We start from the raw sequence: 55,770 nt of genomic DNA, 5'->3' as shown, positions 1-55,770 counted from the left end.
CAACGTCAAGCCCGGCAAGAACATTCCCGAAACCTTCAATGTGGTGATCGAGATCCCGGCGGAATCCGATCCCATCAAGTACGAAGTGGACAAGGAGTCGGGTGCCGTCTTCGTGGACCGTTTCCTGACCACGGCCATGTACTACCCCTGCAACTACGGCTACGTGCCCCAGACCCTGTCGGGCGACGGCGACCCGGTGGACGTGCTGGTGATCACCCCGTACCCGTTGCACCCCGGCGTGGTGGTGCCCTGCCGCGCGCTGGGCATCCTGAAGATGGAAGACGAGGCCGGCGTGGACGGCAAAGTGCTGGCCGTGCCCACCACCAAGATCCTCAAGATGTACGAGCCCTGGAAGACCGTGGAGGATGTGAACCCCATGCGCCTGAAGGCCATCAGCCATTTCTTCGAGCACTACAAGGACCTGGAAGAAGGCAAGTGGGTCAAGGTGCTGGGCTGGGAAGGCATCGACGCCGCCCACAAGGAAATCCTGGACGGCGTGGAAAACTACAAGAAAGCCTGATGGTGGCGGGGTGCGGCCCGTATCGCACCCACTCCCTCATCCAGCCCGCTGGCACATGCCCGCGGGCTTTTTTCTTGCAGGGATTTCGGCTTCTGGCAAAATTGTCAGCATAAGTAACCGATGACTGCTATGCTGCCAGGGCGTGCACGACGCTGGTGTGGCCGGCGGTGCCCGACCTGCGCGCAAGCGCGAGAACATTTCCCTAGGAGTTGCCATGTCGTCTTCCATCGCCCAGCGTCCTTCCTACGGCAACGCCAACGCCAGCGGTGCCGCGGAATACCTGACCTTCCGCCTGGGTGAGGAGGAGTACGGCATCGACATCCTGCGCGTGCAGGAAATCCGCTCCTACGAGCAACCCACCCGCATGGCGCACGCGCCGGAGTTCATCAAGGGCGTGATCGATCTGCGCGGCGTGATCGTGCCGATCGTCGACCTGCGCCTGAAGCTGCAATGCGCCAGCGCCGACTACACCGACTTCACCGTGGTCATCATCCTCAACGTGGGGGGCACGGTGCTGGGCGCTGTGGTGGATGCCGTGGCCGACGTGGTGGCTCTGCCGGCCGATGCCATCAAGCCCGCACCGCAGTTCCAGGGGCAGGTGGATTCGTCCTTTGTGCGTGGCATCGCGACCGTGGGCGAGCGCATGCTGATCGTGGTGGACATCGAATCGCTGCTCAGCAGTTCTGAGATGGGATTGGTGCAGTCGGTCGCGACGGCCTGAGGGCCTTCTCGCTGTATCTCTGCCAAGCGCGCCATGGGCGCGCTTTTTCATGGCCGCGTCCAGCCCGTCAGCCTGCCCGACGGAAGGGGTTGCGCGCGTGCAGATCCTCCAGGTAGTGCTCCACGCCTTCGCCTTCACGCGCCAGGAACCGGTCCACGGCTTCGGCAAACGCCGGGTGCGCCAGCCAGTGGGCGCTCTGCGCGCGCACGGGCAGGAGGGCGCGGGCCATCTTGTGTTCGCCCTGCGCACCGCCTTCGAAACGGTGCACACCCTGCGCGATGCACCACTCGATGGGCTGGTAGTAGCAGGCCTCGAAATGCAGGCAGTCCACCCGTTCTAGCGCACCCCAGTAGCGGCCATAGGCCACGGATTGCATGTCATTTGGGGTGTTTACGCAGTTGGGATAAGCGCCAACAGCTATCAAACTGGTAGCAATGGGGCGGCCCGCGCGCTCCGCCACGAAAAGCACCCAGGCCTCGGGCATGTGCTGCTGCATGGCGTGGAAGAAGGCCCGCGTCAGGTAGGGCGGATTGCCGTGCTCCAGGTAGGTGCGCTCGTAGCAGCGGTAGAAGAAGTCCCAGTCTGCCGTGGTGATCTGCGTGCCCCGCAGCACGCGAAAGCACACCCCCGCCTGGGCCACGCGCCGGCGCTCCTGACGGATCTTCTTGCGCTTGTCCTGGTTCAGGGAGGCGAGGAAGTCCTCGAAATCCGCGAACCTTGCACCGTCCATGGGCCGCCGGTTGTGCCAGTGGAACTGCACGGTGCTGCGCAGCAGCATCCCCGCTTGGTGCGCTGCAGCCAGATCCTGCTGCGCGCCGAACAGCAGGTGCAGGGACGACAGCTCCGCCTGCTTCGCCCAGTCCAGCACGGCGCGCAGCAGGGCGTCCCGCGCGGCATCGTCGCAGGCCATCAGCCGGGTGCCGGGCACCGGCGTGAACGGCACGGCGGCCACGGCCTTGGGGTAGTACGCCAGCCCGTGGCGGGCGTAGGCATCGGCCCAGGCCCAATCGAACACGTACTCACCGTACGAGTGCGCCTTGGCGTACACGATGCAGGCGGCCTGCAGGTTCGTGCCCGCCCACAGGGTGAACACGACGGGCGTCCAGCCCCGGGCGGGCGTGGCGCTGCCGCTGTCTTCGAGCGCGCACAGGTAGGCATGGCGCAGGAAGGGCGTGGGGTGGGGCTGGAGCGCCAGCAGTGCGTCCCATGCATCGGCGCCCACGCGATGGATCGAGTCGTGCAGGTGCAAAGCGTAAGCAGGCGTGCTGGCAGGGCAGGGTGTGGTCATGCAGTGGGCGGTGCCGCAATCAGGGCAGAGCGCATCATCTCCCCAAAGCCCGGACCGCGTGGCCGTGGGGATTTCTCCGCGGTGGCGCAGCCTGCTTAAAAATGAGGCGGTGCAGGGGCGGGCGTTATGAATCAACCACTTAAGCCGCATGTGCCCGCCTCGCCCGCAGCTTATCCACAGGTCTGTCCCTGGCCTGTGGGGACAAGCGTGCAGCCGGGGCGTGCCGCAGGGGCAAGGCGCGGCTCGGGGCGGCGCCAGGGCCCGGGTGACATAATCGTCCGAGACCAACCCGCCCCGCTATTCCCATGCCGTTCGTCATCAGCATCGCCCAACTCAACTTCGTGGTGGGCGACGTGCCGGGCAATGCCCAGAAGATTCTTGCGGCCGCGCGCGATGCCCATGCTGCCGGTGCCCGGCTGCTCCTCACGCCCGAACTGGCGCTGTGCGGCTACGCGGCCGAGGATCTGTACCTGCGGCCAGCCTTCGTGCAAGCGTGCGAGCAGGCACTGGAAGGGTTGGCGGCCGCTACGGCGGATTGGCCAGGGCTGACGGTGATCGTGGGGCACCCGCGGCGCGTGGCGCACGGGGTGGGCGAGGGGGGGCGCGGCCTGTGCCACAACGCGGCCAGCGTGCTGCGCGCGGGGCGTATCGAGCACACCTACGCCAAGCAGTACCTGCCCAACTACGAAGTCTTCGACGAACGCCGCTATTTCGTCCCCGGGGATGAGAACTGCGTGTTCGAGGTCGAGGGCGTGCGCATGGGCCTGCTGATCTGCGAGGACGCGTGGTACCCCGGGCCGGCGCGCAGCGCGCGGGAGGCGGGCGCGCAGGTGCTGGTCACGCTCAATGCGTCGCCCTACCACCTGGGCAAGGCTGTCGAGCGCGAACAGGTGATGCGCGAGCGCGTGCAGGAAACCGGCCTGCCCCTGGTCTATGCGCACTTGGTCGGCGGGCAGGACGAGGTGGTTTTCGAGGGCCGGTCCTTCGCGCTGAATGCCGATGGCAACGTGGCGGCTCGTGCGCCAGGATTTGAAGAAAAAACGCTGCTGATCAAGGTGCAGCAAGCGCAAGCAGCTATTGTTTTGGAAGCGCAGGTGGCGCCACACGAGGGCTGGGAGGCGGAGCTGTGGTCCGCCCTGGTGCTGGGCGTGCGCGACTACGTGGGCAAGAACGGCTTCCCCGGCGTGCTGCTGGGCCTGTCGGGGGGCATGGACTCGGCGCTGGTGCTGGCCATTGCCGTGGACGCGCTGGGCGCCGACAAGGTGCGCACGGTGATGATGCCCTCGCCCTACACGGCCGACATCAGCTGGATCGATGCCCGCGACATGGCCGGGCGGCTGGGGGTGCGCTATGACGAAATCGCCATCGCCCCGCAGTTCGAGGCTTTCAAGACTGCGCTGGCGCCGCAGTTCGCCGGCCTGCCCGAGGACACGACGGAAGAGAATCTGCAAGCGCGCATTCGCGGCATGCTGCTGATGGCGCTGTCGAACAAGTTCGGCAGCCTGGTGCTGACCACGGGCAACAAGAGCGAGCTGGCCACGGGCTACTGCACGCTTTACGGCGACATGGCCGGCGGCTTTGCCGTGATCAAGGACGTGGTCAAGACGCGCGTGTTCGCCCTGGCCCGTTGGCGCAACGCCAATGACCCGTATGGCACCGGCGCGAATCCCATTCCCGAGCGCATCATCACCCGTCCGCCCAGTGCCGAACTGCGTCCCGACCAGAAAGACCAGGACAGTCTGCCGCCCTATGAGGTACTGGACGCCATCGTCGAGCGCTACATGGAAAATGACGAGCCTCTGGAAGACATCGTGCGCGCCGGCTTTGAACGTGCCGATGTCGAACGTGTGACCCGGCTCATCAAGCTCAACGAATACAAGCGCCGCCAAGCGCCTGTGGGCGTGCGCGTCACGCGCCGCAGCTTCGGCAAGGACTGGCGCTACCCCATCACCAACCGATTCAGGGCCTGAGCCCCTGTGGCGGCCGCTGGGTCGCCGTGCCGTGCCCGCCGCTTTTTTAAATATTTGAGGAGTTCCCCATGCAAATGATCACCGCCGTCATCAAGCCCTTCAAACTGGAGGAAGTCCGCGAGGCCTTGGCCGAATGCGGGGTGACGGGGCTGACGGTGACCGAGGTGAAGGGCTTCGGCCGGCAAAAGGGCCACACCGAGCTGTACCGTGGTGCCGAGTACGTGGTGGACTTCCTGCCCAAGGTCAAGATCGAGGTGGTGGTGCGCACCGAAGACGTGGACCGCTGCGTGGACGCGATCGTAGGCGCGGCGCGCACCGGCAAGATCGGCGACGGCAAGATTTTCGTCACCGCCGTGGAGCGCGTGGTGCGCATCCGCACCGGCGACCTGGACGACGCCGCGGTGTAACGAACGGCACGTCTGCCAATCCCGCGCACGCCAGCGCGGTGGGACAGCCGTCAGATCACGCTGCGCAGGGGGATGGCGCTGGCATTCGCGCCTGCGTCCTGCACCAACGCGGTGAGCAGGGCATCGGGCTCCGTACCCACGCGGATCAGGCCCATCTGCCATTCCCCCATGAGCCCGCCATGTACCGCATGCTGCAGGAAGCCCAGCATGCCGCCGTAGTAGCCGTCGGTGTCCAACAGGCCGATGGGCTTGTCGTGGTAGCCCAGCTGGCGCCAAGTCCAGACTTCGAACAGCTCTTCCAGTGTGCCGATGCCGCCCGGCAGGGCGACGAAGGCATCGCTGCGCTCGGCCATCATGGCCTTGCGCTCGTGCATGGTCTGCACGATGTGCAGCTCATCGCAGAAGTGGTTGGCCAGTTCCTTGTCCACGAGAGCCTGCGGAATGATGCCCACGACCCGGCCGCCTGCCACGCGCGTGGCCTCCGCCACCATGCCCATGAGGCCGCTGCGGCCGCCGCCGTAGACCAGCTGGCCGCCGTGGCGGCCTATCCAGTGGCCCACGGCCGTGGCCGCTTCTGTGAACAAGGGGTTGTTGCCCGGGCGAGAGCCCAGGTACACGCAGATCGAAAAAGCGACATCAGCCATGTAGGAACCTTTGGTAGAGCGCGGCCGCCCACACGGCTGCGCACAGCAGCAGGCTGAGCAGCACCGCTGCGCTGCCCAAGTCCTTGGCGCGCTTGGACAGCGGATGCAGTTCATGCCCGACGCGGTCGATGGCGGCCTCGATGCCAGAGTTGAGCAATTCGGTGATCAGCACCAACACCACCACCGCCGCCAGTACAGCGGTCTGCATCCAGTCCCGACCGACGTAAAAGGACGAAGGCAGCAGCAGGGCTGCCAGGCACACCTCCTGGCGAAACGCCTTTTCTTCCCAGCCTGACCGCAGGCCCGTCAGGGAGTAACCCGTGGCATGCCACAGCCGGCGCAAGCCGGTGCGTTGCTTGTGGGGGTGTGGTGCGGAGGAGGTGGGATCAGGCATTCGGACGGTGATTGTCGCGCTATGGGGAGGCGAACTGCAGGGGTTGTGCGCATAGCTTGCGCGTCAGATGCACACGTGCGTGGCCCAGTCCGCCCCTCAACCCTTGCGGCGGGGCGGCACTTCGTAATGCACCAGGCGGGTACCGGCGAGTGCGTCGTGCCAGAACTGGCGTTGCGGGTGAAATCGGCTGAGCAGGGCCCATACCGCGACCCAGCCCGCCACGATGACGGTCGCTTCGCCCGCAGACAGTTGAAAGGGTGCGATCACCGCCAATGGGGGCAGGAACCACAGCCAGCACAACAAGTAGCGCAGCAGCGCCCGTGGTTGCGAGAGGGGGCGCCCCTGCCGGTCTTCCACCCGGATGTGCCAGGTCTTCATGGCAAGCGTGTGTCCCTGGGACCAGAACCAGACGAAGTAGATGCCGAACACCACGAACAGAAAGGCCTGCAGCGCGTGGCGGTTGTCCAGCCCATGCCGCGTCTGTGTCAGGGTGCCGAACAGGTAGCCCGCGATGAACACCACCCCGAACATCAACATGCCCTCATACAACCAGCAGGCCATGCGGCGCCGCAGTGGAGGGGCGATCGCGCGGGATGCCGCCGGGGCGGCAGTGTCGGAAGGGTGGGGGGGCTGCGGATTGGCGCGCGAGGCAGTCATGCGGGACGGCGAACGGAGGTCATGCACCGATCATTGCGGCGGATGCAGGGGGGTCAGGTCCACTGGCGGTTCCGGAGCGGGTTCGGGGACCGAGGCGGGCGCAAGGGGGGGGAGCGGCGCAGGCAGTGCGGACGGGATCGTGACCGGCGATGTTTGCACGACCACGGGGGGCGGCACCGGCAAGGCCTGGGGCGAATGGAATTCCGCTGGCGGCTGGATTTTCGGAGGGTTGGGGACGGCCGGCGGCGCATTGGTGGCTGCAGGGACGCGGGCCAGCTTCTTGGGGGAAACCGGGCGTACCGTGGTGGCGGCGCCGGTCGGCCGCGGCGCGGCCTTGGCCGCCAGACGCTTCTTCTCTTCCGCACTCAGCGCCTGGTATGCCTCCCATCGGGCACGCCGGCTGTCGGCCGGGAGCCTGCTGGCGGCGGCATAGTTCAGTCGCGCCTGGCTGCGCTGCTGGGTGCTGAGGCTGGCCCAATCGGTAATGCGTGCGAGCATCTTCGCCTGCTCGTCCTCAGAGAGTGCGTGAAAGCCCGCCGCCAGGTTGAGCCAGTTGCGCTTTTGCCCTTCGCTGAGCACGCTCCAGCGGTCTGCAAGGGGGTAGAGCGCTTCTTTCTGAGGAGTGCTCAGTTCTGTCCAGCGGGGGCCGGCCTCGGCTTGCGGAGCCTGCCGGGGCTCGCTGTAGATTTTGTGCCTGCCATCTCCCAGCGCTTCGGCCGGGACAGGGGTACTGGGCGCCACCCGCACATAGGCAGCCATCCACCACCCCGTCGTCGCCAGCGCACCCAGCAAGACAAAAGCCAGCAAGAATGCTGGCAGGTGGGGGCGTGGGGCGTGCGGGGACGGCTCGTGCATGCAGGCAGTGATCTTATTGCGTCGTATTGGCTGTCTTGAGGTATTGCAGGAAGCCGGGGTCAGCATAGGCCGACGGGGGAAGATCGTCGGTCAGAAGCGCAGCGTCGACTTCGGCGATTTCGGTGGCCACCGTCTCGTCCTGCGCCATATTGATGAAGACCAGCCCCACCACCAGCGCCGTCAGCGGCACGGCGGATACCAGGGCGCGCCACCAGTTGCCACCTTCGCTGCCCCAGCCGCTGAGCGTGGCAGTGGAGCCTTGCGAAGACACGTGCGTGGCCGCGGCTGTCTGACGGGCAGACTGTACGGCGGGGCGCTTGCGCTGCGCCAACGCCTGCATGCGGGCGGCGCGCAGGCGCTCGGTGATGTCGTAGGGAAGGCTGGCATTGCCTTCGCTCAGGCGCGCCGTAAGGCGGCGGGCGAACGCATCCGCGGCCTGGGTGATTTCCGGCGGGTATTCTGGAGGGCGGTTCATAGCACGATTCCTTTGGCCTTCAGTGCCTTGCTGAGGGTTTGGATGGCCCGAAAGCAGTGTGTCTTGACGCTGCCTTCGGAGCAACCCATGGCGGCTGCGGTTTCTGCGACATCCATTTCCTCCCAGTAACGCATCAAAAATGCCTCCCGTTGACGCGGGGGCAGTTCTTGGATCTCGGCATCGATATCGCGCAGTACCTGTGCGCGACGCACGGAATCCTCAGCACTCTGTGCCATTTCGCCATTGGCAGCGGCGTGTACCTCGAGAAAATCAAAATCTGAACCATCGTCCGACGGGCCCTCGAAGTCGCTCAGGCTGGAAAAAAGCGCATTGCGCGTCTTCTGTCGCCGGAACCAATCCAGCATGCAGTTCGTGAGGATGCGCTGGAAGAGCATGGGCAGCTCGGCCGGCGGTTTGTCGCCATAGTGCTCGGCCAGCTTGAGCATGCTGTCCTGAACGATGTCCAACGCGGCTTCCTCATTGCGCACATGGTAAAGCGTGCGCTTGAAAGCACGCTTGTCCACGCTTTTGAGGAAGTCGGAGAGCTCTTGTTCAGTAGCCAAAGGCAAAAACCCAAGGAGGGCGAAAGCGGAGTGCGCGCGCAGGTGCGTGCAGCAAGCTGCGAAAGGCGGATTATCGCATTGCCGCGTATTTTTTATGCCGTGCTGCGCCAACTGCATGTGTGCAGTGCAATAATGTGTACTGCAATTCAAAAAGGCAAACGGGTCCCGGTCCGGCGCAACACTCCTGGCGCCCATGGCCGAGGCCTCAAGTCCCAAGTCGGCTTCACAAGAGTTCGTACAAGGGGCACCCAAGGTTTTTCGTTAGAGAAATTCGCAAAGGTTGATCATGGAAATCTCCAGGGCCGAACTCACGTCGGCGGCTGCGGCCTCTCGCGGCGGCAACTCCTCATCTTCTCCCGGCGCCCAGGACCTCATGGGGTCCGAGATCCTCGTCAAGGCTCTGCAGGCCGAGAACGTCCAGTACATCTGGGGCTACCCCGGCGGCGCCGTGCTGTACATCTACGACGCGCTGTACAAGCAGGACACCATTCAGCACGTGCTGGTGCGCCACGAACAGGCGGCGGTGCACGCGGCCGACGGTTATGCCCGCGCGACGGGCGAGGTCGGGGTGGCGCTGGTGACTTCCGGCCCCGGATTGACGAATGCCGTGACGGGCATCGCCACGGCGTATATGGATTCGATCCCCATGGTGATCATCTCCGGCCAGGTGCCCACGCCCGCGATCGGGCTGGACGCCTTCCAGGAGTGCGACACCGTTGGCATCACGCGCCCCATCGTCAAGCACAACTTCCTGGTCAAAGATGTGCGCGACCTGGCGGTGACGCTCAAAAAAGCCTTCCATATTGCGCGCACCGGCCGCCCCGGCCCCGTGGTGGTGGATATCCCGAAGGATGTGTCGTTCAAGAAGACGGCTTTCCATGGTTATCCGCAGAGCGTGGAAATGCGCTCTTACAACCCTGTCAAGAAGGGGCATGGCGGCCAGATCCGCAAGGCGTTGCAACTGCTGCTGGCCGCGAAACGACCTTATATCTATACCGGCGGCGGCGTGCTGCTGGGCAATGCGGTGCCCGAGCTGCGCACGCTGGTCGACATGCTGGGCTATCCGGTCACCCACACGCTGATGGGTCTCGGTGCCTACCCGGCCACCGACCGCAAATTCCTGGGCATGCTGGGCATGCACGGCACGATCGAGGCCAACAATGCCATGCAGAACTGCGACGTGCTGCTGGCCGTGGGCGCGCGCTTTGATGACCGCGTGATCGGCAATCCCAAGCATTTCGCGCAGAACGAGCGCAAGATCATCCATATCGATATCGACCCGTCGAGCATTTCCAAGCGCGTGAAGGTGGACATTCCGATCGTGGGCGATGTCAAGGACGTGTTGACTGAGCTGATCTCTATGATCCGCGAGACCACGACACGCCCCGACGCTGGTGCGCTGTCGGCGTGGTGGGAGCAGATCGAGAACTGGCGCGGCCGCGACTGCCTGAAGTACGACCGCGGGAACACCGAGGTGATCAAGCCGCAGTACGTGATCGAGACGCTGTGGAATATGACCCGCGATGCGGACGCCTACGTCACCTCCGATGTGGGGCAGCATCAGATGTGGGCCGCCCAGTTTTACAAATTCGACGAGCCGCGCCGCTGGATCAACTCCGGCGGCCTGGGCACCATGGGCGTGGGCATTCCCTATGCCATGGGCATCAAGCTGGCCAAGCCCGAGTCCGAGGTGTTCTGCGTGACGGGCGAAGGCTCGGTGCAGATGAACATCCAGGAGCTCTCCACCTGCCTGCAGTACAACACCCCTATCAAGGTGCTGTCGCTCAACAACCGCTACCTGGGCATGGTGCGCCAGTGGCAAGAAATTGAATACTCGGGCCGCTACAGCCACAGCTACATGGATGCGCTGCCCAACTTCGTGAAGCTGGCCGAGGCCTATGGCCACGTGGGCATGCTCATCGAGCGCCCGCAGGACGTGGAGCCGGCGCTGCGCGAAGCGCGCAAGCTCAAGGACCGCACGGTGTTCCTGGACTTCCGGACCGACCCCACCGAGAACGTGTTCCCGATGGTGCAGGCTGGCAAGGGCATCACCGAGATGCTGCTGGGGTCGGAAGACCTTTAAGCATCAAAAAGGCCTGTAACGCTTGTCTGGCAAGCGCTGGTAGCTATTTATTTAATAGCGTTTTCTGACGAATCTATTGTCTGCCAAGCCTGGCGCTTACCGGCGCCAGGGGAGGGCAGCGAGAAGAGGAAGCTCATCCCATGAAACACATCATCGCCGTCCTGCTGGAGAACGAACCGGGTGCGCTGTCGCGCGTCGTTGGCCTGTTTTCCGCGCGGGGCTACAACATCGAATCGCTGACCGTGGCGCCCACCGAGGACGCGTCCCTGTCGCGCATGACCATCCAGACCCATGGATCGGAAGACGTGATCGAGCAGATCACCAAGCACCTGAACCGCCTCATCGAGGTGGTCAAGGTGGTTGACCTGACCGAAGGCGCTTACACCGAGCGCGAACTCATGATGGTGAAGGTGCGCGCCGTGGGCAAGGAGCGCGAAGAGATGAAGCGCATGGCCGACATCTTTCGCGGACGCATCATCGACGTGACCGAAAAGAGCTACACGATCGAGCTGACCGGCGACCAGTCCAAGAACGACGCTTTCCTGCAGGCCATCGACCGTACCGCCATTTTGGAGACGGTGCGCACGGGCGCCAGCGGCATCGGCCGTGGCGAACGCATCCTGCGTGTGTAAGTACGACAATCCCCCCGTTTTCCTTTCCCCCTGAACAGAATCCCAACCGGAGCGACCATGAAAGTTTTCTACGACAAAGACTGTGATCTGAGCCTCATCAAGGGCAAGACCGTGGCCATCATCGGCTATGGCAGCCAAGGCCACGCCCATGCCCAAAACCTCAACGACAGCGGCGTGAAGGTCGTGGTCGGCCTGCGCAAGGGCGGCGCTTCGTGGGACAAGGTCGGCAAGGCCGGCCTGACGGTCAAGGAAGTGAACGACGCCGTGAAGGAAGCCGACGTCGTCATGATCCTGCTGCCCGACGAGCAGATCGCCGAGGTCTATAAGAACAACGTCGAGCCCCACATCAAGCAGGGCGCCTCGCTGGCCTTCGCCCACGGCTTCAACGTGCACTACAACCAGGTCGTGCCCCGCGCCGATCTGGACGTGTGGATGGTGGCGCCCAAGGCCCCCGGCCACACCGTGCGCAACACCTACACCCAGGGCGGCGGCGTGCCCCACCTGGTGGCCGTGCACCAGGACAAGTCCGGCAAGGCGCGTGACCTGGCGCTGTCCTACGCCATGGCCAATGGCGGCGGCAAGGCCGGTATCATCGAGACCAACTTCAAGGAAGAGACCGAGACCGACCTGTTCGGCGAGCAGGCCGTGCTGTGCGGTGGCGCTGTCGAGCTGATCAAGATGGGCTACGAGACGCTGGTGGAAGCCGGCTACGCCCCCGAGATGGCCTACTTCGAGTGCCTGCACGAGCTCAAGCTCATCGTGGACCTGATCTACGAAGGCGGCATCGCCAACATGAACTACTCGATCTCGAACAACGCCGAGTTCGGCGAGTACGTGACCGGCCCTGAAGTGATCAACGAGCAGTCGCGCGCCGCCATGCGCAATGCCCTGAAGCGCATCCAGAACGGCGACTACGCCAAGATGTTCATCCAGGAAGGCCGCCTGAACTACCCGAGCATGACGGCCCGCCGCCGCAACACCGCCGACCACAGCATCGAAGTGGTGGGTGCCCAGCTGCGTGCGATGATGCCCTGGATCGCCAAGAACAAGCTGGTGGACCAGACGCGCAACTGATGCGTGAGCGCGGCCGGGCCGCGCTGGCGTCTTTCCCCAAGGCCACCCCGGTGGCCTTTTTTACGTGCGGGGCAGCGGCTACACTGCGTCCTTTTCCGCACGCGTGTGCGGAACAAAATACTATTGATTTAATAGCTGTTGGCGCTTGCTGGATGGGCGCTGGAGGTCGATTGAATGCATGATGGCAACGACGCCGCCGAAAACACGGGCGTGATGGTGCGCAAGCGCCGCAAGGGCATCTACATCCTGCCCAACCTGTTCACGCTGGCAGCGTTGTTTGGCGGGTTCTACGCCATTGTCATGGCCATGAATGGCCGCTTCGACTATGCGGCGGTGGGAGTGTTCTGCGCCATGGTGCTGGACAGCCTGGATGGCCGCGTGGCGCGCATGACCAACACGCAAAGCGCGTTCGGCGAGCAGATGGATTCGCTGTCGGACATGGTGTCCTTCGGCGTGGCGCCTGCACTGATCGCCTACGAGTGGGCCCTCAGCGGCCTGGGGCGCTGGGGCTGGATCGCGGCCTTCGTCTACTGTTCATGCGCTGCCCTGCGGCTGGCGCGCTTCAACGTCAACACCGGCACCGTGGACAAGCGCTGGTTCCAGGGGCTTCCATCTCCGGCCGCGGCGGCGCTGGTGACGGGCTTCATCTGGCTGCTGTCCGACGCGGGTGTGCAGCGCGGGCAGGACGGCCTGCTGACCTGGAGCCAGCTCACCTGGGTGATGTTCGGGCTGACGCTGTACGCCGGGCTCACCATGGTGACCAATGCGCCGTTCTACAGCTTCAAGGACCTGCACCTCAAGCGCAGCGTCCCCTTCACGGCCATCGTGCTCATCGTGCTGGGGATCGCCATCATCAACATCCATGCGCCCACGGTGCTGTTCAGCATCTTCGTGGCTTATGGATTGAGCGGCTACGGCGTGTATGCATGGCGGCGCGCCAAGGGGTATCGGGCCAGCGTGATCAGCACCTCCAAGGACGAGCCCGAGGAGCGCGGGTTGCACGAGTAGCCCTGCGTGTCGCCGTGGGTTTTTTGTGCTAGAGTCGTTCGCATGCATTTCCTGTCGCTAGCACTACTACTGAACTTGTCCCTCGGGCAGGCATAGTAGCGCGCGCGTACACACCTACTTCCCACGGCCCGTGAGCACCAGCGACGGGCCGTTTTTGTTTTTCCGGGGTCGCTGGAGCACAGGTCAGACACCTACCTTGTTCCACGAAAGAGAGAATTCCGATGCTGCAGAACCCCGCCGCCAAATACCGTCCCTTTGCCCCCGTGCGCTTGACGGACCGCACCTGGCCCGACGCGGTGATCGACCGCGCGCCCATCTGGTGCAGTGTGGACCTGCGCGACGGCAACCAGGCGTTGATCGAGCCCATGGATATCGCGCGCAAGATGCGCATGTTCGAGCAACTGGTGAAGATCGGATTCAAGGAGATCGAGGTGGGCTTCCCGTCGGCCTCGCAGGTCGAGTTCGATTTCGTGCGCAAGCTCATCGAGGAAGATCGCATTCCTGACGACGTGACCATTCAGGTGCTGACCCAGGCGCGCGACCATCTGATCCGTCGCACGTTTGAGGCTTTGGAAGGCGCGCCCCGCGCCATCGTCCACCTCTATAACGCCACCGCGCCTGTGATGCGCCGCGTGGTGCTGGACATGAGCGAGGAGGAAATCGTGGAGCTGGCGCGTGGCAACGCGCAGATGTTCAAGGACATCGCTGCCCAGTACCCCCTTACCGACTGGACGTTCCAGTATTCGCCTGAGATGTACTCGGACACCGAACTGGAGTTTTCCAAGCGTGTGATCGATGCGGTGACCGACGTGTGGCAGCCGACACCCCAGAAGAAGTGCATCATCAATCTGCCGACCACGGTGGAGCACTCCACGCCGAACATCTTCGCGGACATGGTCGAGTGGACGCACCGCCACATCCAGCGCCGCGACAGCGTGGTGCTGTCGGTGCACCCGCACAACGACCGCGGCACCGGCACTGCAACGGCAGAGCTGGCCTTGATGGCGGGCGCTGACCGCCTGGAGGGCTGCCTCTTCGGCAACGGCGAACGTACGGGTAACCTGGACGTGGTGAACGTGGCCCTCAACATGTACACGCAAGGCGTGCATCCGGGGCTGGACTTTTCGGACATCGACGGCATCCGCAGCACCGTGGAGTACTGCAACCAGTTACCCGTGCACCCGCGCCATCCGTACGTGGGCGATCTGGTCTATACCTCGTTCTCCGGTTCGCATCAGGACGCCATCAAGAAAGCATTTGCCGCCCGGCGCGAGGGCGACATCTGGGAGATGCCCTACCTGCCGATCGATCCCAAGGATCTGGGGCGCAGTTATGAAGCCATCATTCGCGTCAACAGCCAGTCCGGCAAGGGTGGCATCGCGTATCTGTTGGAGAGTGAATACGGCGTGCAACTGCCGCGGCGCTTGCAGATCGAGTTCAGCCAGGCAGTGCAGCGCGAAATGGACGCCAGCGGCAAGGAGCTCACGGCCGCCGATCTGTGGAGTTTGTTCGAGCGCGAATACCGTCTGGACGAGGCAGCAACGCCGATATACCGTATGGAAGGCGAAAACGGCACGGTTGCATTGCGCGGACAACTGCCCTGGCAAGGCCAGACGCTGCAGATTGAAGGCGAAGGCACAGGCCCGATCGACGCATTCGTGCAGGCCGTGGCCGCTGCGCTGGACTGCGATGTGCGCGTGCTGGACTACAACGAACATGCCATCAGCGAGGGCGCCCACGCCAAGGCCGTGGCCTATGTCGAGATGCGCATCGATGATCGCCACACCGTATATGGCGTGGGCATGGATGCCAACATCGTGTCAGCCTCGATCCGTGCCATCCTTTCGGGGCTGCAGCGTGCTCCGCAAATACAAGCCCAGGTGATGGTTGCCTGATTCCCTATCCCCACAACGACCTCAAGAGACGATCCATGACCGACAAGCTCATCATTTTCGACACCACCTTGCGCGACGGCGAGCAGTCGCCGGGAGCTTCCATGACGCGCGATGAAAAGCTGCGCATTGCCCGTCAACTGGAGCGGCTGCGTGTGGATGTGATCGAGGCGGGTTTTGCCGCCAGTTCCAACGGCGACTTCGAATCGGTGCAGGCCATTGCGCGCGCAGTGAAGGACTCCACGGTCTGCTCGCTGGCACGTGCCAACGACCGGGACATCGCACGTGCTGCCGAGGCGCTCAAAGAAGCGAGCCGCGCGCGCATCCACACATTCATCGCCACCAGCGCGCTGCACATGGAAAAGAAGCTGCGCATGACGCCCGAGCAGGTGCTGGAGCAAGCCAGGCAGGCGGTGCGTTTTGCACGCAACCTGGTGGAGGACATCGAATTCAGCCCCGAGGATGGCTACCGCAGCGATCCGGACTTCCTGTGCCGCGTGATCGAGACGGTGATCGCGGAGGGCGCCACCACCATCAACGTGCCCGACACCGTGGGTTACGCCATTCCCGAGCTGTACGGCAACTTCATCAAGAACCTTCGCGAGCGCATTCCCAACAGTGACAAGGCCATCTGGTCCGTGCACTGCCACAACGATCTGGGCATGGCGGTCGCCAACTCGCTGGCGGGTGTGAAGATCGGCGGGGCACGCCAGGTGGAGTGCACCATCAACGGCCTGGGCGAGCGTGCGGGCAACTGTTCGCTGGAGGAGGTGGTGATGGCCGTGAAGACGCGGCGCGACTACTTCGGCCTGGACGTCGGCATCGATACCCAGCACATCGTGGCCGCCAGCCGCATGGTCAGCCAGACCACCGGCTTTGTGGTGCAGCCCAACAAGGCCGTGGTGGGCGCCAATGCGTTCGCCCACGCCTCGGGCATCCACCAGGACGGCGTGCTCAAGGCGCGCGACACGTACGAGATCATGCGCGCCGAGGATGTGGGCTGGAGCGCCAACAAGATCGTGCTGGGCAAACTCAGTGGCCGCAATGCGTTCAAGCAACGTCTGCAGGAACTGGGCGTCCAGTTGGAGAGCGAAGGCGAAATCAACGTGGCGTTTGCCAAATTCAAGGAACTCGCCGACCGCAAGAGCGAGATCTTTGACGAGGACATCCTGGCACTCGTGAGCGACGAAAGCGTGACCAGCGAGAAGGAGCAGTTCGGCTTCGTGTCCCTGGCGCAGCACAGCGAGACGGGCGAACGGCCCGAGGCGACCATCGTGTTCACCGTGGACGGCAAGGAAGTCCGCAGCTCCGCGGAGGGTAATGGCCCGGTCGATGCCTCGATGAAGGCCATCGAGGCGCATGTGCGCAGCGGTGCCGAGATGGTGCTGTACTCGGTGAACGCCATCAGTGGCTCCACCGAAAGCCAGGGCGAAGTCACCGTGCGGTTGCAGAGCGCCGGCCGGGTGGTGAATGGCGTAGGGGCCGACCCCGACATCGTGGTGGCATCGGCCAAAGCCTACCTCAGTGCCCTGAATAAATTACAAAGTAAAGCTGAGCGCGTGGCAGCACAGGGCTGATACCGCGTCCTATAATTCAGGCACTTTCTAAAAGAGTCGCGCAAGGTATTGATCTTGCGCGACTTTTTTTGATTTTGTACACTGCCACACAGTTTTTGCTGCTTGGAGCATTTGATGCATATGCGCGCTCGCATCGTCTCCCGTATCTCTCAGGGATTGGCCCTTCTGGTGATGGGTATCGCATTGACCTCGCCCGGCGTGCATGCGGCCGAACGCAAGAAGGCGGTGGCAAAAAAAGCCGCGTCCACCGCGGTTGCCAAACGCACCCCCGCCAAATCGTCGGCCAAGGCGCCCCGCCGGACCGTGGCCGTGAAGGCGGCGCGCGCGTCTGCAGTGAGTGCCCGTGCGCCCGTGCGTGTAGCGGCGGAGCCCGCGCGCCTCTCGTTCGGGCAGTTGGCAGGGCTGCACGACGTGAGCGATCCGCTGGACCTGAAGTCGAGCGTGGCACTGGTGATCGATCAGGACACGAAGGAAGTTCTCCTCAGCAAGAATGACCATGCCGTGCTGCCCATCGCTTCGTTGACCAAGCTGATGACCGGCTTGCTCGTTTCCGAGGCGCACTTGCCCATGGACGAGCTCATCACGATCACGCAGGACGACGTGGATACGGAAAAGGGCAGCGGCTCACGGCTTGCCGTGGGAACGACACTCTCGCGCGGTGAACTGCTGCACCTGGCCCTCATGTCCAGTGAGAACCGCGCCGCCCATGCGCTGGGACGCACGTTCCCGGGCGGGCTGGATACGTTCGTGGCACGCATGAATGCCAAGGCGAAGCTGCTGGGCATGGCGGATACGCGCTTTGTGGAGCCCACTGGCCTGTCCAGCCGCAACCAGTCCAGCGCGCACGACCTGGCGACGCTCGTGAATGTGGCGCATGGTGATGCGTTGCTGCGTGAACTCTCCACGTCTCCAAGCCACGAGGTCGCCGTTGGCCGGCGCACCCTGCAGTACAACAACACCAACCGGCTGGTGAAGAGCCCTTCGTGGGATATCGGCCTGCAGAAGACTGGCTACATCTCGGAAGCGGGGCGCTGCCTGGTGATGCAGGCCGAGGTGGCGGGCCGCAAGCTGATCATGGTGTTCCTCGATTCGGCAGGAAAGTTCAGCCGTCTGGGCGACGCGGAGCGCGTGCGCTCCTGGGTCGAGAAGACCCACCCCAGCGCCGGCGCCATCCTGCACGCAGGAACCAACGGTTAGCCGCGGTTGTGGCCACGGGCCGCATGCGTCTTGCGACCCCCCCGCCGGACGACTGGCGTCAGGCCGTTCAGGTCTTGAGCGGGCCGTCCAGCGCCGTACGCTGCCCAGCCGTATAACCCAGCGCCTGGGAAATTTCATCGGCAGTGGACTGGAGCTTGGGCAGCCATCCGTCATCCAGTCGATCGGCGGGCGCTGAAATTGACAGGCCTGCCACGAGTTGGCCCTGGTCGTCAAAGACCCCCGCCGCAATGCAGCGCACCCCGAGTTCCAACTCCTCGTTGTCCCGCGCAATGCCGTATTGGCGCGCCTTGCCCAGTTCACGTTCCAGGATGGGCAACTGGGTGATGCTGTTGCGCGTGTGGCCTGGCAGGCCGGTACGCGTGGCGTACGCGCGCACGCGTTGCGGATCGTCGGCCGCAAGGAAGAGCTTGCCCGTAGAGGTGAGGTGCAGCGGGGCGTGGCCGCCAATGGCGCGCACCACCTGCATGCCCGAACGCTCGCTGTAGGCGCGTTCCACGTACACGATCTCGTCCCCCTGGCGCACGCTGAGGTTCACCGGTTGCTGGATCTGCTTGTGCAATTGCCGCATGGGTGCCATGGCGGCGTCGCGCACGCTCAGGCGCCCCTTCACCAGATTGCCCAGCTCCAGCAGGCGCATGCCCAGGCGGTAGCTGCCCGACTCAGGACGGTCCACGAAACGGCCGATGGTCAGGTCATTGAGGATGCGGTGGGTGGTGGACGGATGCAGGCCCGTCTTCTCGCTGATCTCCTTCAGCGAGATGGCTTCCTCGCGCGAAGCGAGTACGTCAATCAACTGGAACATGCGCTCCAGCACCTGGACACTGGGTTTGGCGGGCGCGTCCGGCGAGTGTTTCTTCATGAGGCAGGGCAGAACCAAGGAACCGGTGATTTTATCTTGTGAAATGCCGCGCTGCTTCTACGCACTGGCTGTCTGGCCGGTCCGTGCCTTCCTCCGTGCGGCGCCAGGCCTCGTGCAGGGAGCTGCCGCAGCGAAGACTTGAACGCAGGTTGATAAAAACTTGCGGCCTAGCCACCCCAATGGGTAGGCCAGGCCGGGACCGGATCTTCAACTGCGGAGCAAGGTCCCGCTGCGCTCAAGCGCCGCGGGTGACCGGTTGGGCAGCACCACGACCGTAGGTGCCGTACTTGCCCAGTTCCCATTTGGCAATGGCGTTGCGGTGCACCTCATCCGGGCCGTCGGCGAAGCGCAGGGTGCGCGCGTTGGCATAGGCGTAGGCCAGCGGGAAATCGTCGCTCACGCCGCCGCCGCCATGCACCTGCATGGCCCAGTCGATCACCTGGCAGGCCATGCTGGGGGCGACGACCTTGATCATGGCGATCTCGGTCTTGGCGACCTTATTGCCCACGGTGTCCATCATCCAGGCGGCCTTGAGCGTGAGCAGGCGCGCCATGTCGATCTTGCAGCGGGCTTCGGCAATGCGTTCCTGGGTCACGCTCTGTTGTGCCAGCGTCTTGCCGAAGGCCACCCGGTTGCTGGCGCGGCGGCACATCAGTTCCAGCGCGCGCTCGGCCTGGCCGATCAGGCGCATGCAGTGGTGGATGCGCCCGGGGCCCAGGCGTCCCTGGGCGATCTCGAACCCACGGCCTTCGCCCAGCAGGATGTTGTCCACCGGTACGCGCACGTTCTCGAAAAGGACTTCGGCGTGGCCGTGCGGCGCATCGTCATAACCGAACACGTTGAGTGCACGCACCACCGTGATGCCTGGCGTATCGGCAGGCACCACGATCATGCTTTGTTGCGAGTGCTTGGGCGCCTCGGGGTCGGTCTTGCCCATGGTGATGAACACCTTGCAGCGCGGGTCGTTGGCGCCGCTGGTCCACCACTTGCGCCCATTGATCACGTAATGGTCGCCCTGGCGCTCGATGCGCGTTTCGATGTTGGTGGCGTCGCTGGAGGCGACATCGGGCTCGGTCATGGCAAAGGCCGAGCGCATGCGCCCTTCCAGCAGCGGCTTGAGCCACTGGGCCTTGATAGGCTCGGACCCATAACGCGCGATGGTCTCCATGTTGCCCGTGTCGGGGGCCGAGCAGTTGAACACTTCGCTGGACCACAGCACGCGGCCCATGATCTCCGCCAGCGGCGCGTACTCGGCGTTGGTCAACCCGGCGCCTTCGTAGCCCGATGCTTGGGCGGTGTCCACCGGCAGGAACAGGTTCCACAGCCCTGCGGCCTGCGCCTTGGGTTTCAGGTTTTCGATGGTTTGCAGTGGTGTCCAGCGCCTGCCTGCGGCCGTGTTGGCCGCCATCTCCTCGGCATAGGCCTTCTCAGCGGGGTAGATGTGGTCGTCCATGAACTGGATCAGGCGCGCCTGCAGTTCCTTGGTCTTGGGCGAGTAATCGAAGTCCATGGGGTGCTTTCTCGTCAGTGGGGAAGGGGGATCAACTCTTTTGCGCGAAGGACCAGGCCAGCTGCGCCATGGGCCGTGCGGTGGCGCCAGCGGCCTTGGCCTGTGCGCTGGCGGCCGTGCCGGCCTCCACGCGCTTGGCAATGCCTTGCAGGATGGCGGCGATGCGGAACATGTTGTAGGCCAGGTAGAAGTTCCAGTCCCGGTGCAGCGCATCTACGTCGGTGATGCCGGTGCGTTCGCAGTAGCGCTGGATGTAGTCGCGCTCGCACGGGATGCCCAGCGCCGCCAGGTCCAGCCCGCCGATGCCCCGGCTCAGCGATGCGGGGATGTGCCAGCTCATGCAGTGGTAGGCAAAGTCCGCGAGCGGATGGCCCAGGGTGGACAGCTCCCAGTCCAGCACCGCGATCACACGTGGCTCGGTGGGGTGGAACACGAGGTTGTCCAGCCGATAGTCGCCATGCACGATGGACACGCGGGTTGCGTCGCGCGCGCTGTCGGGCATGTGCGCGGGCAGCCATTGCATCAGTGCGTCCATCTCGGCGATGGGCTGGGTGACCGAGGCGGTGTACTGCTTGCTCCAGCGCGAGATCTGGCGTTCGAAGTAATTGCCCGGCTTGCCGTAGTCCGCCAGGCCGCGCGCCGTGAAGTCCACCCGGTGCAGGGCGGCGATCACGCGGTTCATCTCGTCGTAGATCGCCGCGCGTTCGGCCGGCTGCATGCCAGGCAGCGACTGGTCCCACAGCACGCGGCCTTGCATGAACTCCATCAGATAAAACGCGCGCCCGATGACGGACTCGTCCTCGCACAGCGCAATCATGCGCGGCACGGGCACGTCGGTGCCGGCGAGCCCGCGCATGACCGCGTATTCGCGCTCGATGGCGTGTGCCGACGGCAGCAGCTTGGCCACGGGGCCGGGCTTGGCGCGCATCACATAGCTGCGCGTGGGAGTCACGAGCTTGTAGGTGGGGTTGGACTGGCCGCCTTTGAACATCTCCACCGTCAGCGGTCCGGCAAACCCTTCCACATGCTGCGACAGCCAGGCAGTGAGCGCGTCGGCGTCGAAGGCATGCTGCTCGGAGACGGGGCGTGTGCCGATGAAGTGCTCGAAGTTGCTCATGGGGATGGAAGGTTCTTTCAAAAAAGTGAGCTGCTTGCGCCTGTCAGCTATGGAATTCAAAGGCTTTTCACATGGAAACCATTGCGGGACAAGCGCTGGAAGCTATGGTTTTTGTAAACCTGGCTCATTGGTTGGCTTCGGAGATGCGCATCAGCGCATCCCGGTCGCGTATCACGAGGCCGCCGGGCTCGATGCGGATGGCGTCCTCGCGCTCCATGGCCTTTAGCTCCTGGTTCACGCGCTGGCGTGACGCGCCCAGCAACTGCGCCAGTTCTTCCTGGGCCAGTTGCAGGCTGATGCGCACTTCGTTGCCGTCGGACAGGCTGGGCACGCCATAGCTGCGCACCAGGTGCAGCAACTGCTTGGCCAGCCGCGAGCGCAGGGGCAGGGTGTTGAGGTCTTCCACCAGCCCGAACAGCTGCCGGATGCGCCGCGCGTGCAGCCGCAGCATGGCCTCGTACAGTTCCGAGTGCTGTGCAAGGATCTTCTTGAAGTCGGCCCGCGCCACGCACAGGATGGTGGTGTCGCCATGGGCGTAGGCATCGTGCGTACGCCGGTCCCCGTCGAAGATCGCCACGTCGCCGAACCAGATGCCCGGCTCCACATAGGTCAGCGTGATCTGCTTGCCGGAGATCGAGGTGGAGCTCACGCGCACGGCGCCGCGCGCGCAGGCAATCCATTCCTCGGGCGGGTCGCCGCGTGCTGCGATGAGTGCGCCATCCTTGAAGCGTTTGACGTAGGAACATCGCAGTATGTCGTGGCGCAAAGAAGGGGAGAGGGAAGAAAACCAGCGACCTGAGTTGATCGCCTCGCGTTCATCGATGGTAAGAATCGGATCGTCCATGGTCTGTCGTTTGCGTGACTGGGTTGCAGTCCATTGTCGCGTGAGGGACNCGCGCGCGCGCGTGCTGGCGCCGCTGCCGCGGAGCCAGCAATGCCATGGATGGGTTTGAATGAGGCAAGCCGCCGGCGCTTGACCGTCAAGCGCTAGCAGCTATAAAAATAGTAGCTTTAAGCGCGTGGGTCGGCAGAAGCCGCCCGGGTTTCGCCCGCCGGTGCATGCTGGAGGTTGCGCACGAAGTGGCTGCGCTCCAGCGCGAGCTGTTCGGTGAAGCTGTGGTGCCGCGCCTCGCTCACCAGTTCCTTGATGCTCGCCAGCGCATGGGGCGGGCCATCGTTCAGGCGCTGGGCCAGCGCCAGCGCCTCATGCAGGGCGCGGCCGGGATCGGCCAGCCGGTTGACCATGCCCAGGGACTGCAGTCGTGCGGCGTCGATGCGGTCTCCGCACATCAGGATCTCATGCGCCAGCGCGCGGGGCAGCATTTGCGCCAGGCTCCAGCTGGCGCCGCCATCGGGCGACAGGCCCGCGTGGACATGGTTCATGGCAAACACCGCGTTGCGCGCGGCCACCATCAGGTCGCATGCCAGCGCGAGCGAAAACCCCGCGCCCTTGGCTTCGCCCTCCACGGCGGCGATCACGGGCTTGGGATGGGTGCGTATCGCCTCGATCCAGTGGTGCAGCAGATCCAGGCCATGCACTTGCGCTGGCGCGCTCTGATGCCGCAACGCCTGCAGCCGCTGGGGGCTGCTGCCGGCGCTGAACAGACCGTCCGCGCCCGTGATGACCACGCAGCGCACGTCGGGATTGCGCTCCGCCACGTTCAGGGCCTCGATGCCCGCCGCGCAGATGGCCGGCTCCAGGGCATTGCGCAGCTCGGGGTGGCGAAGGGTCAGGACCAGGGTCTGGCCCTGGCTGGTGCTTTGCAGTTCGGCGGGCATGGCGGCGCGGGTGGTTGCAGGGTCAGGGTTCTTCGTGCGTCAGGCTCAGGCCGATGGCGCCGCGCCGGCGCAGCCAGGGGCTGGGGCGGTAGCGCGGGTCGCCGTACACGGTCTGCATGTTGAAGAGCACTTCCAGGATGTTGGTGGGGCCCCAGCGGTCGCCCATGGCCAGCGGGCCCAGCGGGTAGCCCAGGCCCAGGGTCACGGCGGTCTCCAGGTCCTTGGGGCTGCAGATGCGCTGCTGGCAGATGTCCGCGGCGATGTTGACGATGCTGGCCACGACGCGCTGTGTGACGAAGCCGCCGCTGTCGCGGATCACGCTCACTGGCTTGCCGTCGCGCGCGAACAGCGCGTGCGCGGCGTCGCGCATGTCTTCGCGTGTGGCGGGGTTGGTCGCCAGCACGCGCCGGCGGGTGGCCGCGTCGTCGATCAGCATGTCGATGCCGATGGTGCGTGCGGGGTCCAGGCGCTCCACCACGGCCACGGTGGTCACGTCAAAGCCGAGTGGCGCGACCAGTGTGAGCGCCTGGGCCGAGGGCGAGGTGCCCGTCTCGATCGTTGCCCCCAGGTCCTTGAGCAACTGGTAAAGCTCGGCGCGGCGGGCTGCGCGCGTGGAGACCCAGACCGGCGGGAGGCCCGATACCTCGGGCACCGGCGGCTCGGCCGGCAGCTCGGGCGCACCGTCCACGTAGCGGTAAAAGCCCTCGCCGGACTTGCGGCCCAGCAGGCCGCCGCTCAAGCGCTGCGCCGTGATCACGCTGGGGCGAAAGCGCGGCTCGTCGTAGTACTGGCGGTAGATCGACTCCATGACCGGGTGCGACACATCGAGCGCGGTGAGGTCCAGCAACTCGAAGGGGCCGAGCTTGAAGCCCACCTGGTCGCGCAGGATGCGGTCCACGGTGGCGAAATCGGCCACGCCCTCGCTCACGATGCGCAGCGCCTCGGTGCCGTAGCCCCGCCCTGCGTGGTTGACGATGAAGCCCGGCGTGTCCTGCGCCATCACCGGGGTGTGGCCCATGGCGCGCGCATAGCCGGCCAAGCGGGTGCAGACATGGGGGTCCGTGCGCAGGCCGGCCACGACCTCCACCACCTTCATCAGCGGCACCGGGTTGAAGAAGTGAAAGCCTGCCATGCGCTGCGGCCGCTGCAGCGGTGCGGCCACGGCGGTGATGGACAGCGATGACGTGTTGCTGGCCAGCACGGCTTCGGGCGAGACGATGGCTTCGAGCTGTTTGAGCAGTTCCTGCTTGGCATCCAGTCGCTCGACGATGGCTTCCACCACCAATTCGCAAGCCGCGAAGTCGTGCAGCGACGTGACGGGAACCAGCCGCTGCACCAGAGCCGGCAACAGGCTCTCGTCCAGCCGACCCTTGTCCACCAGACGCTGCCACTGCTGTTGGATGTGGGTGCGGGCGGCGTCGGCGGCGCCGCCATGGGTGTCATAGAGGTAGACCGTGCTGCCTGCCTGGGCGGCGATCTGCGCGATGCCGCGGCCCATGGCGCCAGTGCCCACGATGCCGATTGAAGTGAAGACCGTTTGCATGGCGGCAATTATCTAGCGCTATCGGATGCGGCAGGGTTATGGCAAAATTTATAAACAAATTGAAACCATTGTGTTTATGCGTAACCTACTTGTCGGCGCCTGGATCTATGCCGCAGCGTTTGGGGCCAGCGCGCTTTCGCTTGGCGGCAGCCACGGCACAGTGGTTCTGGGGTCCACGATCGATCTCACCTTCGAGGTACGGCCCGATCCCGGCAAGACCGTCGCGTCTTCCTGCCTCGGGGCGCGGCTGGTCTTAGGCGCAACCACTGTCCCCGAAACGCGTGTGCATGTCACTCCCCTGGAAGGAGGCGCCATTCCGATGGTGCGCGTGCAGGCGCTCATTCCCGTGGATGAGCCGGTGCTGACTGCCACGCTCACCGCCGGCTGCGAAGGGCGTGTGTCGCCGCACCTACACGTTCCTGGCAGACCCGCCCGGCACTGCACCCCCAGCGGCACGGCAGCCCATCGATCTGTCGCGCCTGGCGGTGCCCGCACCACGCGCTACGCCGCAAGTGCGGAATGCATTGGGCGGCGAGGGGGAGGACGCACGCACGGTCCGGCGGCCTCGTGCGCAGCCGCGTGTTCCCGCGGCGTCCACGCATGCCCCGGCCGAGCGGGCGGCACGCCCATCGCGGGCAGCTAAGACCGCCACGACGCTGCGCACCAGCGCCAAAGCTTCGCCGCCCGCGGCTGCGGCGGCTCCCTCCCGCCTGGTAATGGAACCCCTGGATTTGGGTCCTGACAATGCGTCCGCGCTGCAGCTCACGCGCGAGCCGCCCCAGATGTCGCCGCGCCCCAGCGAGGCCTTGCGTGCGGAGTCGGCCGCGTGGTGGCAGGCGCTGGACACTTCGACGGCCCAAACACAGCGGTTTGAAGAGCGGCTCAAGAGGCTCGAGGCCGATGCGGCCGCGCAGGGCCAGCTGGTGGAGCGCGAGCGCGCAACGGCGGCTGAGCTGCGCGAGCGCCTGGCGCAGGTGGAGTCGCAGGGGTTCCCCGCGACCGTGGTGTACATGCTCGCGGGGCTGCTGGTGCTGGCGCTGGCCTGCATTGCCTGGCTGCTGCGCCGCACGCGGCGCGAGGCGCTGCAGGCATGGCGTGACTCGGTGGCACTCAGCGGTGGCCTGCGGGACGGGGCCGTGGCCGCGGAAGGCCCTGACGGCAAGCTCCGGCTGCAGGTGGAGCCGGATGCGCGCGATGTCTGGCAGCCGACGGCGCCGCCGCCGCAAGGGCCGGACAGTGGGCCGCTTCCGCTCACGCCTACTACCGCGCCAGTGAGTGCACCCGCGGCGGCTCCAGGCCCCGCGGTGGCGGCGCCGGCTGTGGAGCCCTTGCAGGCAAGGGCCCAGTCTGGTGTGCAGCCCGAGTCGCTGTTCGATCTGCAACAGCAGGCTGAATTTTTCACCTCGGTGGGCGAGCACGAGCAGGCGATCCATGTGCTGCGCCAATACATCGCGCAGCACGGCGAAGACTCGCCGCTGGCGCATATTGAACTGCTGCGGCTGTACCACCAACTGGGGCGAACCGACAGCTTCGACGGCCTGCGCGCGCAGGTCGAGGAGCGGTTCAACGTACGCGTGCCTCCATTTGCGCAGTTCCAGCAACTGGGCCGGAGCCTGGAAGACCACCCCGAGGCGCTGGCACGGGTCGAGGCGGCATGGTCCTCGCCCGAGGTGCTGGCCGTGCTGGAGGGCCTCTTATTTCACCGGGGACAGACGCAGGGCGAGGGGCCCTTCGACCTGGCGGCGCTGGACGATCTGCTGCTGCTGCTGCTGTCCATCGCCCAGACCACGCCCGCACATTTGCGCGGTGCGCCGCCGCCCCGCGCGCGCACCACCCCGCGTGCCACGCCAGCGCTCCACCCGATGGGCGCGCAGGATGGAACGGGCCGGTCGTTGGACTCGATGGCGGCCGGCCTGGCGCTGCTGCCGGTGGATGACGGCTCGCCAGCATCCACTTGCGCCGCCGCGGTGGACGTGGACGTGTCCGGGCCGCCTCACATCACCCTCAGCGATCTGCCGCCCGTACCCGTCACCCCGGCGCCCGCGCAAGGGCAGGCCGTGGGTTTTGGCATGGAAAACGACAAGCTGGAGTTGCGCTTCGAACTCGAGCAGTCGCAAAAGAACCGCTTCTGAAGCGCGAACGCCCGCCGTGCGCGGACAGGGCTATCGCCTGCCGGCGTCCATGGCCCGCATGAGCTGCGCCGCAGCGGCTTCCGGCTGATCGGCCGCCACCACGGCGCGCACCACGGCGATCGACCCCACTCCGGTGGCCAGCACTTGCGGGAACTGGGCCAGGCCAATGCCGCCGATGGCAACCAGCGGATAGCCGCGCATCAGCCGGGCATAGCCCGCCAGCCGCGCCACGCCCTGGGGCACTGTGGCCATTTTTTTGAGCGTGGTGGGGAACACCGCGCCCATGGCGATGTAGCTGGGGCTGGCCGCGTCGGCGCGCACCATCTCGGCGTAGCCATGCGTGCTTACGCCCAGGCGCACCCCGGACTCGCGCAGCGTGCGCAGCTCTTCGGGGCTCAGCGCATCCAGATCCTCCTGGCCCAGGTGCACGCCATAGGCCCCGGCCGCGATGGCCTGGCGCCAATGGTCGTTGATGAACAGCAGCGAAGCGGTACCTTGCACGGCCTGCACTGCGGCGCGTACCTCGCGTGTGATGGCCGCAGGGTCGTCACTTTTGAAGCGCAGCTGCACCGTCGGCACGCCGGCCTGCGCCATGCGGCCCACCCATTGGGCATCGGGCAATACGGCGTAGAGACCCAGGTTCTGCGGGCAGGCTGCAAAGGGGTGCGCATGGGGGCGCGGCTGCAGTCCGAAGTCTGCCGGCTCGTCGGGCCACTGCGCCGGTTCGAAGCAGCCTGTACGCCGCGTCTGCGCAGCCCAGGCGCGGGCCAGGCAGTCTGCGTCATGGGCGATGAAACCCAGGGCGCTGCAGGCCGCAAGGGCTGCGCGGTACACGGGGTCTTCCAGGGTTGTCGCCGGCATCGGCTGGGGCGGGAAGTCCGTAAACGCCGACGCATGGTGCTGGCGGATGGCTTGCTCCATGGCGGCTGCAGAAGGCAATGGCGCGGCGGCTTGCGGCATGCTCAGCCCTGCGTGTGGTGCCAGAACGGCGTGCCCAGCACGGGCGTGCTGGGTTGCGCCGCCTCCTGCGGCGTCATCGCGCCGGCCATGCGGGCGGCGCGGCCTGCGGCCACGGCATCGGCAAAGGCACCGGCCATTTGCACGGGGTCGGTCGCCAGGGCCACGGCCGTGTTGAGCAGTACGCCGTCGTAACCCCATTCCATCACCTGGCAGGCGTGGGACGGCAGGCCGAGGCCGGCGTCCACGAGCAGCGGCACGTCCAGGCGCTCGCGCAGCAGCTGCAGGCCATAGGGGTTCACCGGGCCGCGGCCCGTGCCGATGGGCGCCGCCCACGGCATGACGGCCTGGCAGCCCACGTCCACCAGGCGCTGGCACAGCACCAGGTCTTCAGTGCAGTAGGGCAGCACGTAGAAGCCTTCGCGGACCAGTTGCTCGGCTGCCTGCACCAGGTTCAGCGTATCGGGCTGCAGCGTGTAGTCGTCGCCGATCAGCTCCAGCTTGATCCAGGGGGTGTCGAAGACTTCACGCGCCATATGGGCGGTGGTGATGGCTTCCTGCAGGCTATGGCAGCCGGCGGTGTTGGGCAGCACCGGCACCTGCAGGCGCTTGAGCAGTTCCCAGAAGCTGCTGCCGGATTCGGCCGGGTTGCTGCCCTGGCGGCGCAGCGATGCGGTGAGCATCGCGGGCCGCGCGCGCTGCACGGCGGCCTCCAGCACGGCAGGGGACGGATAGCGCGCGGTGCCCAAAAGCAGGCGGCTCTGGAACGCCTGGCCGTAGAGCACCAGCGTGTCGGGGGAGGATGTAGGACTGTTCATGAGCAATGGTTTCAACCGCCGGTGACCGGCGCAATGATTTCGATCCGGTCGCCGGACTGCAGGGCGTGCGCGGCATAGCGGGCACTGGGCACGAACTGCAGGTTCACGGCCACGGCAAACGGGGGCTGGGGGGCCAGGTGGGCCACGGCGTCGGCGACGGTGGCGCCATCGGGCAGTTGCACGGCGTTTTGGTTGATGAATACGTTCATGTGTGCAGCGCAGCTTCGCGGTCGAGCTGCAGCGAGAGGTCGAATCCAGGGGCGAGCTCGGATTGTCCCGTGTTCAGCACCTGCATGACCACATCGAGCATGGCCGGCGCAATCATGAAGCCGTGGCGGTACAGACCGTTGACCTCCAGCACGCGATCCTGCACTACGCGCACGGCGGGCAGGTTGTCGGGCAGGGTGGGTCGGCAGTGGGTGGAGATCTCCAGGATACGCGCCTCGGCAAAGCCCGGGTGCACGGCGTAGGCGGCGCTCAGCAGCTCCAGCGTGGAGCGCACGCTGGCGGGCGACATGTCGTCGGATTCGATCTCGGTGGCGCCGATGACGAACAGGTGGTTCTCCTTCGGTGCGATGTAGATCGGGTAGCGGGGATGCACGATGCGCGTTGGGCGCTGCAGCGTCACGTCGGGCGCGTGCAGGCGTACCACCTCGCCGCGCAGCCCGCGCAGTTGCGGCCATTGCGCACGCGCGCCCAGGCCCCGGCAGTCCAGCACCCAGTCGGGCTGGCCGGCCTGGCCGGGAGTGAAGTCGGCCGGCTGGCGCGCGCTGCCCCAATGGGTGACCACGCCCAACTGGTCCATGGTGGCGGCCAGCGCGGCCAGGGCCTGGCGGTTGTCCAATTGGCCCTCGCCGGGCAGGTACAGGCCCTGGTGGAAGCGCTGTGCGGCCGTGGGCTCCAGTGCAGCCACGCCAGCACTGTCCAGCGCCTGCATGCGCGGCAGCCCGGGCACCAGGCCTTGGGTCTGCTCGAACTTCAGGCGCATGCGCGCGGCTTCGGGTGCGTCCTGGCGGTGCCACAGGATCAACGTGCCGTCATGTTGGAAGTACACCGGTGCGGCCAGCGGTGCCAGCAGCTCGGGCCAGCGCGCCAGCGAGTGCACGCCCATGCGCACCACGCCGGGCTCGGCCACGATGGATTCGGCCAGGGGGGCCACCATGGCGGCGGCCACGTAGGCTGCGGCGCCTTCGGCGGCACGGGTGCCGGCCTCGTGCACCTCAACGGCGTGGCCCTGGCGGGCGAGTTCGACGGCCAGCAGGCGGCCCATGAGGCCCGCGCCCAGGATGGTGACGCGGGAGGAGGAGCGAAGGGTGGGGAAAGTGTGCATCGTGTCCGTGATGAAAGGCCTGGCCAAACAACCAAAGGACAAAACGGGAGCGCGCGGCGCGCCGATGCTGTTGAAACTCCCCACGCCAGCATGACCTGGATCGGGTGCTTAGGGTATTTCTCAGTCGCTTGCCGCTTTCGTCAACACGTTCTTAGGGCCTGTTCACACTATTTTTGCCAGATGCGTTGCGATCAAAAAGGGCCAGGCGCAAGGCGCCAAACGAAGCTGGGGTGCTACCCCAGCGAGGCTTGGCAACGCCGCGAATGGCCCTTTTTGATCGCAACCCGGAGGGAACGGAGTGAGAACCGCGCCATTCGTCGTTGCCCTCCTAGCCAAGGCCCCGGCCTTGGCGTCGTCACGCGCCTAGATTGGCGCGGTTTTCACGCCATTCGCACTGGCAAAAATAGTGTGAACAGGCCCTAGTGCGGCGGGGACACCCCTGTTTCGTCCGTGGCCGGCATTACAGCACAGGGGTGGTGCCCCTGTTGTTGACGTGGCGCAGGCTCTGGCGTTGCCGCGGCTGCGTTGAATGCGCTGCGGCTTGGCCGATAATTTTTGCCATGAACCAAGAGACACAGACGCCCGGCGGTGGCCGGCGCTATGCGCGCGTGTTGACCATCGCGGGCTCGGACAGCGGCGGCGGCGCGGGCATTCAGGCCGACTTGAAGACCTTCAGCGCCCTGGGCTGCTACGGCATGACCGCGATCACCGCCATCACCGCGCAGAACACGCGCGGCGTGACGGGCATCCACGGCATTCCGCCCGAGATGCTGCGCGCACAGATCGACGCCGTGGTCGAGGACATCGGCGTGGATGCGGTGAAGATCGGCATGCTGCATTCGCCCGAGGTGGTGCAGGTGGTGGCCGACGCGATTCTTCGCCATGGCTTGCCCAACGTGGTGCTGGACCCGGTGATGGTCGCCACCAGCGGCGACCGGCTGATTGCCGAGGAGACCGTGGGCACGCTGGTGCGCGCGCTGTTCCCGCTGGCCGCCGTGGTCACCCCCAACCTGGACGAGGCCGGCTGGCTGCTGGGCCGCGCCATTGCCGACGAAAGCGCGCTGGACGCGGCCGCCACCGACTTGCTGGCGCTGGGCGCGCGCGCGGTGCTGCTCAAGGGCGGGCATCTGCCGGGCGACCGGGTGGTGGATGTGCTGGCCCTGCCTGGCGACGAGCGCCACCGCCTGGAAGCTGCGCGCATCGTCACGCACAACGGCCACGGCACGGGCTGCACCTTGTCGTCGGCGATCGCTGCGCACCTCGCATTGGGCCAGCCGCTGGCGCAGGCGGTGCGGTTGGCGCGCCAGTACATTCTGGGCGCGATCGCTGCCGGGGCCGATGTGCGCACCGGTCACGGCCACGGGCCGCTCAACCATGGCTATGCGCCGGTGGCGCAGCGTGTGATCGAGTAACGGGCGGCTGAGGGAGCGCCGGGCACCGCGCGCGCCACAGGCCCACACCGCCGCGGCACCCGAAATATCACCAGCCCCAGGTCAGGCGCCGGGCCACCCAGCCCTTTTGCCCGTCTTCGCGCTGCACCCGGGCCCAGCTACCCGACTGGCCCAGGCTGCGCACCACCTCATGCTGCTGCAGCTTGCCCACGGTCTTGTGCTGCTGGCCGGGGCCGGCGCGCAGGTTGGCGACGCGTGCCGTCACCACGCGGTGCGGCGTCTTGCTGGTCAGCGGCGCGTACACCCAGCCGAGCGGCTCCTCGAAATCCCGCACTTGGAGCCAACGGCCCTTGCGCTGCTGCACCTGCAGCGGATAGCCCCGGCCCAGCTCCCACAGCGTCGCCGAGCGGGTGCTGGGTTTCTCGCGCACGTTGACCGCATTGCCCTTGATGCTGACGAACTCGCGCGCCTGCACGCCGGCGGGCATGAGCAGGGGCAGGGCCAGCGCGGCGGCGGCCAGGGCTTTGGACAGGATGCGATGCGGCAGGGCCAGTGCGAAGGGCACGGGGTGATCTCCTTGGAGTTGGAACTGAGGGATGACAACCCCCAGGTGGAGGGCCGCCCGCGTGCGAAGTTCCGGCCGTTTCAGGCGCGAACCGATGGCCGAAACGTCAATTGCTATGAAAAATAGAGCTGCCAGCGCACTCTACAAGCCATTATTAGACAGATTTCTATTTGGAAACAAGGCAGAACGCGCGCTGCAAGCTCCTGCTTCAATAGCGCCCCGCGCATTGCCGCAGGGCGCGCCGCGCCGTCGCCGCAGGTCAGCGGGCCGGGGCGACGCCCAGCCGGGCCTGCAGCCGTTCGCTGCTGGTGGTGTATTCCAGGGGCAGCTTGTGGCCCGCCTGCCGTTCGGCCTCGGCGAAGGCGGCGAGGGTGGCTTCGTGGAAGCCGCACAGGATCAGCTTGCGCTTGCCGGGGTAGGTGGTGATGTCGCCGACGGCGTAGATGCCGGGGACGCTGGTGGCGAAAGTGGCCGTGTCCACGGTCAGCTGCTTGCGGTCCATCGCCAGGCCCCAGTCGGCAATGGGCCCCAGGCGGGGGGAGATGCCCAGGTAGGCCAGCAGCAGGTCCAGCGGCTGGCGCTGTGGCTGGCCTTGTGGGTCCAGCAGGGCCAGCGCCTGCAGGGTGCCGCCGGGCATGGTCTCCACGCCCGTGATCTGGCCGATCACGACCTGGATGCGGCCCGCCTCGCGCAGTGCCTGCAGTTGCGCCAGCGGCGCGGGCGCGGCCTGGAAGGCATCGCGCCGGTGCAGCAGCAGCACCTGCGCGGCAGCGTCCACGCAGTCCAGCGCCGCCTGCACGGCCGCCTCGTCGCCGCCATGTACCACCACGCGCTTGCCGCTCGCGGCACGGGTGGCCGTGGCGGCGTCAGGGTGGTAGAGCAACTGGCCGGGTGCCAGCGCCTCTACGCCCTCGGCCTTGATGGCGCGCGGCACGAAGGCGCCCACGCCCGCGGCGATGAAGACGCTGCGCGCCAGCAGCGCGGTGCCGGCGGTGGTGGTGAGCAGAATACGTCCGTCGGCCTGCGCGGCCAGCGCGTGGACCTGCTGGCCCAAGTGCAGCGTGGGGGCGAAAGGGGCGATCTGCCGCTGCAGCAGTTCCACGAGCCCCAGGCCCGTGCATACAGGGATGCCGGGAATGTCGTAGATGGGTTTGTCGGGATACAGCTCGGCGCACTGGCCGCCCACATGGGGCAGCGCATCAACCAGGTGCGCCGCGATGCCCTGCAGCCCGAGCTGGAAGACCTGGAAGAGCCCCACCGGCCCGGCGCCGATCACCACGGCGTCCGCAGCCTGGGGCGTCGGGCTGCCGGGGGATGGGTGCATGTGGGCGTGGCGGGAGCGCGGGAGTCAGCGCTCCAGCAGGTCCAGCTTGCCGGGCTTGCCGTTCCAGTCGTCAGCGTCGGGCAGCGGTGCCTTGCGCTTGGTGATGCTCTTGAACTTGGGCGTCAGCTCGGCGTTGATCTTGATGAAGGCCAGCTGGTCGCTGGGCAGGTCTTCCTCGGCAAAGATGGCGTTGGCCGGGCATTCGGGGATGCACACGGCGCAGTCGATGCACTCGTCGGGGTCGATCACGAGGAAGTTGGGACCTTCACGGAAGCAGTCCACGGGGCACACATCCACGCAATCGGTGTATTTGCACTTGATGCAGTTTTCGGTGACGACGTGAGTCATGAGTAGTTGTGTTCTGGTATGGGGTTAGCCCGCGATTTTAGGCCGACCGCCGCCTCAGCAGGCCAGCCAACCATGCCTGAGGCGCGGAAACCTTAACGTTGATCAAGCTTTTGGGGCCGGTGCGTTCACCAGCACGGCGCCCGCCGTCTTGTGGCTGGCGGTGTCGACCAGGATGAGCGAACCGAGCACGCGGCTGCGCGCGAACGGCGCCGCGGGCAGGGGTTCCTGCAGCAGCAGCTCCACATGGCCGATGGCATTGGGCTCCAGCTGGGTGGCGTCTTCCTCGGCCAGGGTGTTGATGTCCAGGCGGTGGACCACGCGGCGCACCTTGACCTTGACCCAGCGGTGGCCGTGCAGCGCCCAGTACACGCGGCCCGCCACCAGCGGCTCGTCGTCCATCCACGCGACGGTGGCGGTGATCTCGCGCTGGCCGGGCCATGCGGGCACGGCGGCAGGGGTGTCGAAGTCGTCCTCGGCCGCGGCAGCGGGTGCAGGCGCAGCGACGATCCAGTCGCCGCGCGAGACGTCCACCTCGCGGTCGAGGGTGATGCCCGCGCTCTGGCCCGCGGCCACGCCGGTGGCGCGGCGCGCATGGTCCAGCACCTGCGCCACCTGCGCCAGCTGGCCGCTGGGGAAGATGGCGACCTGCGCACCCGGCTGCACGCGGCCCGTGCCCACCCGGCCCCAGAACACGCGGCGCCCCTGCGAGGTGTCGGATGAGGAAGAAAATTTCTCCACCCACTGCACCGGGAAGGCCAGGGGCAGGCCGGCGTCGGGCGGGGTGTTGGGCAGCCGCTCCAGGATCTGCAGCAGGCTCGGGCCCGCATAGTCGCACCAGCCGGGCTTGGCCTCTACCACGTTCCAGCCCTTGAGCGCCGACACCGGCACCACGCCCGCCACCGCGATGCCCGCGTGTCGGGCGAACTGCTCCAGCGCGGCACGGATGTGACGGTAGGCGAGCTGTGGGTCGGCCACGGCGTCGAGCTTGTTCACGGCAAACACCAGCGAATGCACGCGCAGCAGGTGCACCAGCAGGCTGTGGCGGCGCGTTTGCGGCAGCAGCGTGAGTTGCGGGTTCTGCCAGTCGAGCTTGGTGGCGTCCACCAGCACTACGGCGGCGTCGGCCTGGGAGGCGGCGGTGACCATGTTGCGCGTGTACTGCTCGTGGCCGGGCGCGTCGCCGATGATGAACTTGCGCGCCTCGGTGGCGAAGTAGCGGTAGGCCACGTCGATGGTGATGCCCTGCTCGCGCTCGGCACTGAGGCCGTCGGTCAGCAGCGCCAGGTCGGTCTCTCCGCCGCGCTGCACGCCGGCCAGGTGGTCCTGCAGCACGGCGCGGCTGTCGACCAGCAGGCGGCCGATCAGCGTGCTTTTGCCATCGTCCACGCTGCCGCAGGTGATGAAGCGCAGCGCGGAAATGTGATCATTTGTGCCGCCAGCGCTTTCTGGTTGTTCGCTGGAAGCTATTGAATTGATAGTGGCGGTGGTCATCAGAAATACCCGTCTTTCTTGCGCTTTTCCATCGAGGCGTCGCTGGTCTTGTCGTCCATGCGCGTGGCGCCGCGCTCGCTGACCTCGGCGGCCAGGGTCTCGATCACGATTTCGCCTGCCGTGGCGGCCGGGCTTTCCACCGGGCAGGTGCAGGTGATGTCGCCCACGGTGCGAAAGCGCACGGTGCGCGTCTGCACCGCTTCGCCGTCCTTCGGGGGCGTGAGCGGCGTGACGGGCACCAGCAGGCCGCGGCGCTCCACCACTTCGCGCGGGTGGGCGTAGTACAGCGATGGCAGGGCGACCTGCTCGCGCTCGATGTACTGCCACACGTCCAGCTCGGTCCAGTTGCTGATGGGGAACACGCGGAAATGCTCGCCGGGGGCCAGGCGGGTGTTGAACAGCGTCCACAGTTCGGGGCGCTGCGCCTTGGGCTGCCACTGGCCGAAGCTGTCGCGGTGGGAAAAGATGCGCTCCTTGGCGCGCGCCTTCTCCTCGTCCCGGCGCGCACCGCCGATCAAGGCGTCGAAACGGAACTCCTCAATCGCTTCGAGCAGCGTGACGGACTGGTGCACGTTGCGCGATTCGCCGGGGTGGGCCAGGCGCACGGTGCCGCGTGCCATCGAATCCTCGACGCTGCGCACGATGAGTTCGGCGCCCAGTTCCTTGGCGCGGAAGTCGCGGAAGTCGGTCACCTCGGGGAAGTTGTGCCCCGTGTCGATCATCAGCAGCGGGTAGGGAATGCGGCCCGCGCCGAAGGCCTTCTCGGCGCACTTGAGCATGACCAGCGAGTCCTTGCCGCCCGAGAAGAGCAGGGCGGGGCGCTCGAAGGCCGCGGCCACCTCGCGCAGGATGAAGATGGTTTCTTCTTCTAGCGCGTCCAGGTGGCGGTTGCTGAGCTGGTTGAGCACTTGGGAGTCAACACGGGCGTTCATTCGATGTTCCAGTCAAATCTGGCTCCAGCGCTTGTGGGGCAAGCGCAGGCAGCTATCGTTTTTAGTGGGCCAGGTGCAGGCCGCATTCGCGGTTGTCTTCGCCCTTGGTGGGGTCCACGTAGTCAAAGTTGTTGGGCAGGCCGTGCTGCTGGCAGTACTCGTGCAGCTGTTTGGACGACCAGTGCAATAGCGGCGCGACCTTGATCAGGCCGTCGGGGTTGATGCTCACGGGCTCCATCTGCGCGCGCACGGCGGTGTCGGTGGCGCGCAGCGCGGTGAACCACACCCGGGGTGCCGTTTCGCGCAGGGCGCGGGCGAAGGGTTCGAGCTTCACCTCTTCGGTGAACGCGGCGTGGCGCGGGTCGTCCAGGGCGGGCGTCGGGCCTTCCACGGCCTCGCGGTGGGCGCGCGAGCGGCGCGGCAGGTAGATCTTCAGGTTGAGCCCCAGCTGCTTCGTCACCGCGTCGGCAAAGCGGTAGGTGGCCTCGGTGTTGTAGCCGTTGTCCATCCAGACCACAGGCACGCCCGGCTGCACGCGGGTGACCAGGTGCAGGATCACGGCCTCGAACGGGCGGAAGTTGGTGGTGACGATGGGCGTCTGGCCCAGGCCCAGCGCCCAGGCCACCAGGGCGGCGGCATCGTGGCCGTGCTCGGCGTTGACGCGGGCGAGTTCGGCGGCGCTGACTGCCGTGGCGGTGCTCATGCGGCCTCCCGGGCGAACAGCGGGCGCGGCTCCAGCACGTCGCCCTGGTAGAAGGCGGCATAGCGCGCGAATTGGCGCTCGGCCGCGGCCGGGTCCACGCCGGGCGCCAGCACCGCGCTGCTGAAGCCGCTGCGGTGCATGTGCACGAGTTGGTCGATCAGCACGTCGCCCGTGGCGCGGATATCGCCCGCAAAGCGGTAGCGGCGGCGCAGCAGCAGCGCCTGGCTGTAGGCGCGGCCGTCGGTGAACTTGGGGAACTGCAGCTCGATGCGCTGCACGCCCTCCAGCGCGCCTTCGGCGGCCAGCGCGGCCAGGTCGGCATCGTTGGCGATCTGCAGGGTTTTGAGGTCGTCAGCGCCCAGGGATAAAGCGCCAGCAGCTATGATTTTCATAGTGTTCAAGGTCTTTTGAGTGGGGTCAGGCCACGGCCTCTTCAGCCGCCTTGGGGTGGCGCGCACCATTGGCGGCGGCCTTGAAGGGGTCCTGGCCCACGCGGCGCAGGGTGTCGATGAACAGCTCGTTGCCCTTGCGCAGCGCGCGGTAGGTGTCCAGCAGCGCCTCGATCACGTCGGGCACTTCGGCGGCCGAGAACGACGGGCCGACCACCTTGCCGCCGATGGCCGGGCCGGACAGCTGCGTGCCGTCGGAGCCGCCCAGCGTGATCTGGTACCACTCCTTGCCGTCCTTGTCCACGCCCAGGATGCCGATGTGGCCGCTGTGGTGGTGGCCGCAGCTGTTGATGCAGCCGCTCATGTGCAGGTCGATGGGGCCGATGTCGAACAGCTCGTCCAGGTCCTGGTAGCGCTCGGTGATGGCCGCGGCGATGGGCAGCGAACGCGCGTTGGCCAGCGAGCAGAAGTCGCCGCCCGGGCAGGCGATCATGTCCGTCAGCAGGCCGATGTTGGGCTGCGCCAGGCCCAGCTTGCGCGCGGCCTCGTACAGCGCGGGCAGGTCGGCTTCGTGCACCCAGGGCAGCAGCAGGTTCTGCTCGTGCGTCAGGCGCGCCTCGCCGGCGCTGAACTGGTCGGCCAGTTGGGCCAGGGCGTCCAGCGTGTCGCCGTCGGCGTCGCCGGGCGCAAAGCCCACGCGCTTGAACGACAGTGTCACCGCCTTCAGCCCCGCCATGCGGTGGCCGCGCACGTTCTGCTGCAGCCAGCGCTGGTACAGCTGGCCGGAGGTGTTCACGCCATGCGGGCGGCCGGCGGGCCGCAGCGGTGGCACGACGAAATGGCCGGTCACGCGGTCCAGCTCGGCCTGGGTGATGGTGTGCGGGGCGCCGTCCTGCTCCAGGATGGCGCGGTATTCGGCCTCCACCGCGTCGATGAACTGCTGGCCTTCGCTCTTGACCAGGATCTTGATGCGCGCCTTCCACTTGTTGTCGCGGCGGCCGTAGCTGTTGTACACGCGCACGATGGCTTCGATGTAGTTCAGCAGCTGGTCCCACGGCAGAAATTCACGCACCACGGTGCCGATGACGGGCGTGCGCCCCATGCCGCCGCCCACCTTGACGGCAAAGCCCACCTCGCCGGCCGCGTTCTTCAGCGCCTGCAGGCCGATGTCATACCAGCCGGTGGCGGCACGGTCTTCCGCGGCGCCGTTGAAGGCGATCTTGAACTTGCGCGGCAGGTAGGTGAACTCGGGGTGCAGCGAGCTCCACTGGCGCGTGATCTCGGCGAACGGCCGGGTGTCCACGATCTCGTCCTCGGCGATGCCGGCGTAGGCCTCGCAGGTGATGTTGCGGATGTCGTTGCCGCTGGTCTGGATGCCGTGCATGTGCACGCTGGCCAGCAGGTCCATCACGTCGGCCGCGCGGGTGATGGGAATCCAGTTGAACTGCACGTTGGTGCGCGTGGTGAAGTGGCCGTAGCCGTAGCGCAGCGGGGGCGCGGCCAGTGTCAGGCCCGGCTGGGCAGCCTGCAACTGGTCCTGCGTGGCCTGGGCATGGGCCAGCAGCTCGGGCGTGGGGCGGTCGTATTCGCGGGCGATGTGGGCCAGCATGCGCAGCTGGGTGCTATTGATATCGCCATAGGGCACGGCGATGCGGGCCATGGGCGCGTAGCGCTGGATGTACCAGCCGTTTTGCAGGCGCAGGGGCAGCAGTTGCTCGTCGGTCAACTCGCCGCGCTGCCAGCGTTCGAGCTGATCGCGGAATTGCTGGGCGCGCAGGTGGACGAACTGGCGGTCGAATTCGGTGTACTGGTACATGGCAGGGCCGTGGGCGTTTCAACACAGGTGCCGCCGGGCCCCGAATGGCGCCCGCAGCATCGATGGGCGCACTTTAAAAGTCTGTCTTATAAAGACAAACTATTTTTTAATGCTTCATATATTCCGTTATTTGTATATGAAATGCGTGTCGGCTCACTGTGGCTCATATCCTAGCCAGCGCTCGCTGCTCAACGCGCGCGCCAGAGGGGCGTCCAGCGGCAGGGGCTCACTGTGCAGCCGCGCGGCGATCAGTTCGCCGCACAGCAATGACAGCGTGAGCCCGCGCGCGCCCATGGCAGTGCACAGCCACAGGCCGGGCTGGCGCACCGAGTCCACCGGCCCCACGATGGGGCGGCGGTCCAGCGCACCGCAGCGCACCGCCGCCCAGGTGCGCACGGGGCCGTCCGGCGCGGTGACGGCCTGGGTGAAGGCGGCGTCCATGGCAACGCCCAGGGGGGGCAGCAGCGCGTGCAGTTTGGCCTGATTGGTGGCCAAGCCCTTGGCGTGGTCGTCAGGGCTGGGGGGCAGGGCGGTCTTCAGGCGCTCGAACGTGGAGCCCAGCACCCAGCCTGCGCCACCCTGCAGCGGCACACGGGGCACCAGGTTGCCGTTGCCATTGACCGGCTGGGGCGGCCAGGGGGCGCCCGCGGGGGCCTGGGCATGCAGGCCCCAGGCCAACTGGCCGCGCAGCGGATTCATGGGCCAATGCGCGTGCGTGAGCGGGCCGGTGTGGTGCCCGGCGCAAACCACGGCAAGTTCCGCCTCGGCCAGGACGCGCCCTTCGGCGTCCAGTGCCTGCCAGAGGGGCTGGCCGTCGACGGTGGTGCGGCGCAACTCCGCCACCGCCGCGCTGCCGCGCCAGTGGATGGCCGGGTCGTTCAGCAGGTGGGCGATGAGCTGGGGCGGGCGTACCCAGCCCGCGTGCTCGTGCCAGCAGGCCACCGTGTCTGCCGATAAGCCGTTGGCCTGCAGTTGTGCGGGTGTTGCGGGGCGACTCCAGTCCAGGCCAGGCCCTTCGCTCCAGGCCAATCCTGTGGTGCCGTCCACACGGTGCTCCAGCGTGCCGCACGCGCTCCAGTCGGTGCCGCGCGTCTCGGCTGGAAGCTGCGCCAGCGTATTCAGCGTGGTGCGTACCCCCGCGCGCGACAGGCGTGAGATCAGGTTGTCGTCCTGCGAGACATTGGGCGCGAACACCCCCGCCGGCAGGCCGGATGCACCGGCGGCAGGGTGATCGGCCCGGTCCAGCACCTGGACCTGCCAGCCACGGTGCGCCAGGCTGGCCGCCACGGCGGCGCCCGCCAGTCCTGCGCCCACCACCAGGCAGCGGGCTGGGGCGGCCACCGTGGCGTCTGGCAGCACGGGCTGGCCGGCGCGTGGCTCCCAACGGGGCGCGTAGGTGGCCTGCAGGTTGTCGCGCTTGGGGCGGACACCTGGCACCTTTTGCACCTCGAAGCCGCACTGCACCAGCCCGTCCCGCACGCCGCGCGCCACCGTCCACGTCGCCAGGCGGGTGCCGCGACGGCAGCAGCGCGCCACGGCCTTGAGGGTGTGGATGTCCCACATTTGCGGGTTGTGCTGGGGGTCGAAGCCGTCCAGGTACACCGAATCCGCCGTGGGCTGCTGCTGCCTCAGCAGGGCTTGCGCGTCACCGATGTACAGCGTGAGCAGCACCTGCCCGCCGTCAAACGAGAGCCGGTGCACGCCCGGTAGCAAGCCCCAGTACTGCGCCGCCAACTGCTGGGCCAGCGATTGCAGTGTGGAATCGATGGGCGCGGCGCGCAGCAGATCGGCCGCGCTCACGGGCCAGGCCTCGCAAGACACGAAGTGCAGCCGCTGTGGCCGGTGGGGGTCGGCGCGCCACGCGGCCCAGGTCACGAGGAAATTCAGGCCCAGGCCGAAGCCGGTTTCCAGCACCCGCCACTGCGGCTGGTTCTGCCAGGCCTGGGGCAGGCCGCAGCCGGCGAGAAATGTGCCGCGGGCTTGTTCCAGGCCGCCGTGCTCGCTGTGGTACCGGTCTGAGAAGCGCGGGCTGTAGGGCGTGCCGTCTTCCAGCCATTCAATCGGTTCGGACATGGTGTCGGGAGGCGCGAAAAGATTACAGAAACAGTGTCATTCCCAGCGCTGCTGGTACGAGAACACCGGCAGGCGCCAGTGGTAGTGCAGTGCCAGCAGCCGCAGCGCCAGGCCGGCGGCGAAGCACACCAAAGTGCTGAGGTTGTTTTCCACTTCCATCGTGCGCAGTCCCAGGAACAGCAGGCACACGGCCAGGGACACGCTGGCGTACAGCTCGCGCCGAAAGACCACGGGCACCTGGTTGCACAGCACGTCGCGCAGGATGCCGCCGCTGATGCCCGTGAGCATGCCGGACATCACCACCACCACGGGCGGGTAGCCCAGTTCCAGGGCCACATTGCATCCGATCAGCGAGAACGCGATCAGCCCCATGGCGTCCAGCAGCAGGAACACACGCTTGATCCGGTGCAGGTAGCGCGCCACCACCGTCGTCAGCAGGCCTGCGGAGATCACCAGGTACACGTATTCCGGGTGCTGTGTCCAGCCGATCGGGTAGTGGCCCAGCACCATGTCACGGATGGTGCCGCCGCCCAGCGCGGTCACAAAGGCGATCACGCTGACACCGAAGATGTCCATGTTGCGCCGGCCTGCGGCCAGCGCGCCAGACATGGCCTCGGCCGTGATGGCCACAAGGTAGATCACCAGCAGGGTGGTGAACTGTGAGAACTGGAACGAGTCCAGCAATGACACCGACGGCAACATGAAATCTCCTCAGGGAGCCGGGCCTGGGCCGCCTGCCAGGCGCAGTGGGCTACAACGGCAACGCCCCCGCCACAGTGATGCGACGGGGGCGACTGCAAAGAGGCGCTGCTTTGGCGCAGCGCTGCGTCATGCGCCGGGCGGGACGCAGCCAGCCTCACCGTCTGCGCCGCGCCAAAGAAGTGGCTTTAGCGAAACCGCTTCTTGCAGCGCTGCACTGCGTTACGCGCTGGGCGGCACATAACCCGCCGCAGCGTCTGCGCCGCTGCCGAAGAAGTGGTTTTCCATCTGGCGGGCGAGGTATTGGCGGGCGCGCGCGTCGGCCAGGTTCAGGCGGTTCTCGTTGACCAGCATGGTCTGGTGCTTGATCCAGTCGGCCCAGGCTTGCTTGCTCACGTTGTCATAGATGCGTTTGCCCAGATCGCCGGGGTAGGGCGCAAAGTCGAGGCCTTCGGCTTCCTTGCCGAGCTTGATGCAGTGGACGGTACGTGCCATGGAGCGATTCCTTGCTGAAACTTCAGACGTCAATGGAATAACGAACTGAAATCTTATTGGTTTGGATTTTGAAGGGCGACTTCCAGAATGCCTTGCATCGGTGAACCGCACCGACGCACCCTGCAACGAAAGCCCTTCATGAACAATCGCCGCGACTTTATCAAGTTTCCCCTGGCCACCGCCCTGACGGCGGTCATGTCCCTGACGTCTTTGCCGTCGTTTGCGCAGCCCGCCCAGTTCCTCAACGTGTCCTACGACCCCACGCGTGAACTCTATGTGGCCTACAACCAGGCCTTCGCACGCCACTGGAAGGCCAAGACGGGGCAGGAAGTGCAGTTCAAACAGTCGCACGGCGGCTCGGGCAAGCAGGCGCGTTCGATCATCGATGGCATCGACGCCGACGTGGCTACGCTGGCCCTGGGCGGAGACGTGGATGCGCTGGCCCAGCACGGCCTGCTGGCGCCCGCTTGGCAAAAGCGCCTCCCGCACAACTCGGCGCCCTATACCTCCACCATCGTGTTTCTGGTGAAGAAGGGCAACCCCAAGGGCGTGAAGGATTGGGATGACTTGGTCAAGCCCGGCGTGCAAGTCATTACCCCTAACCCCAAGACCAGCGGCGGGGCGCGCTGGAACTATCTTGCTGCCTGGGAATTCGCCAAGCGCAAGTACGGCAGCGACACTCAAGCCAAGGATTTCGTGTCCAAGCTCTACAAGAACGTGCCGGTGCTCGACACGGGTGCGCGCGGCTCGACCATCACCTTCGTGCAGCGCGGTGTGGGCGACGTGCTGCTGGCCTGGGAGAACGAGGCGTTTCTTGCGCTCAAGGAGTTCGGCAAGGACAAGTTCGAGATCGTCGTGCCATCGCTGTCCATCTTGGCCGAACCCACGGTGGCGGTGGTGGACAAGGTGGTGGACAAGAAGGGCACGCGCGCGCTGGCGGAGGAGTACCTTGCCTACCTCTATTCCGACGAGGGGCAGGACATTGCTGGAAAGAACTTCTACCGTCCAACCAGCGAGAAGGCCAAGGCCCACTACGACAAGCAATTCCCCAAGCTCACACTGGCCACCATCGACCAGGCTTTCGGTGGCTGGGCCAAGGCCAATCGAGAGCATTTTGCGGACGGCGCACTGTTTGACCAGATCTACAGCCGGCGTTGATCCGTCTTTGGATGAAAATAGGCGCTAAGCATTGATGAGTAAGTGCTATAAGCTATCAAAAATATAGTTTGCAAAGCGCCCCGCGCTCCTTTGGCGAAGTGAGGGACGTGGGTCCGGGCCTCGGCGCGAGGGACAGCACACCCATGGCGGGGCACGCCGTGCCGCGGCAGGCGCCAACCCTTCGTGCGCGACTGCACTACCATGCCGCCCATGCTGACCGTTCACCACCTGGAAACCTCGCGCTCCCAGCGCATTCTGTGGCTGCTGGAAGAACTGGGCGTGCCCTACGACATCCGCCGTTACTCGCGTGACCCCGTGACCAGGCTGGCGCCACCAGAGCTCAAGCGGGTGCACCCGCTGGGCAAGTCGCCCGTCATCACCGAAGGCGACATGGTGGTGGCCGAATCTGGCGCCATCATCGAATATCTGGCCGAGCGCTACGGTGCACAGGCGCCGGCGGATCTGGCCCATCTGGAACCCGCGCGCGGCACGGCAGAACATCGCCAGTGCAGGTTCTGGATGCATTACGCCGAGGGGTCCCTGATGAACTGGCTGGTGATGAAGCTGGTGTTCGACACCATTGCGCGCCAGCCCATGCCGTTTTTTGTGCGCCCCATCGCGCGCACCCTGTGCGCCAAAGTGCAGCAAAGACTCATCGGCCCGAACGTGCAAACCGCCCTGGCCTTCATGGATGCGCACCTGGCCCAGCACGACTGGTTCGCCGGGGGCCACCTGACCATGGCCGACTTTCAGATGAGCTTTGCCGTGGAGGCGGCCCTCGCGCGCGGGGGCGACGAAACGGCCTGGCCGCACCTGGTGGCCTACCGCCAGCGTATGCGGGCGCGTCCGGCCTACCAGCGGGCGCTGGAGCAGGGCGGCCCCGTGGTGATGCAGGCCTGAGGGGCACTGCCGCGCCGTCAGCCAGACCAGTCCTTCCCGTCCCATGCCAGCCAGCGCCCTTGTGTGGCTGCGGCGCGATCTGCGCTGCCATGACCACGCCGCCCTGTACCACGCACTGCGCCGTTTCGAACGCGTGTACTGCGTCTTCGTCTTTGACACCGATATCCTTGATGCGCTGCCGACCAGGGGCGATCGGCGCGTGGAGTTCATTCACGCCAGCGTGTGCGCATTGGATGAGGACCTGCGCGCGCTGGCGGCACGCAGCGGCGCCCCCGGTGGCGGCCTGATCGTGCGCCACGGTACAGCGGTGCAGTGCATCGTGCAATTGGCCCGCAGCCTGGGCGTGCGCGAAGTGCTGGCCAATCGCGACTACGAACCTGCAGCCCTGGCCCGCGACCGACGGGTGGCAGACGGCCTGGCGGCGTGTGGCATCGCTTTCAGCGACTACAAGGACCAGGTGCTGCTGGAGCAGGGCGAGGTGCTGAACCAGCAGGGCCAGCCCTACAGCGTCTTCACGCCATACAAACGCACTTGGCTGCAGAAGCTGGATGCCTTCCAGACCAAGCCTTATCCCGTGGAGCGCCAAGCTCAGCACCTGGCCGTGCCCCCGGCGGGGGAGCGGCTGCCCACGCTGGCGGATCTGGGCTTCGTGCCCACCAACCTGGCTAATTTGCAGCTGCCTGTGGGCTCGCGTGGCGCGCAGCAGTTGCTGCAGGATTTTCTGCCGCGCATGGCGGCTTACAAGCTGGCGCGCGACTTTCCTGGGCGTAAAGGCGTGTCCTACCTGTCGGTGCATCTGCGCTTTGGCACCGTGTCCATCCGCCAGCTGGCCTCACTGGCCGCGCGGCAGGCCGCGCAAGGCTGCGAAGGCGCGCAGACCTGGCTGTCCGAACTGGCGTGGCGCGACTTCTATTTCATGATTCTGTGGCACCACCCGCACGTGGTCACCCAGGCATTTCGCCCCGAGTACGACCGCGTCCAGTGGGATGACGTGCCTGAGTACTGGCAGGCATGGTGCGCGGCGCGTACTGGCTATCCGTTGGTCGACGCCGCCATGCGCCAACTGCTGCAGACTGGCTACATGCACAACCGGCTGCGCATGGTGGTGGCGAGCTTTTTGACCAAGGATTTGGGTATCGATTGGCGCCGTGGCGAGCGCTTCTTTGCCCAGCACCTGAACGACTACGACCTGGCTGCCAACAATGGCGGCTGGCAATGGGCGGCGTCAACCGGCTGCGACGCTCAGCCCTGGTTTCGCATCTTCAACCCGGTGGCGCAGTCGCAGAAGTTTGACCCCGATGGCAGGTTCATCCGCCGCTATCTCCCGGAGCTGGCGTGTGTTCCTGATAAGCACCTCCATTTCCCTGCAGGCATGAAGCCGCTGGAATTGCAGGCCTGTGGGTTGCGTTTAGGCATCGACTATCCGCTGCCGATAGTGGACCACGCCAGAGCACGGGAGCGTACTCTGATGCGGTTCCATTTCTTGGGTCGCGGGCGAGATGCATCCTGAAAGGCGGGGAACCGGGATGTTCCATCTTGAAACCCGTGAGGAAGCATGTTTTTTCAAGGGAACAGTCAGATCTTTGAAAAAGTGTCTGTGCAGCATCTATAATGGAGGGCTCCGGAGAGGTGGATGAGCGGTTTAAGTCGCACGCCTGGAAAGCGTGTGTGGGCTAATCCCCACCGCGGGTTCGAATCCCGCCCTCTCCGCCAGTCGTTCCAAGGGTTAGCAGGTACTCATCTGCTAACCCTTTTTCGTTGCGGCTCCTCTGAAAACGAGGGCTGTAGTAGAGGCAGCATCCCGGCAAACCATATAAGGTTGGCATGTGAACTAAGCTGGGCCGGTTATGCCATTACTGGATGGCGAGATGACCGCCGCGCCTGCGACGGATGCGGCCAGCCTTGTACAAGGCAAGCGGCCCACGCTGACTCCCCGGCACAGCGCGAACCTGTGGGTGACCGAGGCACTGGGGCACGGCTTTGGCGTGGGCGGCGGCCTGAACTATATGGGAGCGCGGTTTGCCAACCCCGGCAACACGGTTACCTTGCCTGGCTACACCACGGTGGATGCCATGGCCTACTTCCGCTTAGGCGCCTGGCATGTGCAACTCAAGCTGAACAATCTGTTCGACCACCGCTATATGGTGGCGGGCCATGGCAGTTCGCCGAACCTGAACCTGCCGGGAGCCCCGCGTTCGGTGCAGGTGGTGGCACGCTGCCGATTTTGAGATCCAGGCCCCGGGGCCATGCCCGCAGGAGTCTTGCCGTGCCGACGAAGGCTCGATCATGGGCAACCAGCCGTCCTGAAAGTCCGCGCACAGTGACCGAAACGAACAACGGGCCTTACAGGCCCGTTGGTTCTTCAAGCAAGGTTGGTGTGGCGCACCCACCCCGCAGTCATTTCCGCAGGCTCACACCTGGTCTGCCGAAAGCCCGGCGGTTTGGCTGAAGCCGCCGTCCACATAGGTGATCTCGGCGGTCACGCCGCTGGCCAGGTCGGACAGCAGGAACGCGGCCACGTTGCCCACGTCTTCGATCGTCACGTTGCGACGCAGCGGGGCGGCGTCAGCCACGCGGCCCAGCAGCTTGCCGAAGTCCTTGATGCCGCTGGCGGCCAGGGTCTTGATGGGGCCCGCGCTGATGCCGTTGGCACGGATGCAGCGGCCGTCTTCAGTGCGGCCCACGGCTTCGGCCAGGTAGCGCACGCTGGCTTCCAGGCTGGCCTTGGCCAAGCCCATGGTGTTGTAGTTGGGGATGGAGCGCAGGGCGCCCAGGTACGACAGCGTCAGGAGCGCCGACTTGTCGTTCAGGTAGGGCAGGGCCGCCTTGGCCATGGCCGGGAAGCTGTAGGCGCTGATTTCGTGGGCCACCTTGAAGGCTTCGCGAGAGAGGCCTTCCAGGAAGTTGCCGGCGATGGCCTCGCGCGGAGCAAAGCCGATGGAGTGCACGAAGCCATCGAACTTTCCCCAGGCGGCGCCGATGTCGGCGAACAATTTGTCGATCTGCGCGTCGTCGGCCACGTCGCAGTCAAAGACCAGCTTGGAGTCGAATTCGGCGGCGAACTCGGTGATGCGGTCCTTGAAGCGCTCGCCCACGTAGCTGAAGGCCAGTTCCGCGCCTTGTTGGTGGCAGGCCCTGGCGATGCCGTACGCGATCGAGCGATTGGACAGCACGCCCGTGATGAGCAGCTTCTTGCCGGCGAGAAAACCCATTGTTGTTCTCCTGAAATGCGATGTGCGAAGGGAAATGGCAAGCGTGACGCGGGGGCTTGCGGGCCGCTTGCGTGGTGCAGAATTGTCGCATGCGGTTCTGGCGTATCTGTTTATTGATCGGTTGGCTGGGAGGGAGCAGCGTGGCGGGCGGGACGGCCTGGGCCGCGCATGCCTACGCGATGTGGGGGGCGCCCGCGCTGGCGGCCGACTTCGCGCACTTCCCCTACGTCAACCCACAGGCGCCCAAGGGCGGCGAATTGCGCCTGGTGAGCAATCTGCGCACCTCCACCTTCGACAAGTACAACCCATTCACGATCCGTGGCAACGCGCCGGCCTACCTGTCGGCGCTGATGTTCGACTCGCTGCTCACCGGCTCGCTGGACGAAACGGCCACCGGCTACGGACTGCTGGCCGAGGATGTGGCGGTGGCGCCGGATGGCCTGTCAGCCACCTTCAGGCTGCGGCCCGAGGCGCGCTTTCACAACGGCAAGCCGGTGCTGGCCCAGGATGTAAAGCACAGTTTCGACACCCTGATGGGCCCTTACACCTCACCGGGCTACAAAACGCTGCTGATCGAGGTGGCCGGTGTGGATGTGCTGGACGACCGCACCGTGCGCTACCGCTTCAAGGCGCCCAACCGCGAACTGCCGCTCACCGTCGGGGGGCTACCCGTGTTCAGCCGCGACTGGGGACTGGGCGCCGACGGCAAGCCCAAGCCGTTCGACCAGGTGGTGATGGACATCCCCATCGGCAGCGGACCGTACAAGATTGGGCCCGTCAACTTCGGCAAGGACATCACCTATGTGCGTGACCCCCAGTATTGGGCGCGCGACCTGCCCGTGCGCAAGGGGACGGCCAACTTTGACCGTGTTCTGGTCAAGATCTACAAGGACAACACCGCGCGGCTGGAGGCGCTGAAGGCCGGCGAGTTCGATCTGATGCGGTTTTTCAGTGCGGGCGACTGGGCGCGGCGGGTCAACGGCCGCAAGTTCGACACGGGTGAGCTGGTCAAGGGCGAGTTCGCCAACAAGCTGCCCTCGGGCTTCCAGAGCTACGTATTGAACACGCGCCGCCCGCTGCTGCAGGACCGCCGCGTGCGAGAGGCCCTGGGGCTGGCGTTCGACTTTGAGTGGATGAACCGCCAGCTTTTCTATGGTGCCTATCAGCGCGTGCGCGGCATCTTCGGCAACACCATGTGCGAGACCCACGGCATGCCCACGCCGCAGGAGCTGGCGCTGCTGGAGCCCTGGCGCAAGGATCTGCCCCCCGCGGTCTTCGGCCCCATGTTCGAGCCGCCCACCACCGACGGCGCCACCACGCTGCGCGACAACCTGCGCCGCGCGCAGGCGCTGCTCCAGGAGGCAGGCTGGCAGGTGCAGGATGGCGTGCTGCGCAACGCCAGCGGCCAGGCCATGGTGCTGGAATACATGGACAGCAGCGAAGGCGGCGTGCGCACGTTGTCCTCGTGGATGCGTAACCTGCAAAAGCTCGGCATCACCCTCAAGTTCCGCTCGGTGGACTTCGCGCTGTACCAGCAGCGCCTGCAGAAGTTCGACTTCGACATCACCACCATTGCCTACCAGGGCACCAACAACCCGGGGCAGGAGTTTGCCGACCTGTTCGGCAGCGCGGCGGCAGACCAGGAAGACTCGGGCAATTTCCCCGGCGTAAAGAGCCCGGCCGTGGACGCAATGATCCGTGCCATGGTCTCCGCCAAGACGCAGGAACAGATGTTGCCCGCGTGCCATGCGCTGGACCGCATCATTGCGCATGGCCACTACCTCATTCCGCAGTGGTCCGCGGGCACCCATCGCATGGTCTACAACGCCTGGCGACTGGACCGGCCCGAAGTGGTGCCGCCGTATTCGACCGGAGAGATGTGGGCGGTGGATACGTGGTGGGCCCGTTCGCCTGCGCTGACCGCCGAGACCGCGCCCAAGGCCGCGACGCCGCGCAAGGACTGAAACCGCCATGTTCGCCTACATCCTCAAGCGCATCCTGCTCATGCTGCCCACGCTGTTGGGCGTGTTGCTGTTGACCTTTGTCGTGATCCAGTTCGTGCCGGGCGGTCCGGTGGAGCAATACCTGGCCGAGGCCAAGGCCGGCGCTGCCGGCATGGGCGGAGGCGGCGAGGGCGGCGGCATGGCCTATCGCGGCGCGCAGGGCGTGGACCCGAAGCGGCTGGAGCAGATCAAGCAGCTCTATGGCTTTGACAAGCCGGCGCACGAGCGCTTCTTCCAGATGCTGGGCCAGTTCGCGCGCTTCGACCTGGGGCGCAGCTTCTTTCAGAACAAGGACGTGTGGCAACTCGTGAAGGAGAAGCTGCCCGTGTCCGTCAGCCTGGGGTTGTGGACCTTCTTCATCAGCTACCTCGTGGCGGTGCCGCTGGGTGTGGCCAAGGCGGTGCGCGCCGGCTCGCGCTTTGACTTCGTCACCACGCTCATCATCCTGGTGGGCTACGCGATTCCGGGTTTCGTGCTCGGCGTGGCGCTGCTGGTGATCTTTGGCGGGCAATTGCAGTGGTTCCCGCTGCGCGGGCTGACCTCGGCCAACTGGGACGAGCTGGGCCTGTGGGCCAAGGTGACGGATTACCTATGGCATATCGCGCTGCCCATCACGGCCATGGTGGCCGGCAGCTTTGCGGTGACGGCGATGCTGACCAAGAACGCTTTTCTGGAAGAGATCCGCAAGCAATATGTGCTCACCGCGCGTGCCAAGGGACTGACCGACCGGCAGGTGCTCTACAAGCACGTGTTTCGCAATGCGCTGATTCCCATCATCACGGGCTTCCCATCCGCCTTCATCGGCGCGTTCTTCGCGGGCTCGCTGCTCATCGAGACGCTGTTCTCGCTCGACGGCCTGGGCCTGCTGTCCTATGAGAGCGTGATCCGCCGCGACTACCCCGTGGTGCTGGGCACGCTGTACCTGTTCACGCTGATCGGGCTGGTGACCAAGCTCATCAGCGACCTGTGCTACGTGTGGGTGGATCCCCGCGTCAAGTTCGATTGAAATATGGCTCCAACGCCTGAACATCAAGCGCTAGCAGCTATCGTTTCAGTAGCTAAGGATGCGCCCGCTGCGCCCGCTGCGCCCGTTGCCGCCTCGGCGTCACCCAGCCGGCGCGCCTGGCAGCGCTTTCGTGCCAACCGCCTGGGGTTCTGGAGCCTGGTGGTGTTCTGCACCCTGGTCGTGATCAGCCTGGGGGCAGAACTGGTCAGCAACGACCGGCCCCTCGTCGTGCGCTATGAGGGTCAGACGTATTTCCCGTTGTTCAACGATTACCCCGAGACGACTTTCGGCGGTGACTTCCAGACGCCCACCGACTATCTCGACCCCTTCATTCGCGAGCGGCTGTCGCAGGGGGATAACTGGGCGCTGTACACGCTCAACCGCTACGGGCCAAACACGCTGAACTACTTCGCGAAGGAGCCCAACCCCTCGGGCCCGTCGCGCGACAACTGGCTGGGCACGGATGACCGCGGGCGTGACCTGTTGGCGCAACTGATCTACGGCTTTCGCGTGAGCGTGTTGTTCGGTATTGCCCTCACCGTGGTGGGCGTGGCACTGGGCGTGGCGGCGGGGGCGGTACAGGGCTTCTTTGGCGGCAAGACCGACCTGGCTTTCCAGCGCTTCATCGAGATCTGGGGCTCCATGCCCGAGCTGTACCTGCTCATCATCTTCAGCGCCGTGTTCGCGCCCAGCATCGGGCTGCTGCTGGTATTGCTCAGCCTGTTCGGCTGGATGGGGCTGTCGGACTATGTGCGCGCGGAATTCCTGCGCAACCGGCAACTGGACTATGTGAAGGCCGCGCGGGCGCTGGGCGTGTCCAACGGCCAGATCATCCGCCGCCATATCCTGCCCAACAGCATGACGCCCGTGGTCACCTTTCTGCCGTTCCGCATGGGTGCGGCGATCCTGGCGCTGACGTCGCTGGACTTCCTGGGCCTGGGCGTGCCGCCCGGCACACCCAGCCTGGGCGAGCTGCTGTCCCAGGGCAAGAACAACATCGACGCGTGGTGGATCTCCATCTTCACCTTCGGGGTGCTGGTCACCACGCTGCTGCTGCTCACCTTCATGGGCGATGCGCTGCGCGACGCGCTGGACCCCCGCAAGAACTGAGGCATCGTGAACCCTTCTGCCATGCGCGCTGCGCCCCCCCTGTCTCCATCGTCCGCGCCGCTGCTGCAGGTGCGGGATCTGCGGGTGCGCTTCGGCGCCAAGCAGGTGGTGCATGGGGTGAGCTTCGACATGGCCCCGGGCGAAAAGCTCGCGCTGGTGGGTGAATCCGGCTCGGGCAAGACAGTGACCGCGCTGGCGCTGCTACGCCTGACGGGCGATGCGCAACTGGAGGGAAGCGCGCTGATGCACGGGCGTGATCTGCTGCAACTGCCTGAGCGCGAACTGCGCGGCGTGCGCGGCGGCGATATCGCCATGGTGTTCCAGGAGCCCATGACGGCGCTGAACCCGCTGATGACGATTGGCGACCAGGTGGCCGAGGTCTTGGTGCTAAAACAGGCCCTGAGCAAGGCGCAGAGCGCGCAAGCAGCTATCGAACTGCTAGCGAGTACCGGCATCCCCGAGCCGGCGCGGCGCGCGGGCAGTTTTCCGCACCAGCTTTCGGGAGGGCAGCGCCAGCGCGCCATGATCGCCATGGCCCTGGCCAGCCGACCGAAGCTGCTGTTGGCCGACGAGCCCACCACCGCGCTGGACGTGACGCTGCGCGGCCAGATCCTGGACCTGCTGTCCGACCTGCAGCGCCAGACGGGCATGGCCGTGCTGCTCATCACGCACGACCTGCTGCTGGTGCGCCGCTTTGCCGATCGCGTGGCCGTCATGGAGCAGGGCGCCGTGGTGGAGCAGGGCACCGTCGCCCAGGTGTTCGACGCACCGCAGCATGCCTACACGCGCAAGCTGATCGGCAGTACGCCGCGGCGGGACGTAGTAGAAAGCGGTGCCGACGGCGACGCCGTGCCCGCCGCGCAGGCAAGCGGCCTGCGCGTGGCCTACCCCGTGCCGGTGCCGGGCATCCGCGGCTGGTTTGCCAAGGGCGAATTCGTGGCCGTGAAGGATGCGGGCTTTCGCATTGCGCGTGCGCGCACGCTGGGGGTCGTGGGCGAATCGGGCTCGGGCAAGTCCACGCTGGCCCAGGCGCTGCTGGGCCTGCTGCCGTCGCGCGGCGAGCTGCGGGTTGCCGGCCAGGCCTGGCAGCAGCCCGCCCACCGCAACACCGCGCACAACCAGCAGCTGCGCCGGCAGGTGCAGGTGGTGTTCCAAGACCCGTTCTCGTCCCTGTCGCCGCGCATGACCGTGGAGGAGATCGTGGGCGAGGGCCTGCGCGTGCACATGCCTGCGCTGGACGTGGCCGAGCGCCGCGCGCGCGTGGCCGCCATGTTGGCCGAGGTGGGCCTGACGGACGCGCAATTCCCCGGCCTGCTGGCGCGCTACCCGCATGAGTTCTCGGGCGGCCAGCGCCAGCGCCTGGCCATTGCGCGCGCGCTCATCGTCGAGCCCCAGGTGCTGGTGCTGGACGAGCCCACCAGCGCGCTGGACGTCACCATCCAGCAGCAGGTGCTGAGCCTGCTGCAGCGCCTGCAGAAGGAGCGGGCGCTGTCGTACCTGCTCATCACGCACGACGTGGCGGTGGTGCGCGCCATGGCGCATGAGGTCATCGTCATGAAGGACGGCGAGGTGGTGGAAAGCGGCAGCGTGCACCAGGTGCTGGATGCCCCGCGCCACGCCTACACGCAACGGCTGGTGCAGGCCGCGCAGCCGGTCTGACCTGCCCGGCGGCGGGTCGCGCAGCAGGGTGTGCGGGGCCGTGGGCGACTACCGCGTTTGGTGTAGGACACGGGCGCGATCTGCTTGCATGTCCGTTGGCCGGTTGCTCTGCTATTCATAGCGTTGAATTTCGATTTCATGTGCCTGTCCGGTGTTTTACAGCGCAGAAGTCGGCTCCCGCTTTTCTGGCGATTCCATACATCAGGCAACACCTGACATTTGGCTGCCAGGTGCCGCGGGGTGCCGTTCTCACAATGCGCCCCGGGGCGGTAGGCTGGTCTGACGGCACCTTCCTCGGCAAGAAAAACCCCGGAGGCAATGAACATCATGCGCACGAAAACCCTCTCCTGTTGCAAGTATCTGGCTGGCGCCACCGCGCTGGCTGCCCTGGTCGCCTGTGGCGGCGGCGGTGGTGATGGCGGTGACGGTAGCGGCACCGGCACGCTGAAGCTGGCGCTGACCGATGCCCCCAGTTGCGGCTATGACGCGGTGAACGTCACCGTGCAGAAAATACGCGTGCACCAAAGCGCTGCGGCGGCGGATGACGCTTCCGGCTGGCATGAGCTCACGCTGAACCCCGCGCGCCGCGTGGACCTGCTGTCGCTGACCAACGGCGTGCTGGAGGAACTGGGCGAGCTGCCGCTGCCCACGGGCAAATACACCCAGATGCGTCTGGTGCTGGCGGGCAATGGCGGAGCGGCCCCCTTCGCCAACTCCGTCGTGCCCACAGGGTCGGGCGAAGTAGCGCTGACCACGCCCAGCGGCCAGCAAAGTGGCGTGAAGATGAACGTGAACATCGACATCGCCGCCAACCAGATGGCGGACTTCGTGCTCGACTTCGACGCCTGCAAGTCCGTCGTCACGGCCGGCGCATCGGGCCGCTACCTGCTCAAGCCGGTGGTGGCGGTGATTCCGCGCCTGGTCTCTGGTGTGCAGGGCTTCGTCGAACCCGTTGCTGGCGCCACGGTGACGCTGCAGTCCCAAGGCGAGGTGGTGCGCGCCACCGTGCCGGACGCTTCGGGCCGCTACCTGCTGCGGCCGGTGGTGCCGGGCAGCTACACGCTGGTGCTGACGGCACCCGGCCGCACCACGGCCGTGGTGACCCAGGTGCCGGTGCAGTCCGAGCTGGTCACCTCCGTCGGCACGTCCACGCAGGCCGTAGCGCTGCCGGCATCGCCCGTTGGCACCGTGAACGGCACCACCTCGGTGGATGCCTGGGTGCGGGCCCTGCAGCCGCTGGCAGCGGCTGGCACGGTGCAAGTGTCGGCCAAGCCCGTGGACGGCGTGACCGGCGCCTACAGCTTCACGCTGCCCACGGCCGCCCCGCTGGTGGCGCCGTATGCCGCGGCGCCCACTCCGCTCGTGTTCACGGCCGATGCCGGAGCCGCAGGGCGCTACACCATCCAGGCGCGTCTGGCGGGGCAGGCCGACAAGCAGCAGGCCTTGACCCTGGGCGCGGGAACGACCCAGACGGTGAACTTCACGTTCCCCTGACGCCCACCACGCGTTCCTAGAATGAAGGGCGCCAGTCCGCGACTGGCGCCCTTTTTTGTACGAACGCCCTTCCTGTCATGCCTCGCCTTGCTGCCAACCTCTCCATGCTCTACGCCGAGCATGCCTTCCTGGACCGCTTTGCCGCTGCCGCGTGCGACGGCTTCCGGGGGGTGGAATACCTTTTTCCCTACGACCATCCTGCGGAGCAGATTGCGCAGCGCCTGGCCGAACATGGACTGACGCAGGTACTGTTCAATGCCCCGCCGGGGGACTGGGCGGCGGGCGAGCGCGGTCTGGCCTGTCTGCCGGGGCGCGAGGCGCAATTCCAGGAGGGGCTGCAACAGGCGCTGCACTATGCGCAGGCGCTGCGCTGCGAGCGCCTGCACGTGATGGCTGGCGTGGTGCCGCCCGGGCTGGCGCACGCCGACGCACGCGCCTGCTACCTGCGCAACCTGCGCTGGGCCGCCGGCCAGGCCGGGCGCCAGGGCGTGCGGCTGATGATCGAGCCCATCAACGGGCGCGACATGCCCGGCTACTTCCTGCAGCGCCAGCAGGACGCCCATGCCGTGCTGCAGGAACTGGGCGCTTCCAACGTGCAGGTGCAGTTCGACCTGTACCACTGCCAGGTCATGGAGGGCGACGTGGCCACGAAGATCCGCCACTACCTGCCCACGGGACGGGTGGGGCATTTCCAGATCGCCGGCGTACCCGCGCGGCACGAGCCCGACCAGGGAGAGCTGCAGGTCGACTACCTGCTGGGCGTGATCGACGAGGTGGCGGCCACCTGCGGCTTCGACGGCTGGGTGGGCTGTGAATACCGTCCGGCGATCGCGGGCCCGGGCGGCACGTCGCAGGGGCTGGCCTGGGCGCGGCGCTGGGGTGTCGTGCCGCGCGGCGCGGATTGAGGGCGTTCGCCCCGGCGCGGGGCGGGGGCTAGCAGGCCGTTGAAAAATCCCCCGCCGACGCCCGCGTTGGCCGC

At 66.3% G+C, this 55,770-nt stretch carries 52 protein-coding genes and 1 tRNA gene (1 of these 53 only partly in view); 24 read left to right on the top strand and 29 right to left on the bottom strand.

The window, feature by feature from the left end; genetic code table 11:
* Nucleotides 1–520: the 3' portion of an inorganic diphosphatase gene (ppa, locus tag OX89_RS15910; protein WP_015913465.1), read on the top strand. It extends 11 nt beyond the left edge of the window; 520 of the gene's 531 nt are visible here — the last part of the coding sequence; its start codon lies off the left edge, out of view; its stop codon occupies nt 518–520.
* Nucleotides 521–734: 214 nt separating this feature from the next.
* The gene (locus OX89_RS15905; RefSeq protein WP_047351342.1) at nt 735–1,241 is read left to right on the top strand and encodes a chemotaxis protein CheW; all 507 of its coding nucleotides are present in this window, start codon (nt 735–737) and stop codon (nt 1,239–1,241) included.
* A 67-nt stretch (nt 1,242–1,308) separates the two neighbouring features.
* On the opposite strand, the gene OX89_RS15900 is transcribed toward OX89_RS15905, so the two are convergent.
* Entirely contained in the window at nt 1,309–2,529 is a 1,221-nt protein-coding gene (locus tag OX89_RS15900) for a GNAT family N-acetyltransferase (RefSeq protein ID WP_047351341.1), read from the bottom strand.
* Between the two features lie 305 nt (nt 2,530–2,834).
* Here OX89_RS15900 and OX89_RS15895 point away from each other — a divergent pair, with 305 nt between their 5' ends.
* Nucleotides 2,835–4,499: an NAD+ synthase gene (locus OX89_RS15895; protein WP_047351340.1), complete on the top strand. Its 1,665-nt coding sequence runs from the start codon at nt 2,835–2,837 to the stop codon at nt 4,497–4,499.
* A gap of 68 nt (nt 4,500–4,567) precedes the next feature.
* The gene (locus OX89_RS15890; RefSeq protein ID WP_011805026.1) at nt 4,568–4,906 is read left to right on the top strand and encodes a P-II family nitrogen regulator; all 339 of its coding nucleotides are present in this window, start codon (nt 4,568–4,570) and stop codon (nt 4,904–4,906) included.
* 50 nt (nt 4,907–4,956) lie between these two features.
* Here the strand turns inward: OX89_RS15890 and OX89_RS15885 are convergent, their stop codons facing one another.
* From OX89_RS15885 to OX89_RS15860, 6 genes are all read right to left on the bottom strand, one after another.
* Nucleotides 4,957–5,550 carry a TIGR00730 family Rossman fold protein gene (locus OX89_RS15885; RefSeq protein WP_047351339.1) on the bottom strand — a complete coding sequence of 198 codons (594 nt, stop codon included), beginning with the start codon at nt 5,548–5,550 and terminating at the stop codon, nt 4,957–4,959.
* Nucleotides 5,543–5,944, bottom strand: coding sequence for a diacylglycerol kinase (locus OX89_RS15880; protein WP_047351338.1), 402 nt, complete (start codon nt 5,942–5,944; stop codon nt 5,543–5,545). The genes OX89_RS15885 and OX89_RS15880 overlap by 8 nt, the downstream gene beginning before the upstream one ends.
* 96 nt (nt 5,945–6,040) lie before the next feature.
* Nucleotides 6,041–6,601 carry an RDD family protein gene (locus OX89_RS15875; RefSeq protein ID WP_047351337.1) on the bottom strand — a complete coding sequence of 187 codons (561 nt, stop codon included), beginning with the start codon at nt 6,599–6,601 and terminating at the stop codon, nt 6,041–6,043.
* A gap of 30 nt (nt 6,602–6,631) precedes the next feature.
* Nucleotides 6,632–7,456 (bottom strand): DUF3106 domain-containing protein, encoded by an 825-nt coding sequence (locus OX89_RS15870; RefSeq protein WP_047351336.1) that lies wholly within the window; start codon nt 7,454–7,456, stop codon nt 6,632–6,634.
* Between the two features lie 13 nt (nt 7,457–7,469).
* Complete coding sequence (locus OX89_RS15865; RefSeq protein ID WP_011805031.1) at nt 7,470–7,931, bottom strand: DUF3619 family protein; 462 nt, start codon at nt 7,929–7,931, stop codon at nt 7,470–7,472.
* Nucleotides 7,928–8,494: an RNA polymerase sigma factor gene (locus tag OX89_RS15860; protein ID WP_011805032.1), complete on the bottom strand. Its 567-nt coding sequence runs from the start codon at nt 8,492–8,494 to the stop codon at nt 7,928–7,930. The genes OX89_RS15865 and OX89_RS15860 overlap by 4 nt, the downstream gene beginning before the upstream one ends.
* A gap of 286 nt (nt 8,495–8,780) precedes the next feature.
* On the opposite strand from OX89_RS15860, the gene OX89_RS15855 reads away from it, so the two are divergent.
* The 7 genes from OX89_RS15855 (at nt 8,781) to OX89_RS15825 (ending at nt 17,957) form a co-directional block, all read left to right on the top strand.
* A complete protein-coding gene (locus tag OX89_RS15855) occupies nt 8,781–10,577 on the top strand; it encodes an acetolactate synthase 3 catalytic subunit (RefSeq protein ID WP_047351335.1) in 1,797 nt (598 codons plus the stop codon).
* 140 nt (nt 10,578–10,717) lie between these two features.
* On the top strand, nt 10,718–11,209 hold the full coding sequence (gene ilvN / locus OX89_RS15850; RefSeq protein WP_011805034.1) for an acetolactate synthase small subunit: 492 nt from the start codon (nt 10,718–10,720) through the stop codon (nt 11,207–11,209).
* Between the two features lie 57 nt (nt 11,210–11,266).
* Nucleotides 11,267–12,283 carry a ketol-acid reductoisomerase gene (gene ilvC / locus OX89_RS15845; protein WP_011805035.1) on the top strand — a complete coding sequence of 339 codons (1,017 nt, stop codon included), beginning with the start codon at nt 11,267–11,269 and terminating at the stop codon, nt 12,281–12,283.
* A 174-nt stretch (nt 12,284–12,457) separates the two neighbouring features.
* Entirely contained in the window at nt 12,458–13,291 is an 834-nt protein-coding gene (gene pssA, locus OX89_RS15840) for a CDP-diacylglycerol--serine O-phosphatidyltransferase (protein ID WP_011805036.1), read from the top strand.
* 221 nt (nt 13,292–13,512) lie between these two features.
* Complete coding sequence (gene leuA / locus OX89_RS15835) at nt 13,513–15,186, top strand: 2-isopropylmalate synthase (protein WP_047351334.1); 1,674 nt, start codon at nt 13,513–13,515, stop codon at nt 15,184–15,186.
* A gap of 35 nt (nt 15,187–15,221) precedes the next feature.
* Nucleotides 15,222–16,760, top strand: a complete 1,539-nt coding sequence (locus OX89_RS15830; RefSeq protein ID WP_047351333.1) for a 2-isopropylmalate synthase — start codon at nt 15,222–15,224, stop codon at nt 16,758–16,760.
* 114 nt (nt 16,761–16,874) lie between these two features.
* Nucleotides 16,875–17,957 carry a serine hydrolase gene (locus tag OX89_RS15825; RefSeq protein ID WP_011805039.1) on the top strand — a complete coding sequence of 361 codons (1,083 nt, stop codon included), beginning with the start codon at nt 16,875–16,877 and terminating at the stop codon, nt 17,955–17,957.
* A 67-nt stretch (nt 17,958–18,024) separates the two neighbouring features.
* On the opposite strand, the gene OX89_RS15820 is transcribed toward OX89_RS15825, so the two are convergent.
* The 6 genes from OX89_RS15820 to OX89_RS15795 all read right to left on the bottom strand — a co-directional run bounded on the left by OX89_RS15820 (nt 18,025) and on the right by OX89_RS15795 (nt 24,786).
* The gene (locus tag OX89_RS15820) at nt 18,025–18,837 is read right to left on the bottom strand and encodes an IclR family transcriptional regulator (RefSeq protein ID WP_011805040.1); all 813 of its coding nucleotides are present in this window, start codon (nt 18,835–18,837) and stop codon (nt 18,025–18,027) included.
* 235 nt (nt 18,838–19,072) lie between these two features.
* Entirely contained in the window at nt 19,073–20,347 is a 1,275-nt protein-coding gene (locus tag OX89_RS15815) for an acyl-CoA dehydrogenase family protein (protein WP_047351332.1), read from the bottom strand.
* A 31-nt stretch (nt 20,348–20,378) separates the two neighbouring features.
* On the bottom strand, nt 20,379–21,464 hold the full coding sequence (locus tag OX89_RS15810; RefSeq protein ID WP_047351331.1) for a phosphotransferase: 1,086 nt from the start codon (nt 21,462–21,464) through the stop codon (nt 20,379–20,381).
* A 124-nt stretch (nt 21,465–21,588) separates the two neighbouring features.
* Nucleotides 21,589–22,308 (bottom strand): Crp/Fnr family transcriptional regulator, encoded by a 720-nt coding sequence (locus OX89_RS15805; protein ID WP_047351330.1) that lies wholly within the window; start codon nt 22,306–22,308, stop codon nt 21,589–21,591.
* A 167-nt stretch (nt 22,309–22,475) separates the two neighbouring features.
* Complete coding sequence (locus OX89_RS15800; RefSeq protein ID WP_011805044.1) at nt 22,476–23,243, bottom strand: oxepin-CoA hydrolase, alternative type; 768 nt, start codon at nt 23,241–23,243, stop codon at nt 22,476–22,478.
* Between the two features lie 22 nt (nt 23,244–23,265).
* Nucleotides 23,266–24,786: a 3-hydroxyacyl-CoA dehydrogenase gene (locus tag OX89_RS15795; protein ID WP_047351329.1), complete on the bottom strand. Its 1,521-nt coding sequence runs from the start codon at nt 24,784–24,786 to the stop codon at nt 23,266–23,268.
* A 716-nt stretch (nt 24,787–25,502) separates the two neighbouring features.
* Here OX89_RS15795 and OX89_RS15790 point away from each other — a divergent pair.
* Nucleotides 25,503–26,918, top strand: a complete 1,416-nt coding sequence (locus OX89_RS15790; RefSeq protein WP_234305588.1) for a hypothetical protein — start codon at nt 25,503–25,505, stop codon at nt 26,916–26,918.
* Between the two features lie 30 nt (nt 26,919–26,948).
* Here OX89_RS15790 and OX89_RS15785 read toward each other — a convergent pair whose 3' ends face one another.
* From OX89_RS15785 to OX89_RS15770, 4 genes are read right to left on the bottom strand one after another with little or no spacing between them, the layout of a single operon-like run.
* Nucleotides 26,949–27,878: a thiamine phosphate synthase gene (locus OX89_RS15785; RefSeq protein ID WP_047351328.1), complete on the bottom strand. Its 930-nt coding sequence runs from the start codon at nt 27,876–27,878 to the stop codon at nt 26,949–26,951.
* Nucleotides 27,879–27,880: 2 nt separating this feature from the next.
* Nucleotides 27,881–28,693 carry a thiazole synthase gene (locus OX89_RS15780; RefSeq protein ID WP_047351327.1) on the bottom strand — a complete coding sequence of 271 codons (813 nt, stop codon included), beginning with the start codon at nt 28,691–28,693 and terminating at the stop codon, nt 27,881–27,883.
* 11 nt (nt 28,694–28,704) lie between these two features.
* Nucleotides 28,705–28,902: a sulfur carrier protein ThiS gene (gene thiS, locus OX89_RS15775; RefSeq protein WP_047351326.1), complete on the bottom strand. Its 198-nt coding sequence runs from the start codon at nt 28,900–28,902 to the stop codon at nt 28,705–28,707.
* Nucleotides 28,899–30,023 carry an FAD-dependent oxidoreductase gene (locus OX89_RS15770; RefSeq protein WP_047351325.1) on the bottom strand — a complete coding sequence of 375 codons (1,125 nt, stop codon included), beginning with the start codon at nt 30,021–30,023 and terminating at the stop codon, nt 28,899–28,901. Before OX89_RS15770 ends, thiS begins: the two co-directional genes overlap by 4 nt.
* 560 nt (nt 30,024–30,583) lie before the next feature.
* Between OX89_RS15770 and thiD the strand changes: the two genes are divergently transcribed.
* Nucleotides 30,584–31,435, top strand: coding sequence for a bifunctional hydroxymethylpyrimidine kinase/phosphomethylpyrimidine kinase (gene thiD, locus OX89_RS15765; RefSeq protein WP_047351324.1), 852 nt, complete (start codon nt 30,584–30,586; stop codon nt 31,433–31,435).
* Nucleotides 31,436–31,502: 67 nt separating this feature from the next.
* Here the strand turns inward: thiD and OX89_RS15760 are convergent, their stop codons facing one another.
* From OX89_RS15760 to OX89_RS15710, 11 genes are all read right to left on the bottom strand, one after another.
* Nucleotides 31,503–31,901, bottom strand: a complete 399-nt coding sequence (locus OX89_RS15760) for an SH3 domain-containing protein (RefSeq protein WP_250645006.1) — start codon at nt 31,899–31,901, stop codon at nt 31,503–31,505.
* Nucleotides 31,902–32,238: 337 nt separating this feature from the next.
* A complete protein-coding gene (locus tag OX89_RS15755) occupies nt 32,239–33,303 on the bottom strand; it encodes an NAD(P)/FAD-dependent oxidoreductase (RefSeq protein ID WP_047351322.1) in 1,065 nt (354 codons plus the stop codon).
* 24 nt (nt 33,304–33,327) lie between these two features.
* Nucleotides 33,328–33,651 carry a ferredoxin FdxA gene (fdxA, locus tag OX89_RS15750; RefSeq protein ID WP_047351321.1) on the bottom strand — a complete coding sequence of 108 codons (324 nt, stop codon included), beginning with the start codon at nt 33,649–33,651 and terminating at the stop codon, nt 33,328–33,330.
* Between the two features lie 102 nt (nt 33,652–33,753).
* A complete protein-coding gene (locus OX89_RS15745) occupies nt 33,754–35,142 on the bottom strand; it encodes a sulfate adenylyltransferase subunit 1 (RefSeq protein WP_047351320.1) in 1,389 nt (462 codons plus the stop codon).
* A complete protein-coding gene (cysD, locus tag OX89_RS15740) occupies nt 35,142–36,074 on the bottom strand; it encodes a sulfate adenylyltransferase subunit CysD (protein WP_011805056.1) in 933 nt (310 codons plus the stop codon). Before cysD ends, OX89_RS15745 begins: the two co-directional genes overlap by 1 nt.
* Nucleotides 36,075–36,135: 61 nt before the next feature.
* Nucleotides 36,136–36,777: a phosphoadenosine phosphosulfate reductase family protein gene (locus tag OX89_RS15735; protein ID WP_015913441.1), complete on the bottom strand. Its 642-nt coding sequence runs from the start codon at nt 36,775–36,777 to the stop codon at nt 36,136–36,138.
* Nucleotides 36,774–37,169 carry a DUF934 domain-containing protein gene (locus OX89_RS15730; RefSeq protein ID WP_011805058.1) on the bottom strand — a complete coding sequence of 132 codons (396 nt, stop codon included), beginning with the start codon at nt 37,167–37,169 and terminating at the stop codon, nt 36,774–36,776. Before OX89_RS15730 ends, OX89_RS15735 begins: the two co-directional genes overlap by 4 nt.
* A gap of 25 nt (nt 37,170–37,194) precedes the next feature.
* Nucleotides 37,195–38,982, bottom strand: coding sequence for a nitrite/sulfite reductase (locus tag OX89_RS15725; protein ID WP_011805059.1), 1,788 nt, complete (start codon nt 38,980–38,982; stop codon nt 37,195–37,197).
* A 153-nt stretch (nt 38,983–39,135) separates the two neighbouring features.
* The gene (gene mnmC / locus OX89_RS15720) at nt 39,136–41,055 is read right to left on the bottom strand and encodes an FAD-dependent 5-carboxymethylaminomethyl-2-thiouridine(34) oxidoreductase MnmC (protein WP_047351319.1); all 1,920 of its coding nucleotides are present in this window, start codon (nt 41,053–41,055) and stop codon (nt 39,136–39,138) included.
* 36 nt (nt 41,056–41,091) lie between these two features.
* Nucleotides 41,092–41,757 (bottom strand): trimeric intracellular cation channel family protein, encoded by a 666-nt coding sequence (locus tag OX89_RS15715; RefSeq protein WP_011805061.1) that lies wholly within the window; start codon nt 41,755–41,757, stop codon nt 41,092–41,094.
* A gap of 219 nt (nt 41,758–41,976) precedes the next feature.
* Nucleotides 41,977–42,249 carry an oxidative damage protection protein gene (locus OX89_RS15710; RefSeq protein WP_011805062.1) on the bottom strand — a complete coding sequence of 91 codons (273 nt, stop codon included), beginning with the start codon at nt 42,247–42,249 and terminating at the stop codon, nt 41,977–41,979.
* Nucleotides 42,250–42,387: 138 nt separating this feature from the next.
* Here OX89_RS15710 and OX89_RS15705 point away from each other — a divergent pair, with 138 nt between their 5' ends.
* From OX89_RS15705 to OX89_RS15685, 5 genes are all read left to right on the top strand, one after another.
* Complete coding sequence (locus tag OX89_RS15705) at nt 42,388–43,407, top strand: sulfate ABC transporter substrate-binding protein (RefSeq protein ID WP_047351442.1); 1,020 nt, start codon at nt 42,388–42,390, stop codon at nt 43,405–43,407.
* A 210-nt stretch (nt 43,408–43,617) separates the two neighbouring features.
* Nucleotides 43,618–44,307, top strand: coding sequence for a glutathione S-transferase family protein (locus tag OX89_RS15700; protein ID WP_199856264.1), 690 nt, complete (start codon nt 43,618–43,620; stop codon nt 44,305–44,307).
* Nucleotides 44,308–44,350: 43 nt separating this feature from the next.
* On the top strand, nt 44,351–45,817 hold the full coding sequence (locus tag OX89_RS15695) for a deoxyribodipyrimidine photo-lyase (protein ID WP_047351317.1): 1,467 nt from the start codon (nt 44,351–44,353) through the stop codon (nt 45,815–45,817).
* 113 nt (nt 45,818–45,930) lie between these two features.
* Nucleotides 45,931–46,020 (top strand) — tRNA-Ser (locus OX89_RS15690).
* A 134-nt stretch (nt 46,021–46,154) separates the two neighbouring features.
* Entirely contained in the window at nt 46,155–46,535 is a 381-nt protein-coding gene (locus tag OX89_RS15685) for a TonB-dependent receptor domain-containing protein (protein ID WP_369799299.1), read from the top strand.
* 183 nt (nt 46,536–46,718) lie between these two features.
* Here the strand turns inward: OX89_RS15685 and fabI are convergent, their stop codons facing one another.
* Nucleotides 46,719–47,519: an enoyl-ACP reductase FabI gene (gene fabI / locus OX89_RS15680; protein WP_047351315.1), complete on the bottom strand. Its 801-nt coding sequence runs from the start codon at nt 47,517–47,519 to the stop codon at nt 46,719–46,721.
* A gap of 89 nt (nt 47,520–47,608) precedes the next feature.
* Here fabI and OX89_RS15675 point away from each other — a divergent pair, with 89 nt between their 5' ends.
* The 6 genes from OX89_RS15675 (at nt 47,609) to otnI (ending at nt 55,696) form a co-directional block, all read left to right on the top strand.
* Nucleotides 47,609–49,483 (top strand): extracellular solute-binding protein, encoded by a 1,875-nt coding sequence (locus tag OX89_RS15675; protein ID WP_047351314.1) that lies wholly within the window; start codon nt 47,609–47,611, stop codon nt 49,481–49,483.
* A 7-nt stretch (nt 49,484–49,490) separates the two neighbouring features.
* Entirely contained in the window at nt 49,491–50,528 is a 1,038-nt protein-coding gene (locus OX89_RS15670) for a microcin C ABC transporter permease YejB (RefSeq protein ID WP_011805074.1), read from the top strand.
* Between the two features lie 3 nt (nt 50,529–50,531).
* Nucleotides 50,532–51,638 carry an ABC transporter permease gene (locus tag OX89_RS15665; RefSeq protein WP_047351313.1) on the top strand — a complete coding sequence of 369 codons (1,107 nt, stop codon included), beginning with the start codon at nt 50,532–50,534 and terminating at the stop codon, nt 51,636–51,638.
* Between the two features lie 21 nt (nt 51,639–51,659).
* On the top strand, nt 51,660–53,297 hold the full coding sequence (locus tag OX89_RS15660) for an ABC transporter ATP-binding protein (protein ID WP_047351312.1): 1,638 nt from the start codon (nt 51,660–51,662) through the stop codon (nt 53,295–53,297).
* Nucleotides 53,298–53,624: 327 nt separating this feature from the next.
* Nucleotides 53,625–54,791 carry a DUF4382 domain-containing protein gene (locus OX89_RS15655; protein ID WP_047351441.1) on the top strand — a complete coding sequence of 389 codons (1,167 nt, stop codon included), beginning with the start codon at nt 53,625–53,627 and terminating at the stop codon, nt 54,789–54,791.
* Between the two features lie 77 nt (nt 54,792–54,868).
* Nucleotides 54,869–55,696, top strand: coding sequence for a 2-oxo-tetronate isomerase (gene otnI, locus OX89_RS15650; protein WP_047351311.1), 828 nt, complete (start codon nt 54,869–54,871; stop codon nt 55,694–55,696).
* The last annotated feature ends 74 nt before the right edge of the window (nt 55,697–55,770 follow it).

The sequence above is a fragment of the Diaphorobacter sp. J5-51 genome (assembly GCF_001023515.1).
Lineage (GTDB): Bacteria > Pseudomonadota > Gammaproteobacteria > Burkholderiales > Burkholderiaceae_C > Diaphorobacter > Diaphorobacter nitroreducens.
The sequence above is the reverse complement of the archived record's forward strand: the minus strand, read 5'-3'. Positions and strand labels throughout refer to the sequence as shown.

Excerpts from the sequence above, each read along its gene's own strand:
- otnI (WP_047351311.1), top strand. The coding sequence starts at position 54,869 with ATGCCTCGCCTTGCTGCCAACCTCTCCATGCTCTACGCCGAGCATGCC.
- OX89_RS15805 (WP_047351330.1), bottom strand. The coding sequence starts at position 22,308 with ATGGACGATCCGATTCTTACCATCGATGAACGCGAGGCGATCAACTCA.
- OX89_RS15820 (WP_011805040.1), bottom strand. The coding sequence starts at position 18,837 with ATGAAGAAACACTCGCCGGACGCGCCCGCCAAACCCAGTGTCCAGGTG.
- OX89_RS15885 (WP_047351339.1), bottom strand. The coding sequence starts at position 5,550 with ATGGCTGATGTCGCTTTTTCGATCTGCGTGTACCTGGGCTCTCGCCCG.
- OX89_RS15810 (WP_047351331.1), bottom strand. The coding sequence starts at position 21,464 with ATGAGCAACTTCGAGCACTTCATCGGCACACGCCCCGTCTCCGAGCAG.
- OX89_RS15790 (WP_234305588.1), top strand. The coding sequence starts at position 25,503 with ATGGAACCCCTGGATTTGGGTCCTGACAATGCGTCCGCGCTGCAGCTC.
- OX89_RS15905 (WP_047351342.1), top strand. The coding sequence starts at position 735 with ATGTCGTCTTCCATCGCCCAGCGTCCTTCCTACGGCAACGCCAACGCC.
- OX89_RS15870 (WP_047351336.1), bottom strand. The coding sequence starts at position 7,456 with ATGCACGAGCCGTCCCCGCACGCCCCACGCCCCCACCTGCCAGCATTC.
- OX89_RS15815 (WP_047351332.1), bottom strand. The coding sequence starts at position 20,347 with ATGGACTTCGATTACTCGCCCAAGACCAAGGAACTGCAGGCGCGCCTG.
- OX89_RS15880 (WP_047351338.1), bottom strand. The coding sequence starts at position 5,944 with ATGCCTGATCCCACCTCCTCCGCACCACACCCCCACAAGCAACGCACC.
- cysD (WP_011805056.1), bottom strand. The coding sequence starts at position 36,074 with ATGAACGCCCGTGTTGACTCCCAAGTGCTCAACCAGCTCAGCAACCGC.
- thiS (WP_047351326.1), bottom strand. The coding sequence starts at position 28,902 with ATGAACGTATTCATCAACCAAAACGCCGTGCAACTGCCCGATGGCGCC.
- OX89_RS15705 (WP_047351442.1), top strand. The coding sequence starts at position 42,388 with ATGAACAATCGCCGCGACTTTATCAAGTTTCCCCTGGCCACCGCCCTG.
- fabI (WP_047351315.1), bottom strand. The coding sequence starts at position 47,519 with ATGGGTTTTCTCGCCGGCAAGAAGCTGCTCATCACGGGCGTGCTGTCC.
- ilvC (WP_011805035.1), top strand. The coding sequence starts at position 11,267 with ATGAAAGTTTTCTACGACAAAGACTGTGATCTGAGCCTCATCAAGGGC.
- OX89_RS15890 (WP_011805026.1), top strand. The coding sequence starts at position 4,568 with ATGCAAATGATCACCGCCGTCATCAAGCCCTTCAAACTGGAGGAAGTC.
- OX89_RS15900 (WP_047351341.1), bottom strand. The coding sequence starts at position 2,529 with ATGACCACACCCTGCCCTGCCAGCACGCCTGCTTACGCTTTGCACCTG.
- OX89_RS15875 (WP_047351337.1), bottom strand. The coding sequence starts at position 6,601 with ATGACTGCCTCGCGCGCCAATCCGCAGCCCCCCCACCCTTCCGACACT.
- OX89_RS15785 (WP_047351328.1), bottom strand. The coding sequence starts at position 27,878 with ATGCCGCAAGCCGCCGCGCCATTGCCTTCTGCAGCCGCCATGGAGCAA.
- OX89_RS15665 (WP_047351313.1), top strand. The coding sequence starts at position 50,532 with ATGGCTCCAACGCCTGAACATCAAGCGCTAGCAGCTATCGTTTCAGTA.
- OX89_RS15710 (WP_011805062.1), bottom strand. The coding sequence starts at position 42,249 with ATGGCACGTACCGTCCACTGCATCAAGCTCGGCAAGGAAGCCGAAGGC.
- OX89_RS15660 (WP_047351312.1), top strand. The coding sequence starts at position 51,660 with ATGCGCGCTGCGCCCCCCCTGTCTCCATCGTCCGCGCCGCTGCTGCAG.
- OX89_RS15675 (WP_047351314.1), top strand. The coding sequence starts at position 47,609 with ATGCGGTTCTGGCGTATCTGTTTATTGATCGGTTGGCTGGGAGGGAGC.
- OX89_RS15655 (WP_047351441.1), top strand. The coding sequence starts at position 53,625 with ATGCGCACGAAAACCCTCTCCTGTTGCAAGTATCTGGCTGGCGCCACC.
- OX89_RS15670 (WP_011805074.1), top strand. The coding sequence starts at position 49,491 with ATGTTCGCCTACATCCTCAAGCGCATCCTGCTCATGCTGCCCACGCTG.
- OX89_RS15760 (WP_250645006.1), bottom strand. The coding sequence starts at position 31,901 with ATGCCCGCCGGCGTGCAGGCGCGCGAGTTCGTCAGCATCAAGGGCAAT.
- OX89_RS15695 (WP_047351317.1), top strand. The coding sequence starts at position 44,351 with ATGCCAGCCAGCGCCCTTGTGTGGCTGCGGCGCGATCTGCGCTGCCAT.
- OX89_RS15895 (WP_047351340.1), top strand. The coding sequence starts at position 2,835 with ATGCCGTTCGTCATCAGCATCGCCCAACTCAACTTCGTGGTGGGCGAC.
- OX89_RS15830 (WP_047351333.1), top strand. The coding sequence starts at position 15,222 with ATGACCGACAAGCTCATCATTTTCGACACCACCTTGCGCGACGGCGAG.
- pssA (WP_011805036.1), top strand. The coding sequence starts at position 12,458 with ATGCATGATGGCAACGACGCCGCCGAAAACACGGGCGTGATGGTGCGC.
- OX89_RS15735 (WP_015913441.1), bottom strand. The coding sequence starts at position 36,777 with ATGAGCACCGCCACGGCAGTCAGCGCCGCCGAACTCGCCCGCGTCAAC.
- OX89_RS15685 (WP_369799299.1), top strand. The coding sequence starts at position 46,155 with ATGCCATTACTGGATGGCGAGATGACCGCCGCGCCTGCGACGGATGCG.
- OX89_RS15700 (WP_199856264.1), top strand. The coding sequence starts at position 43,618 with ATGCTGACCGTTCACCACCTGGAAACCTCGCGCTCCCAGCGCATTCTG.
- OX89_RS15715 (WP_011805061.1), bottom strand. The coding sequence starts at position 41,757 with ATGTTGCCGTCGGTGTCATTGCTGGACTCGTTCCAGTTCTCACAGTTC.
- ilvN (WP_011805034.1), top strand. The coding sequence starts at position 10,718 with ATGAAACACATCATCGCCGTCCTGCTGGAGAACGAACCGGGTGCGCTG.
- leuA (WP_047351334.1), top strand. The coding sequence starts at position 13,513 with ATGCTGCAGAACCCCGCCGCCAAATACCGTCCCTTTGCCCCCGTGCGC.
- OX89_RS15725 (WP_011805059.1), bottom strand. The coding sequence starts at position 38,982 with ATGTACCAGTACACCGAATTCGACCGCCAGTTCGTCCACCTGCGCGCC.
- mnmC (WP_047351319.1), bottom strand. The coding sequence starts at position 41,055 with ATGTCCGAACCGATTGAATGGCTGGAAGACGGCACGCCCTACAGCCCG.
- OX89_RS15795 (WP_047351329.1), bottom strand. The coding sequence starts at position 24,786 with ATGCAAACGGTCTTCACTTCAATCGGCATCGTGGGCACTGGCGCCATG.
- OX89_RS15780 (WP_047351327.1), bottom strand. The coding sequence starts at position 28,693 with ATGAACAGTCCTACATCCTCCCCCGACACGCTGGTGCTCTACGGCCAG.
- OX89_RS15745 (WP_047351320.1), bottom strand. The coding sequence starts at position 35,142 with ATGACCACCGCCACTATCAATTCAATAGCTTCCAGCGAACAACCAGAA.
- OX89_RS15825 (WP_011805039.1), top strand. The coding sequence starts at position 16,875 with ATGCATATGCGCGCTCGCATCGTCTCCCGTATCTCTCAGGGATTGGCC.
- OX89_RS15855 (WP_047351335.1), top strand. The coding sequence starts at position 8,781 with ATGGAAATCTCCAGGGCCGAACTCACGTCGGCGGCTGCGGCCTCTCGC.
- OX89_RS15755 (WP_047351322.1), bottom strand. The coding sequence starts at position 33,303 with ATGCACCCATCCCCCGGCAGCCCGACGCCCCAGGCTGCGGACGCCGTG.
- OX89_RS15865 (WP_011805031.1), bottom strand. The coding sequence starts at position 7,931 with ATGAACCGCCCTCCAGAATACCCGCCGGAAATCACCCAGGCCGCGGAT.
- OX89_RS15800 (WP_011805044.1), bottom strand. The coding sequence starts at position 23,243 with ATGCCCGCCGAACTGCAAAGCACCAGCCAGGGCCAGACCCTGGTCCTG.
- thiD (WP_047351324.1), top strand. The coding sequence starts at position 30,584 with ATGAACCAAGAGACACAGACGCCCGGCGGTGGCCGGCGCTATGCGCGC.
- OX89_RS15730 (WP_011805058.1), bottom strand. The coding sequence starts at position 37,169 with ATGAAAATCATAGCTGCTGGCGCTTTATCCCTGGGCGCTGACGACCTC.
- fdxA (WP_047351321.1), bottom strand. The coding sequence starts at position 33,651 with ATGACTCACGTCGTCACCGAAAACTGCATCAAGTGCAAATACACCGAT.
- OX89_RS15770 (WP_047351325.1), bottom strand. The coding sequence starts at position 30,023 with ATGCACACTTTCCCCACCCTTCGCTCCTCCTCCCGCGTCACCATCCTG.